The organism is Aliidongia dinghuensis, from assembly GCF_014643535.1.
Classification (GTDB): domain Bacteria; phylum Pseudomonadota; class Alphaproteobacteria; order ATCC43930; family CGMCC-115725; genus Aliidongia; species Aliidongia dinghuensis.
This window is the reverse complement of the sequence record NZ_BMJQ01000007.1, coordinates 113,085-170,755: the sequence shown is the minus strand read 5'-3', so window position 1 is coordinate 170,755 and position 57,671 is coordinate 113,085. Positions and strand designations below refer to the sequence as shown.

44 protein-coding genes (2 of these 44 cut by a window edge) are annotated in these 57,671 nt (G+C 67.7%); 20 read left to right on the top strand and 24 right to left on the bottom strand.

Translation table 11 applies throughout. The features are described 5' to 3' along the window. The 8 genes from deoC to IEY58_RS14785 all read right to left on the bottom strand — a co-directional run. Nucleotides 1-627, bottom strand: the 5' portion of a protein-coding gene (gene deoC / locus IEY58_RS14820) for a deoxyribose-phosphate aldolase (protein ID WP_189047054.1). The gene continues 144 nt to the left of window position 1, outside the view; only the first 627 of its 771 coding nucleotides appear in the window; its start codon is at nucleotides 625-627; its stop codon lies beyond the left edge, outside the window. Next, nucleotides 617-1,441, bottom strand: a complete 825-nt coding sequence (locus IEY58_RS14815) for a purine-nucleoside phosphorylase (protein ID WP_189047052.1) — start codon at nucleotides 1,439-1,441, stop codon at nucleotides 617-619. The genes deoC and IEY58_RS14815 overlap by 11 nt, the downstream gene beginning before the upstream one ends. Beyond that, nucleotides 1,438-1,854, bottom strand: coding sequence for a cytidine deaminase (locus IEY58_RS14810; protein WP_308422426.1), 417 nt, complete (start codon nucleotides 1,852-1,854; stop codon nucleotides 1,438-1,440). The genes IEY58_RS14815 and IEY58_RS14810 overlap by 4 nt, the downstream gene beginning before the upstream one ends. Then, on the bottom strand, nucleotides 1,854-2,849 hold the full coding sequence (locus tag IEY58_RS14805; protein WP_308422425.1) for an ABC transporter permease: 996 nt from the start codon (nucleotides 2,847-2,849) through the stop codon (nucleotides 1,854-1,856). The genes IEY58_RS14810 and IEY58_RS14805 overlap by 1 nt, the downstream gene beginning before the upstream one ends. Next, nucleotides 2,819-3,916, bottom strand: coding sequence for an ABC transporter permease (locus IEY58_RS14800; RefSeq protein ID WP_189047050.1), 1,098 nt, complete (start codon nucleotides 3,914-3,916; stop codon nucleotides 2,819-2,821). Before IEY58_RS14800 ends, IEY58_RS14805 begins: the two co-directional genes overlap by 31 nt. Continuing rightward, complete coding sequence (locus IEY58_RS14795; RefSeq protein WP_229743735.1) at nucleotides 3,916-5,469, bottom strand: ABC transporter ATP-binding protein; 1,554 nt, start codon at nucleotides 5,467-5,469, stop codon at nucleotides 3,916-3,918. The genes IEY58_RS14800 and IEY58_RS14795 overlap by 1 nt, the downstream gene beginning before the upstream one ends. 1 nt (nucleotide 5,470) lies before the next feature. Beyond that, a complete protein-coding gene (locus IEY58_RS14790; protein ID WP_229743734.1) occupies nucleotides 5,471-6,496 on the bottom strand; it encodes a BMP family lipoprotein in 1,026 nt (341 codons plus the stop codon). A gap of 143 nt (nucleotides 6,497-6,639) precedes the next feature. Then, on the bottom strand, nucleotides 6,640-7,152 hold the full coding sequence (locus IEY58_RS14785; protein ID WP_189047048.1) for a CHRD domain-containing protein: 513 nt from the start codon (nucleotides 7,150-7,152) through the stop codon (nucleotides 6,640-6,642). Nucleotides 7,153-7,317: 165 nt separating this feature from the next. Here IEY58_RS14785 and IEY58_RS14780 point away from each other — a divergent pair, with 165 nt between their 5' ends. Next, complete coding sequence (locus IEY58_RS14780) at nucleotides 7,318-8,919, top strand: peptide chain release factor 3 (RefSeq protein ID WP_189047047.1); 1,602 nt, start codon at nucleotides 7,318-7,320, stop codon at nucleotides 8,917-8,919. A gap of 25 nt (nucleotides 8,920-8,944) precedes the next feature. Here IEY58_RS14780 and IEY58_RS14775 read toward each other — a convergent pair whose 3' ends face one another. The 6 genes from IEY58_RS14775 to IEY58_RS14750 all read right to left on the bottom strand — a co-directional run bounded on the left by IEY58_RS14775 (nucleotide 8,945) and on the right by IEY58_RS14750 (nucleotide 15,435). Beyond that, nucleotides 8,945-9,970 (bottom strand): TonB family protein, encoded by a 1,026-nt coding sequence (locus tag IEY58_RS14775; RefSeq protein WP_189047045.1) that lies wholly within the window; start codon nucleotides 9,968-9,970, stop codon nucleotides 8,945-8,947. A gap of 39 nt (nucleotides 9,971-10,009) precedes the next feature. Further along, a complete protein-coding gene (locus IEY58_RS14770) occupies nucleotides 10,010-11,071 on the bottom strand; it encodes an ABC transporter ATP-binding protein (RefSeq protein WP_189047043.1) in 1,062 nt (353 codons plus the stop codon). Next, complete coding sequence (locus tag IEY58_RS14765) at nucleotides 11,059-12,777, bottom strand: ABC transporter permease (protein WP_189047041.1); 1,719 nt, start codon at nucleotides 12,775-12,777, stop codon at nucleotides 11,059-11,061. The genes IEY58_RS14770 and IEY58_RS14765 overlap by 13 nt, the downstream gene beginning before the upstream one ends. A gap of 11 nt (nucleotides 12,778-12,788) precedes the next feature. Continuing rightward, a complete protein-coding gene (locus tag IEY58_RS14760; protein WP_189047039.1) occupies nucleotides 12,789-13,805 on the bottom strand; it encodes an ABC transporter substrate-binding protein in 1,017 nt (338 codons plus the stop codon). Nucleotides 13,806-13,891: 86 nt separating this feature from the next. Beyond that, nucleotides 13,892-14,701: a CDP-diacylglycerol--serine O-phosphatidyltransferase gene (pssA, locus tag IEY58_RS14755; protein WP_189047037.1), complete on the bottom strand. Its 810-nt coding sequence runs from the start codon at nucleotides 14,699-14,701 to the stop codon at nucleotides 13,892-13,894. Between the two features lie 47 nt (nucleotides 14,702-14,748). Beyond that, complete coding sequence (locus IEY58_RS14750; RefSeq protein ID WP_189047035.1) at nucleotides 14,749-15,435, bottom strand: phosphatidylserine decarboxylase; 687 nt, start codon at nucleotides 15,433-15,435, stop codon at nucleotides 14,749-14,751. Between the two features lie 256 nt (nucleotides 15,436-15,691). Between IEY58_RS14750 and IEY58_RS14745 the strand changes: the two genes are divergently transcribed. The 3 genes from IEY58_RS14745 to IEY58_RS14735 are packed head-to-tail and all read left to right on the top strand — an operon-like array spanning nucleotide 15,692 to nucleotide 22,379. Then, on the top strand, nucleotides 15,692-18,997 hold the full coding sequence (locus tag IEY58_RS14745; RefSeq protein ID WP_189047033.1) for a transglutaminase family protein: 3,306 nt from the start codon (nucleotides 15,692-15,694) through the stop codon (nucleotides 18,995-18,997). A gap of 38 nt (nucleotides 18,998-19,035) precedes the next feature. Further along, nucleotides 19,036-21,495 (top strand): circularly permuted type 2 ATP-grasp protein, encoded by a 2,460-nt coding sequence (locus tag IEY58_RS14740; protein WP_189047031.1) that lies wholly within the window; start codon nucleotides 19,036-19,038, stop codon nucleotides 21,493-21,495. A gap of 5 nt (nucleotides 21,496-21,500) precedes the next feature. Then, on the top strand, nucleotides 21,501-22,379 hold the full coding sequence (locus IEY58_RS14735) for a transglutaminase family protein (RefSeq protein ID WP_189047029.1): 879 nt from the start codon (nucleotides 21,501-21,503) through the stop codon (nucleotides 22,377-22,379). 30 nt (nucleotides 22,380-22,409) lie between these two features. Here the strand turns inward: IEY58_RS14735 and IEY58_RS14730 are convergent, their stop codons facing one another. Further along, the gene (locus IEY58_RS14730; RefSeq protein ID WP_189047027.1) at nucleotides 22,410-23,951 is read right to left on the bottom strand and encodes a S10 family peptidase; all 1,542 of its coding nucleotides are present in this window, start codon (nucleotides 23,949-23,951) and stop codon (nucleotides 22,410-22,412) included. A 146-nt stretch (nucleotides 23,952-24,097) separates the two neighbouring features. On the opposite strand from IEY58_RS14730, the gene IEY58_RS14725 reads away from it, so the two are divergent. Then, nucleotides 24,098-25,102 carry an enolase C-terminal domain-like protein gene (locus IEY58_RS14725; RefSeq protein ID WP_189047026.1) on the top strand — a complete coding sequence of 335 codons (1,005 nt, stop codon included), beginning with the start codon at nucleotides 24,098-24,100 and terminating at the stop codon, nucleotides 25,100-25,102. A gap of 403 nt (nucleotides 25,103-25,505) precedes the next feature. Here IEY58_RS14725 and IEY58_RS14720 read toward each other — a convergent pair whose 3' ends face one another. Continuing rightward, nucleotides 25,506-26,309: an oxidoreductase gene (locus IEY58_RS14720; RefSeq protein ID WP_189047024.1), complete on the bottom strand. Its 804-nt coding sequence runs from the start codon at nucleotides 26,307-26,309 to the stop codon at nucleotides 25,506-25,508. 232 nt (nucleotides 26,310-26,541) lie between these two features. Here IEY58_RS14720 and IEY58_RS14715 point away from each other — a divergent pair, with 232 nt between their 5' ends. The 5 genes from IEY58_RS14715 to hspQ all read left to right on the top strand — a co-directional run bounded on the left by IEY58_RS14715 (nucleotide 26,542) and on the right by hspQ (nucleotide 32,792). Continuing rightward, a complete protein-coding gene (locus IEY58_RS14715) occupies nucleotides 26,542-27,177 on the top strand; it encodes a TetR/AcrR family transcriptional regulator (RefSeq protein WP_189047022.1) in 636 nt (211 codons plus the stop codon). 102 nt (nucleotides 27,178-27,279) lie between these two features. Next, on the top strand, nucleotides 27,280-28,341 hold the full coding sequence (locus IEY58_RS14710) for an efflux RND transporter periplasmic adaptor subunit (protein WP_229743733.1): 1,062 nt from the start codon (nucleotides 27,280-27,282) through the stop codon (nucleotides 28,339-28,341). Continuing rightward, nucleotides 28,338-31,409: an efflux RND transporter permease subunit gene (locus tag IEY58_RS14705; RefSeq protein WP_189047018.1), complete on the top strand. Its 3,072-nt coding sequence runs from the start codon at nucleotides 28,338-28,340 to the stop codon at nucleotides 31,407-31,409. The genes IEY58_RS14710 and IEY58_RS14705 overlap by 4 nt, the downstream gene beginning before the upstream one ends. 565 nt (nucleotides 31,410-31,974) lie before the next feature. Beyond that, nucleotides 31,975-32,301, top strand: coding sequence for a YXWGXW repeat-containing protein (locus IEY58_RS14700; RefSeq protein WP_189047016.1), 327 nt, complete (start codon nucleotides 31,975-31,977; stop codon nucleotides 32,299-32,301). Nucleotides 32,302-32,465: 164 nt separating this feature from the next. Continuing rightward, nucleotides 32,466-32,792 carry a heat shock protein HspQ gene (gene hspQ / locus IEY58_RS14695; protein ID WP_189047014.1) on the top strand — a complete coding sequence of 109 codons (327 nt, stop codon included), beginning with the start codon at nucleotides 32,466-32,468 and terminating at the stop codon, nucleotides 32,790-32,792. 4 nt (nucleotides 32,793-32,796) lie between these two features. Here hspQ and IEY58_RS14690 read toward each other — a convergent pair whose 3' ends face one another. Further along, entirely contained in the window at nucleotides 32,797-33,249 is a 453-nt protein-coding gene (locus tag IEY58_RS14690) for a GNAT family N-acetyltransferase (protein WP_189047012.1), read from the bottom strand. A 24-nt stretch (nucleotides 33,250-33,273) separates the two neighbouring features. Further along, on the bottom strand, nucleotides 33,274-33,789 hold the full coding sequence (locus IEY58_RS14685) for a flagellar biosynthesis repressor FlbT (RefSeq protein WP_189047010.1): 516 nt from the start codon (nucleotides 33,787-33,789) through the stop codon (nucleotides 33,274-33,276). A gap of 257 nt (nucleotides 33,790-34,046) precedes the next feature. Between IEY58_RS14685 and IEY58_RS14680 the strand changes: the two genes are divergently transcribed. From IEY58_RS14680 to IEY58_RS14655, 6 genes are all read left to right on the top strand, one after another. After that, nucleotides 34,047-35,420: a flagellar hook protein FlgE gene (locus tag IEY58_RS14680; protein WP_189047008.1), complete on the top strand. Its 1,374-nt coding sequence runs from the start codon at nucleotides 34,047-34,049 to the stop codon at nucleotides 35,418-35,420. A gap of 70 nt (nucleotides 35,421-35,490) precedes the next feature. Then, complete coding sequence (locus IEY58_RS14675; RefSeq protein ID WP_189047007.1) at nucleotides 35,491-37,296, top strand: FlgK family flagellar hook-associated protein; 1,806 nt, start codon at nucleotides 35,491-35,493, stop codon at nucleotides 37,294-37,296. A gap of 20 nt (nucleotides 37,297-37,316) precedes the next feature. Next, entirely contained in the window at nucleotides 37,317-38,402 is a 1,086-nt protein-coding gene (locus tag IEY58_RS14670; protein WP_189047005.1) for a flagellin, read from the top strand. Nucleotides 38,403-38,482: 80 nt separating this feature from the next. Beyond that, nucleotides 38,483-39,502: a UDP-N-acetylglucosamine 4,6-dehydratase (inverting) gene (gene pseB / locus IEY58_RS14665; RefSeq protein WP_189047003.1), complete on the top strand. Its 1,020-nt coding sequence runs from the start codon at nucleotides 38,483-38,485 to the stop codon at nucleotides 39,500-39,502. Beyond that, on the top strand, nucleotides 39,499-40,749 hold the full coding sequence (gene pseC / locus IEY58_RS14660; RefSeq protein WP_189047001.1) for a UDP-4-amino-4,6-dideoxy-N-acetyl-beta-L-altrosamine transaminase: 1,251 nt from the start codon (nucleotides 39,499-39,501) through the stop codon (nucleotides 40,747-40,749). Before pseB ends, pseC begins: the two co-directional genes overlap by 4 nt. A 94-nt stretch (nucleotides 40,750-40,843) precedes the next feature. Continuing rightward, nucleotides 40,844-41,266 carry a flagellar biosynthesis regulator FlaF gene (locus tag IEY58_RS14655; RefSeq protein WP_189046999.1) on the top strand — a complete coding sequence of 141 codons (423 nt, stop codon included), beginning with the start codon at nucleotides 40,844-40,846 and terminating at the stop codon, nucleotides 41,264-41,266. 32 nt (nucleotides 41,267-41,298) lie between these two features. Here IEY58_RS14655 and IEY58_RS14650 read toward each other — a convergent pair whose 3' ends face one another. Both IEY58_RS14650 and IEY58_RS14645 read right to left on the bottom strand, forming a co-directional pair. Beyond that, nucleotides 41,299-42,021 (bottom strand): formyltransferase family protein, encoded by a 723-nt coding sequence (locus IEY58_RS14650; protein WP_189046997.1) that lies wholly within the window; start codon nucleotides 42,019-42,021, stop codon nucleotides 41,299-41,301. Nucleotides 42,022-42,278: 257 nt separating this feature from the next. Next, nucleotides 42,279-42,623 carry a hypothetical protein gene (locus tag IEY58_RS14645; RefSeq protein ID WP_189046996.1) on the bottom strand — a complete coding sequence of 115 codons (345 nt, stop codon included), beginning with the start codon at nucleotides 42,621-42,623 and terminating at the stop codon, nucleotides 42,279-42,281. Nucleotides 42,624-42,986: 363 nt separating this feature from the next. On the opposite strand from IEY58_RS14645, the gene flhB reads away from it, so the two are divergent. The 3 genes from flhB (at nucleotide 42,987) to IEY58_RS14630 (ending at nucleotide 47,186) form a co-directional block, all read left to right on the top strand. Beyond that, nucleotides 42,987-44,060, top strand: coding sequence for a flagellar biosynthesis protein FlhB (gene flhB, locus IEY58_RS14640; RefSeq protein ID WP_189046994.1), 1,074 nt, complete (start codon nucleotides 42,987-42,989; stop codon nucleotides 44,058-44,060). Nucleotides 44,061-44,243: 183 nt separating this feature from the next. Further along, nucleotides 44,244-46,727, top strand: a complete 2,484-nt coding sequence (gene hrpB, locus IEY58_RS14635) for an ATP-dependent helicase HrpB (protein WP_189046992.1) — start codon at nucleotides 44,244-44,246, stop codon at nucleotides 46,725-46,727. Nucleotides 46,728-46,868: 141 nt separating this feature from the next. After that, the gene (locus IEY58_RS14630; RefSeq protein WP_189046990.1) at nucleotides 46,869-47,186 is read left to right on the top strand and encodes a hypothetical protein; all 318 of its coding nucleotides are present in this window, start codon (nucleotides 46,869-46,871) and stop codon (nucleotides 47,184-47,186) included. Nucleotides 47,187-47,309: 123 nt separating this feature from the next. On the opposite strand, the gene IEY58_RS14625 is transcribed toward IEY58_RS14630, so the two are convergent. The 4 genes from IEY58_RS14625 to IEY58_RS14610 all read right to left on the bottom strand — a co-directional run bounded on the left by IEY58_RS14625 (nucleotide 47,310) and on the right by IEY58_RS14610 (nucleotide 55,643). After that, entirely contained in the window at nucleotides 47,310-50,405 is a 3,096-nt protein-coding gene (locus IEY58_RS14625; protein ID WP_189046988.1) for an efflux RND transporter permease subunit, read from the bottom strand. Between the two features lie 4 nt (nucleotides 50,406-50,409). Then, a complete protein-coding gene (locus IEY58_RS14620; protein ID WP_189046986.1) occupies nucleotides 50,410-53,733 on the bottom strand; it encodes an efflux RND transporter permease subunit in 3,324 nt (1,107 codons plus the stop codon). Further along, the gene (locus IEY58_RS14615) at nucleotides 53,730-54,938 is read right to left on the bottom strand and encodes an efflux RND transporter periplasmic adaptor subunit (protein ID WP_189046984.1); all 1,209 of its coding nucleotides are present in this window, start codon (nucleotides 54,936-54,938) and stop codon (nucleotides 53,730-53,732) included. Before IEY58_RS14615 ends, IEY58_RS14620 begins: the two co-directional genes overlap by 4 nt. Before the next feature lie 285 nt (nucleotides 54,939-55,223). Continuing rightward, complete coding sequence (locus tag IEY58_RS14610; protein ID WP_189046982.1) at nucleotides 55,224-55,643, bottom strand: ribonuclease domain-containing protein; 420 nt, start codon at nucleotides 55,641-55,643, stop codon at nucleotides 55,224-55,226. A 113-nt stretch (nucleotides 55,644-55,756) separates the two neighbouring features. On the opposite strand from IEY58_RS14610, the gene IEY58_RS14605 reads away from it, so the two are divergent. Then, nucleotides 55,757-57,671 carry the 5' portion of a cation:proton antiporter gene (locus tag IEY58_RS14605; RefSeq protein ID WP_189046980.1) on the top strand. Its footprint extends 662 nt past the window's final position, so only the first 1,915 of its 2,577 coding nucleotides appear in the window; it begins with the start codon at nucleotides 55,757-55,759; its stop codon lies beyond the right edge, outside the window.

Below are 57,671 nucleotides of genomic sequence, written 5' to 3'. Positions count from 1 at the left end.
GCCGCCGGACGCCTTGAATCCGACCCAGCGGCGCTGGGCGCGCGCGTCGGATATCGCGCCCAGCATGACCTCGGCCGCCTCGAGGCTGGCGCCCGGCTGGGTCTTGCCGGTCGAGGTCTTGATGAAATCGGCGCCGCCGGCGATCGCGATGTCGGAGGCCGCACGGATCAGCTGCGGCGTTTTCAACTGACCCGTCTCGAGAATGACCTTGAGCAGCACCTTGCCGCCGCAAGCGGCCTTCGACGCCTTGACCAGTTCGAGCCCGACCGTGCGGTCGCCGGCGATGAGTGCGCCATAGGGGAAGACCACGTCGACCTCGTCGGCGCCGAGCGCTACGGCTTTGGCCGTTTCCTCGGCGGCCGCGGCGACATCGGCGGCGCCGGCCGGGAAATTGGTCACGGTCGCGATCGGCACATCGGTGCCGACCAACGCTCGTTTCGCAACCGGAATATGCGGTGCATGGATGCAGACGGCGGCGACATTGCCGGCCGGCGTGCGCGCACGGGCGCACAGCCGCTCGACCACGGCGGCATCGTCGCTGTCGTTCAAGCTGGTGAGGTCGATCAGCGGCAAGAGCCGCTGGGCGATGCGCCGCAGATTGGCGGTTGTATGCGGATCAGACGCCATGCTTGAGGCTTTCCAGGAAGGCGAGGATCAGTTTTTCGAGCGACTGGGCGATCTTGGCGCCCTGCTCCAGGGTTTCGGCGTGGCTGGGCGTCACCTCGCTCATGCCTTCGGCGAGGTTAGTGACGGCCGAGAGCGCCGCGACCGTAAGGCCGCAATGGCGGGCGACCAAGACCTCTGGCACGGTCGACATGCCGACGAGATCGGCACCCAAGGTGCGGAACGCGCGAATCTCCGCCGGCGTCTCGAAGTTCGGGCCTGGATAGGCCAGGTACACGCCATCGGGCAGCGCAATCCCGGCCGCCCTGGCCGCCTCGTGGAAGCGCGCGGCGAGCGCCGGGTCGTAGGCGTCGCGCATGGAGAAGAAGCGCGGGCCCCAGGCCTCGTCGTTCGGCCCTTGCAGCGGGTTGAAGCCCAGCATGTTGATATGGTCGCGGATCAGCACCAGACTGCCGGGACCGACTTCGGGGCGGAGCGAGCCCGCGGCATTGGTCAGCACCAGAACCTCAGCGCCCGACTGCTTCACCGTGCGCACCAGCACCTTGAGGCGCTCGGCCCCATCGCCACCCTCATAGGCATGGACGCGGCCGTTCAGGCACAGGACATCGACGCCTGCGAGGCGGCCCAGCACGAGCGAGCCGGCATGGCCCGCAACGGTCGGCACCGGGAAGCCCGGCAGCTCGGCATAGGAGATCCGAGTCGGCGCCTCGATCCGCTCGGCAACCTGGCCCAGGCCCGAGCCCAGGACGAAGGCGACGCGCGGCCGGAAGCCCGGCCGGCGCTCGCCGATGTTATGGACGGCGTCTTCGATGCTCATGGCTTGCTCTCGGGTTTGACTTGGCGCCAGCCGAAGGCGCGCGGCAGCAGTTCGCCCAGACTGACCGTCGCGCGCACGCCCTCGGGCCCAGCAAGATGCACGGGCGTCGCGGGATCGGCGAACTCGACGAGGCGCTGGCGGCAGCCGCCGCAGGGCGTCACCGTTTCCGGCCCATCGGCCACGACCAGAATCTCAGTGATGGCGGTGCCGCCGGCCGCGACCATCACGCCGATCGCCGTCGCCTCGGCGCACTGGCCCTGCGGAAAGGCCGCGTTCTCGACGTTGCATCCGGCATGGATCGTGCCGTCCGCGGCGCGGAGTGCGGCCCCGACCTTGAAGCCGGAATAGGGCGCATGAGCGCGGGCCTGGGCCGTGAGCGCCGCCTGCAGCAGATCCTGGGTTGCCATCCTCATCACCGCGTCTTGACGAACGGCAGGCCGATCGCGCGCGGCGCGCGCGCCGCACCAACGAAGCCCGCCAACAGCAATACGGTCAAGAGATAGGGTAGCGCCTCGACGAATTGCACCGGCACCACGCCGACCAGCGGCAGCGCCACGCCCTGCAGCCGCACCTGCAGCGCGTCGCAGAAGGCGAACAGCAGGCAGGCGCCGAACGCCGGCACCGGCCGCCATTTGCCGAAGATGAGCGCCGCAAGCGCCACATAGCCGCGCCCGGCCGTCATGTCGCGGCCGAAGCCCGCCCCCTCGGCAATCGACAGGTCGGCACCCGCCAGCCCGACCAAGAGGCCGCTCAAGGCGAGCGCGCCGTAGCGCAACCCGGCGACCGACAGGCCGGCCGCGTCGACCGCGTGCGGGTTCTCGCCGACCGCGCGGATACGGAGGCCGAACGAGGTGCGATAGAGCAGCCAAGCCGAGGCCGGCAGCAGCACGGCCGCCAGATAGACGATCAGGTTATGGCCGCCGATCAGGTTGTTCCAGACCGGTCCCAGCACCGGTACGCCGGCGAGCGTATCGGCCAGCGGCAGCGTGATCGGCATAAAGCGCATGTCGTGGCCCAAGGCCGGCGTCTGGCCGCCCTGGTGGAACCAGGCGAGGCCGAGGCTCGGGCACAAGCCCGCGACCAGGATGTTGAGCGCCATGCCGGAGACGACCTGGTCGCCGCGCTGGGTGATCGCGGCAAAGCCATGAACGAGCGACAGCAGCATGGCGATGCTCATGCCCGCCGCGAGCGCGAGCCACGGCGAGCCGCTGATCGAGGCGATGCAGGCGGACGCGAAGGCAGAGGCCAGCATCATGCCCTCGAGGCCGAGCGCCACCACGCCGGCCCGCTCCGAGAACAAGCCGCCGAGCGTCGCCAGCACCAGCGGTGTGGCGAGCCGGATGGTCGCGGCCAGGACCGACAGGATGTCGACGAGGCTCATGCCGGCACCGCGCGCCAGCGCTGCCACGCCCTCGTCACCGGCGCCCGCAGCATGTTCTCGAGCGCGCCGCAGAACAGGATGACGAGCCCGTCCATCACCACGATGATGTCGCGCGTGACCTGCGGATAGTCGAACGCGAGCTCGGCGCCGCCCTGGTAGAGCGCCCCGAACAGGATCGCGGCCAGCACGATGCCGAACGGGTGGTTGCGGCCCATGAGCGCCACGGCGATGCCGACGATGCCGGCACCGGCGGTGAAGCCCAGCACCAGGCGATGCAGCACGCCCATGACCTCGTTGATGCCGACGAGGCCGGCGCAGGCGCCGCCGAGGCAGACCGCCAGCACCGTCACCCGGCCGACCGGGATCGCCGCATAGGCGGCGGCCGACGGATTATGGCCGGTCGCGCGGATCTCATAGCCCCAGCGCGTACGGCGGATGAACAGCCAGGCGAGGAAGGCCACGGCGAGCGCCACGAGGAAGCTCAGGTTGAGCGGCGATTCCTCCATGGCGAGCCCCAGGTGCTGTGCCCATTCATGGGCATAGGGCAGCGCCGTCGACGCCGGGAAGGCACCCGTCTCGGGCGAGGGGTCGCCCGGTGCGCGCAGCATGTCGATCAGCAGGTAGGTCATGAAGGCGGCGGCCAGGAAATTGAACATGATCGTCGTGATGACGATATGGCTGCCGCGCTTGACCTGAAGCACCGCCGGCACCGCCGCCCAGCCGGCACCGAACAGGGCGGCGACGAGGATCGCGAGCGGCAAGGTCAGCCACAGCGGATAGCCGCCCATGGCCTGGCAGACCAGCGTGACACCGAGCCCGCCGAGCGTCGCCTGGCCCTCGCCGCCGATGTTGAACAGGCCGGCCTGATAGGGAATGGCGACCGCGAGGCCGGTGAAGATGAAGGTGGTCGCGTAATAGAGCGTGTAGCCGAGCCCGTCCAGGGACCCGAAGGCGCCATCGAGCAGCGTGCCGAGTGCGTCCGACGGCGAGACACCGATCAATGCCAGCACGACGGCGCCGACCAGGAAGGCGAGCGCCAGGTTGAGCGCCGGGATCAGCAGATAGTCGACCAGCACTGGCAGATCGCGCCGCATCACGCCGCCTCGCCCTGCACGCCGGCCATCAGCAGGCCCAGCGCCCGCTCCGTCGCGTCGGTTGAGCGCAGCTCGCCGGTGAAGCGGCCGTCGACCATGACCAGGATGCGGTCCGCAAGCGCCAGGATTTCGTCGAGCTCGACCGAGACGAGCAGGATGGCCGTGCCCGCCGCCTTGAGTGCGCGGAGCCGTGCATGGATCTGCTCGATGGCGCCGACATCGACGCCGCGCGTCGGCTGCCCGACCAGCAGCACCTTGGGTCCCCGCGCCATCTCACGCGCGCAGATGAGCTTCTGCTGGTTGCCGCCGGAGAAGGCGGCTGTCCGGAGCCGCTCGTCGCGCGGCCGGACGTCGTAGTCCGCCATGCGCTGGCGCGTCATCGCCTTGACCGCGCGTTCGAGCAGCCAGGGGCCGCGCGCATGGCCGGGATCGCGGTGATATCCCAGGATCGAGTTCTCCCAGGCCTCGAACGCGCCCACCATGCCGTCCTTGTGCCGGTCCTCCGGAATATGGCCGAGGCCAAGCCGGCGCAGCGCGGTCGCCGTGTCCGCGGTCGGCACCGGGGCGCCCGCCCAGGTGAGCCGGCCGCCGGCGAGCGGCGCCAGGCCGGCCAAGCCCGCCATCAGTTCCGACTGGCCGTTGCCGGAAACGCCGGCGATGCCGACGATCTCGCCCGGCCGAAGCGCCAGATCCACACCGCGCACCCGCTCGACGCCGGCCGCATCGCGGACGCGGAGCCCCTCGGCAGAGAGGACGGGCTCGCCCGGCACCACCGCGAGCGGCTCGGGCAGGGCCGCGAGCTTGCGGCCGACCATGCGCTCGGCCAGGTCCGCCTCGTTCGTCTCGGCGGTCGCGACATCGCCCACGACCCGGCCGGCGCGCATGACGGTGACCCGGTCGGTCACCGCCATGATCTCCTTGAGCTTGTGGGTGATGAGCAGCACCGTCTTTCCTTCGGACTTCAGGCGCCGGAGGATCTGGAACAGCTGCAGCGCCTCGTCGGGCGTCAAGACGCCGGTCGGCTCGTCCAGGATCAGGATCTCGGCGCCGCGATAGAGCGCCTTCAGGATCTCGACCCGCTGGCGCGATCCCACCGGCAGGTCCTCGACGCGCGCATCGAGGTCGACCGCGAGGCCGTAAGCCGCCTCGATCGCCTGCGCCGCCGCCCGCGCCTGGTCGAGCCCGCCCTTGAGCACGAGCCCGCCCTCGCGGCCGAGCGCCAGGTTCTCGAGCACGGTGAACGGCTCGACCAGCACGAAATGCTGATGGACCATGCCGATGCCGAGCCGGATCGCGTCGGCCGAGCTCTGGATGCGCGCAGGCGCACCGCCGAGGCGGATCTCGCCGCCGTCGGCCTGGTAATAGCCGTAGAGGATGCTCATCAGCGTCGACTTGCCGGCGCCATTCTCGCCGATGATGCCGTGGATCGTACCGGCCGCGATGTCGAAGCTCACGCCATTGTTGGCGACGACCGCACCGAACCGCTTGGTGATCCGGTCGAACGCAACCGCCGGCGCCGCCCCGGCCTCGTCGACCAACTTCCCGTCGATCAAGTTATTGAGCCGCGACGTCGGTCGGAACGATCTTGCCGGCGATGATGTCGGCCTTGGCCTGGTCGACGCGCGCCTTCACTTCCGGTGAAATCAGCGCCCGATTGTTGTCGTCGATCGCATAGTCGAGCCCGTCCTCCTTGAGGCCGAGCGAGAGCGTGCCGGGCTGCCACTTGTCGTCCTTGGCGGCCATCATCGCGTTGTAGGTCGCGACGTCGACCCGCTTCACCATCGAGGTCAGGACCGAGCCCGGATGCAGCGGGTTCTGATTAGAATCGCAGCCGATCGAGAATTTCTTGGCGTCGGCCGCCGCCTGCAGCACGCCCAGGCCCGTGGCACCGGCCGCCGCGAAGACCACGTCGGCGCCGCGGTCGAACTGGCTGCGCGCGAGCTCGCTGCCGCGCGCCGGATCGTTCCAGGCCGAGACCGTCGTGCCGGTCATGGTCTGGAACACCTCGATGTCCGCCTTCGCAAACTTGGCACCCTGGGCATAGCCCGCGGCGAAGCGGCGGATGAGCGGCACATCCATGCCGCCGACAAAGCCGATCTTGCCGGTCTTCGAGGTGAGGGCGGCAATCATGCCGATAAGGAAGCAGCATTCCTGCTCGCGGAACACGATCGACTGCACGTTCGGCTGATCGACTACCGCGTCGATGATCGTGAAGCGCGCCTTCGGATATTGCGCAGCAACCTTGGTCATCGCCGCCTGATGCCCGAAGCCGACGCCGATGATCAAGCTGGCGCCGCGCTTCGCCAGCTGCAGCATCGACTGCTCGCGCTGGTTCTCGTTGGTGATCTCGAATTCGCGATAGGCGAGCCCGGTTTCCTTCTTGAACCGCTCGGCGCCGTCGTAGGCCGCCTGGTTGAAGGAGCGGTCGAACTTGCCGCCGTAGTCATAGATGAGCGCCGGTTCGAACCCGGCAGCCTCGGCCGATGCGAAAGGGCCGAAGCCGGAAAGACCGGCGGCTGCCGTACCGAGCATCACCCGGCCGAAAGACCGGCGCGACATGCCGTCGAAACCAATGCCCATACGTTCTCGAAGCCCCTCGAGTGGATTTTCCCTATCTCTATGCTGGGCCGCCGGACTTGTCTACGCGTCCGCAGCAGCGCAACGCGCTGTTGCGGATCCGCGCGAAACGAGGCGGGAGACTGGCCCCCGCCCCAGCGCTGCCGTTACTGCTTCGGTGCCGCGTCCGTCTTCGGAGCAGCGTCCTTCTTCTTCGGCATCTTCATGCCGCCGGCCTTCACGACCTGGCCGCGGATCTCGCCCTCCGGGTTGGCCTGGGTGTGGATGTTGAAATACATCTGCCCGCCGGTCAGCGCCGTCGCCTGGTCATCCGTGAGCGTCGCCGACCCGATGATCGGGCTGATGAGGGCTTCGCCCTTCATGAAAGCCGGCACCATGACGCCGGCGGCAACGCCCGGCTTGGCAGGGCCGTGGAAATGGGCCGCCTTCGCGTCGCCCGTCAGGCCAGAATACTTGATGTTCCAGCTCAGTTCCTTGGTTGCGTCGTCATATTTGACGGTGCCGGTACCGGTGCCCTTGGTCGTGTTGGGCGGCGTCTCGCTCTTGCCATTCAGCACGACGCGGTAAGTGGTGGTCTTGGCCTCGGCCGACGGTGCGGCGGCGAATGCCGCGAGCGCCAGCGCCATGGCGGCCATGCCGACTTGGAATCGGATCTTCATTCGCCCACTCCCCTCTTCGGTTCAAGTCATTGATGCAGCAAGGTTGCCGCACGCAGTTGTTTATACAGGACCCGTGACATCAACGCGATCGGCACATCCTGTCGCAGGCCCCCTCTGCTTGCATTGATGATGGCGTGCTGAGGCTCCTGTGGTAGAAGCGCGGCCATGAGCGCGCTTTCCGCCCCCGTCGCCGATCGCCACGTCGCCAACCGACGGACTTTCGCCATCATCTCGCATCCGGACGCCGGCAAGACGACCTTGACCGAAAAGCTGCTGCTGTTCGGCGGCGCCATCCAGATGGCGGGCGAGGTCAAGGCACGCGGCGACAGCCGGCGCGTGCGGTCGGACTGGATGGCGGTCGAGCGCGAGCGCGGCATCTCGGTCTCGTCGGCCGTCATGACCTTCGTCTATGACGGGCTGACCTACAATCTGCTCGACACGCCGGGCCACCAGGACTTCAGCGAGGACACCTACCGCACGCTGACCGCAGTCGACAGCGCCGTCATGGTGATCGACGCCGCCAAGGGCATCGAGACCCAGACGCGCAAGCTGTTCGAGGTCTGCCGGCTCCGCGACGTGCCGATCATCACCTTCGTCAACAAGATGGACCGCGAGGCGCGTGATCCGTTCGATCTCATGAGCGAGATCGAAGAACAGCTGGCGCTCGATGTCACGCCCGCGACCTGGCCGATCGGCATGGGCCGCGACTTCCTCGGCACCTACGACATCCTGAACGACACGCTCCTCCTGTTCGATCGCGGCGAGGGCGCGCGCGTGACCGAGGCCGTGCGCTGCTCGGGGCTCGACGACCCGAAGCTCGCGGAGCTCTTGCCGGCTCATGCGCTGGCAAAGCTCACCGAAGAGGTCGAGATGGTGCGCGGCCTCTGCCCGCCGTTCGACGTCGAGAGCTATCGCGCCGGCCACCTGACGCCGGTGTTCTTCGGCAGCGCCATCAATAATTTCGGCGTGCGCGAGCTCTTGGGCGGTGTCGCCGAGCTGGCGCCGCCGCCGCGCCCGCAGCCGGCTGAACCCAGGGCGATCGCGCCGACCGAGACCAAGGTCGCGGGCTTCGTCTTCAAGGTCCAGGCCAACATGGACCCGCAGCACCGCGACCGTGTCGCCTTCGTGCGCCTTTGCTCGGGCCGCTTCCAGCGCGGCATGAAGCTGAAGCATGTGCGCACCGGCCGCATGATGGCGGTGCAGAACCCGATGTTCTTCCTGGCCCAGGACCGCAACCTGGCCGAGGAGGCCTGGCCCGGCGACATCCTCGGCATTCCGAACCACGGCACGCTCCGGATCGGCGACACGCTGACCGAGGGCGAGGAGCTCAAGGTCACCGGCATCCCGAACTTCGCACCCGAGATCCTGCGCCGCGTCCGGCTCGACGACCCGATGAAATCGAAGCACCTGAAGCGTGCCTTGGAACAGATGGCCGACGAGGGTGTCACCCGCGTGTTCAAGCCGCTCATCGGCACCGACTGGATCGTCGGCGTCGTGGGCCAGCTGCAGATCGACGTGCTGGCCGAGCGCATCCGGGCCGAATACGACCTCAAGATGCATTTCGAGCAGGCGCCCTACGAGACCGCCCGCTGGGTGAGCGCCGACGACAAGACCCTGATGAAGCGCTTCCTCGACGAGGTGCGCGGCAGCCTGGCCGAAGACCACGACGGCGCCCCCGTGTTCATGGCCCGCAACAGCTGGGAACTGAACCGCACCCAGCAGGACTGGCCGGACGTGAAATTCTCGGCGACTAGGGAGCAGGGGTAGGAAAGAGGCCTACCCCTGACGCAATTCAGCTCGCTGCTCTCGCCTTATGTTTGGGATCGAGCGTCTCGACCTTCGTACAATCAGCGTCCGCTTCATTCGTTCGACCCATTTGTCGCAAAAGCAAACACCGCTCGGCAAGGGCCGGTACTTCAGTAGGGTTGATACGAAGCGCCTCGTTCAGGTCGGCAAGAGCAGGCGCCATATCGCCAGCGGCTCGCGCCGCTGTTGCCCGTCGAATGTAGAGCGACGGATCGTCAGGCACGATCGCAATAGCGGCAGTGGTATCCTGCCGCGTCGCAACGAAGTCCGCGAGACCGACATCGGTTTCGCTCCGATTCTTCAGCACGGCGAAGCTGCTGGGCATTCCCTGAAGCGCCGTATCAAAATCTGCCCGCGCCTTGGGGTAGTTCTTGAGGGCGAGATATGACAGGCCGCGCTGGCGGAACGTCTCAGGCGTGAATGCGCCGCTTGCTATTGCATTGGTGTAGTCGTGGATTGCCTGCTCGAATTGTTTCTGTTTGACGTAGGCCTGAGCTCGCACTTCATAGGCGGCACCCTTTATGGCGGTTGGGGCGTCCGGCCAATCGATCGCCTTACTGCAATTATCTAGAGCGACCGGATCGTTCGGATGGCTGCCCAGCGTCGCGCATATTGCCCACCCCGATCGCAGCAAATTACCCCTCTGAACAGGCAGGTCGTCGGCCAAATCGAAGCGAATGGTGAAGGTGTGAGCTATTTCAGGGACGGGCGTGCCGTCCCGCATGGCCGGCCGATATTTAGCCGCCCGGACGAATTCCAGAGCAGCATCGCCGAATAGTCGTGAACCATCGATCATATTGACGATGCAGCCTTCGGTGTTTCCTTCTGCACTGATATCGCACAGAACTTCGACATTGCCCTCTACACCCTTTTCCAGCATCGGCACGGGATAACGTAGAGAGATTGGTCGCGCCGAGGGCGCGGCAGACGGCGGAGATGGCGTCGGCGCGGCACAGGCCGACAGATAGAGCGCGCTGGCGAGCGGCAGAAGAAGTTTGCTCGGAAGGTGCATCCCGATCCCACTAGTTTTGCGTGTTCATGCCGATATCTTCTACCCCGGAATGACCCAGCCGTCACTGATCCGCACGCGCACCGGCGTCCCCGGCTCCGGTACCGTGCCTGGCTTCGCCAGGAGCTGCAGCGGCCGTCCCTCCTGTCCCTCGACCGTGACGTCGACCAGCCATTCGCCGCCCTGGTAGCGGGCGCGGCGGCAGCGCGCGGGCAGGCCGTCGTCGGCGAGGGCCAGGTCTTCGGGCCGGAGGCATACAAGCGCGCGCCCGGCCGCCTGTTCCGGCACCGCCCGCACGAATGCCCGATGACCGGCGATCTCGATCAGCGCCCGCCCCTGGTCCGCGCGCTGCGGCACGGTCGCCGCCACCACGCCGCCCCGGCCGATGAAGTCGGCGACGAACGCGGTCGCCGGCGCGTGATAGAGCGTCTCGGGCGCCGCCACCTGCTCCACCCGGCCTTGGTTCATCACGGCGATCCGGTCGGCGAGCGCCATCGCCTCGCTCTGGTCGTGGGTGATGTAGAGCATGGTGGCGCCGGTGCGGGCACGGAACTCCTGGAACTCGTCCAAGAGGCTCGCCTTCAGGTGCACGTCGAGATTGGCCAAGGGCTCGTCGAGCAGGACCAGGTCCGGCGCCATGGCGAGGCAGCGGGCGAGCGCCACCCGCTGGCGCTGGCCACCCGAGAGCGAGGCCGGCCGGCGGTCGACGGCGCTGCCGAGGCCGACCACATCGAGCGCCGCTGCGACGCGTGATCTGTACTCGGCGCCCCGAACGCCGCGCGTGCGGAGCGGATAGCCGACATTCTCGCCCACGGTCATATGCGGCCAGAGCGCATAGCTCTGGAACACAATGCCGACGTGCCGGTCCTCCGGCGGGACATGGGTGCGGCCGTCCGCCACCAGCCGGTCGCCGAGCCGGATCTCGCCGGCACCCGGTCGCTCGAAGCCGGCGACCAGGCGGAGCAGCGTAGTCTTGCCGCAGCCGGATGGCCCGAGGATCGCCAGGAACTCGCCATGGGCGACGTCGAGCGAAACAGCATCGACCGCCGGCGCCGCAGCGTCGGCAAAGCGCTTGGTCACGGTACGAAGGATCAGGCCTGCCATGGCAATACCGGCGTCGCGAGATGACGGGTCAAGAACGAGGCGAGCGCCATCAGGCCGACCGTCGCCACGACCGTCAGGCTGGCAAGTGCCGCTGCAACGGTGTTCTCGCCGGCCTGCTCCAGGCTGAAGACGACGACGCCCAAGGTCTCGTGCCCGGCCGACCAGAGCAGCGCCGAGACGGTGAGCTCGTTGAACGCGGTCAGGAACACGAGGAGCCCGCCTGCGGCCGCGGCCGGCGCCACGAGCGGCAGCGCCACCGTCATGACGCGCCGGACGAAGCCGGCACCCGACATCTGTGCCGCCTCCTCGAGGCGGAAGTCGAGCTGCCGGAACGCGGCCGCGACCGGCCGCTGGGCGAGCGTGAAGAAGCGTGCGAGATAGGCGATCAAGATGATGCCGAGCGTGTTGTAGAGCGTCAGGCCCAAGACCGGACGTATGAAGATCAGGATCGCCGCGATGGCGAGCACCACGCCCGGCAGCGCGTAGGAGAGCTCCGCCGCCAGCACCAAGAGACGCATCAGACGCCGCCCGCGCCAGACCGCGAAATAGGCGACCGGGACTGCGACCAAAAACAGGATCGCCGCCGCAGCAGCAGCAAGCCCCAGGCTGTCGATGATGGCCCGCCCGGCTGCCGGATCGTCGAAGAGGACGAAGCGAAAATTCTCGAGTGTCGCGGTCGCAGGCCCGAGCGGCTGGCCATAGGCCGCGACGAGCGCAGTCGCGAGCAGCGCCAGGAGCGGCATCAGCAGGGTCAGTGCCAGGAAGCCCCAGGCAGCGGCCACCGCGACCGGGCGCCACCGGCCGAGCGGCAGGTGGATCGATGACGCCGTGCCCTCGACCCGCACGTCGCGCCGGCCGGCGAGCCAGGCTTCGACGAGCACGCCGCCCGCCGCAAGCACGCCCAGCAGCAGGGACAGCGCCGCAACCTCCGACAGCACGCGCGGCCCGAAGCCGGACAGGCGCTGATAGATGAGCGTCGTCAGCATCGGGAAGCGCGCCGGAATGCCGAGCAGCGCCGGTGTGCCGAAATTGCCGATGGTCGAGACGAAGGCGAGCGCCATGCCGGCGATCAGGCTCGGCGCCACGAGCGGCAGGACCACGGTGCGGACCACGCGCATCGGCCGGGCGCCCGCCGCACGCGCCGCCTCGATCAGGTCGCCCGGCAGCACGCGCAGCGCCGGGCGCAGGCTGAGGAACACGAGCGGTGCGTGCTCGAGGCCGAGCAGGAGCGTGATGCCGGTCGCGGAATAGAGCGGGTGCCGGGCACCTGGTGCCGGCGCCAGACCAAAGAGCTTCAGGAGCACGCTCGACGGCCCCAGGAGCTCGATCCAGGCGATGGTCGTGATCTGCGACGGCACGATCAGCAGCATGGTGAAGCCGAACACGAGCGTGCGCCGTGCCGGCAGGTCGCCCAGCGCCACGACGAGCGCCATGGCGCCGCCGATCAGGCCCGAGATCGCCATGGCGGCGAGGCTGACCCAGAGCGTGTGACCGAACGCGGTCCAGGTAGCCGGGTCGCTCAGCACCCGGTCGAGGGCGCCGAGGCCAAGCTTGCCCTGGGGCATGGCGCCCTCGACGAGGAGGCGCAGCACGGGAAAGATCGCGATCAGGCAAAGGAGGGCGGCCAACGCCCAGAACAGGGACTGCTCGGCGGCGATCGACCGTCTTCGCCCCGATCCCGGCCGCCCCGATCCTGTTCCGGGCATCGCCTCCGTGCTCATCCGCCGAACAGGTCGCTGAACTGGCGCTTCAGCAGGTCGGCGTCGGCCGCGGTCTTGGCGAGATCGACCGGCATGATGCGGAGGTCGGCGGGCTTCGGGAAGCCCGCCGGCGGCGCCACGTCCGTGCGTGCCGGCAGGAAGCCCTGCGCGACCGCCAGCTCCTGCCCTTCCTTGGACAGGATGAAATCGACGAACGCCCGCGCGGCCTCGGGATTATGCGCGGTCTTGAGGATCGCGACCGGCTCGGTCACCGCCGAGACCCCTTCGGACGGGAACACGAAATCGACCGGCGAGCCCTTAACCTTGGCGTTCAAGGCCATGAACTCGACGATCATGCCGTACATCTTCTGGCCGCCGGCAACCGCAGTGACCACGGCGCCATTGCCCTTGGCGGCGTCGGCGCCGTTGGCGGCAAGCTGCATGTAGTAGCTGGTGCCGAGCGACGGCATCGCCTCGATCGCCGCCATATGGATCGCGGCAGCACCGGAATAGAGCGGGCTCGGCAGCACGACCTGGCCCTTCGCCTCCGGCTTCAGCAGGTCCTTCCAGGAGGCCGGCTTGAACGGTGCCGCGGTGTTGTAGATGATGCCGGTCGTGATCAGCTTCGTGCCGAAATAGGTCTTGTCGGGATCATAGGTGCCGGCCGGAAACGCCCGCAGGTCGGCGCCGGGATAGGCAGCGAGCCGACCGTCGGCCTTGAGCTGCTCCATCGAGACAGCGTCGGCGATGAACAGCACGTCGGCATGCGGCGCACCGCCGACCAGTTCGGCCTCGATCTTGTTCATGATCTCGGTCGTGCCCGAGCGGAAGATCTCGACCTCGACCTGAGGCTCGTGCTTGTTGAAACCGGCGATCGTCTCGGCTGCGATCTTGTCCGGCTGCGAGGTATAGAGCACGAGCTTGCCCGACGCCGCCACGGCCGTCCCGCTCGCAAAACCGGCTCCCGCCATCAGCCCCGCGATCAGAATTCCGGCACCCTGGCGCATCACCCGCCGACGATCAATGAACTGCATCTTGCTCCCCCGCTCGTGAGCCTCGGGAACGAGGCATCGCGAGACTGCCGCTTCTCGGTGACGGATTTTTGACAGGGCACCTCGGATCAACCCTGCTGTGCGCCTCCATCGACGGCGCGCAGCACGGCTCCGCCGTCGCCACGCCCGGCCCGGATCTCCTCCGCCGCGCGCTTGAGACGGCGGTAGGAGCGCACCGAGAGCGGGATGAGCCCCAGATAGATCAGGCCCAGCACCAAGAGCGTCTCCCACGGCTCCGCTGCCAAGAACGCGGCAAAGGCGCCGATGCCGAGCATGACCGGCACCACGTAATCATGCGGGATGCGGAAGCGCTTGAACGAGAAGGTCGGCACGCGGCTGACCATCAGGCCTGAGATGATCGCCGTCGTGGCGGCGATCAGATAGGGCGACCGCAGGAAGTCGGCGCCGAATTCGAAGTTCGCCACGACCGGCATCAGCGACAGGCCGGCCGCCGCCGGCGCGGGCACGCCGGTGAAGAAATTATAGGCATAGGGCGGCGGATCGGGCAGGCCCAGTTGCGTATTGAACCGCGCGAGGCGAAGCGACATGCACACTGCAAACAGGCAGGCGACGGCCCAGCCGGGGCTGCCGATCGACTGCATCGTCCAGACATAGAGCAGCACGGCCGGTGCCACGCCAAACGAGATGAAGTCGGACAGGCTGTCGAGCTGCGCGCCGAAGCTCGACGTGCTTTTCAAGAGACGGGCGATGCGGCCGTCAAGCCCGTCGAGCACGCCCGCGATCAGGATCGCGCTCACGCCCTGTTCGAACTTGCCGGCGACGGCGAAGCGGATCGCCGTCATCCCGGCGCACAGTGCCAGCAGCGTCAGCATGTTCGGGATCATGCGATTGATCGACAGGCCGCCGATCGGCCGCATGCGCACCCGGCGGCGGCGCGGACCCTGGGGTCGTTGGTTTGGTCGGATCATCTGACGGAACCCACACGTTTCGGCTCGACCGAGGTCGCGTCGGCCAGCACCGTTTCGCCGCCGACGACGCGCTGCCCCTCGATCGCATGCACCGCCCAGCTCCGCGGCACATAGAGATCGGTCCGGCTGCCGAAGCGGATGAGGCCGAAGCGCTCGCCGGCCTGGACCTGGTCGCCGACATGGACCCAGGTGACGATGCGGCGGGCGACCAGGCCCGCGATCTGCACAACGGCGATGTCGACGCCCTCGGCCGTGGTGATGCGGATCGCGTTCCGCTCGTTCAGGTCCGACGCCTTGTCGAAGCTCGCATTGAGGAACTGGCCCTTGTGGTAGTGCATCTTCGCCACCGTTCCGGGCACCGGTGCCCGGTTGATGTGCACATCGAACACATTGAGGAAGATACCGATCCGCGTCATCGGCTCAGTCCCCATGTCGAGCTCGGCCGGCGGCGGCACCTCGGCGACCGAGACGACGAGCCCGTCGGCAGGCGAGATGACCAGGCCTTCGCGTACCGGCGTCACGCGCGGCGGATCCCGGAAGAAATAGACGCACCAGAGCGTCAGGATGAGACCGATCCAACCGAGCGGCCCCCAGATCAGCGCCAGCACCAAGGAGACGGCGGCGAAGATCGCGATGAATTTCCAGCCATCGCGATGGATCGGCACCAGAACATGTTCGAGCAATTGGGTACTTCCTCCGTTGGGCCGGCGCCCGGTCCCGACACTGATGGTCCCGACGCTGATGAGGCGCTAAACTAACGCCAAATGCGGCATTCCGCATCCGTCGGTAATGCACGGCCGCCTTCTGGCCCGCTTTATGCTTCTGATCCGGTGCAAGAAGCGCCGAACGGGCGGCCCGTAGGGCTGTTCCGATCCAGGCCCATGGCTGCTAGCCTAAAATCGGCTCCTTCCGAGCCGCCAGGGAACGAACGGACGACCGATGACCATCCATGTCGCCCTCCATCACAAGACCACCTACCGCTATGACCGACCGGTGGCGCTCGGACCGCAAATCGTTCGGCTGAGGCCCGCACCGCATTGCCGCACCCGGATCCTCGCCTATTCGCTGAAGGTGACGCCGGCCCTGCATTTCATCAACTGGCAGCAGGATCCGCAATCCAACCATCTGGCGCGCCTCGTCTTTCCCGACAAGACCCGGCTGTTCGAGATCGAGGTCGACCTGATCGCCGAGATGGCGGTCTACAACCCGTTCGACTTCTTCCTCGAAGAGAGCGCACGCCACTATCCTTTCACCTATGAGCAGGATCTGGCGCGCGATCTCAGGCCCTATCTCGAGACGGGCCTTGCCGGGCCGCTGCTGCTCGACCTGCTCGACGAGATTCCGCGCGACCAGACGCCGACCATCGATTTCCTGGTCTCGATCAACCGGCTGATCCAGCGCAAGGTCGGCTACATCATCCGCATGGAGCCGGGCATCCAGAGCTGCGACGAGACGCTGGCCACGGCCAAGGGTTCGTGCCGCGATTCCGCCTGGCTCATGGTCCAGGTCTGCCGCCATCTGGGCATCGCCGCGCGCTTCGCATCCGGCTACCTGATCCAGCTGGCACCCGACCAGAAGTCCTTGGACGGCCCGTCGGGCACCGAGGCCGACTTCACCGACCTGCACGCCTGGGCCGAGGTCTATTTGCCAGGCGCGGGCTGGATCGGCTTCGACCCGACCTCGGGCCTGCTTGCCGGCGAAGGCCATATCCCGCTTGCCTGTTCGCCCGACCCAAGCTCGGCAGCCCCCATCACCGGCGCCGTCGACAAGGCCGAGGTCGACTTCGCCTTCGAGATGTCGGTGAAGCGCATCCTCGAGACGCCGCGGGTGACGAAGCCCTATACGGACGAGCAGTGGCAGGCGATAGACCGGCTGGGCGAGCAAATCGACCGGGAGCTCGAAGCTGGCGACGTGCGCCTCACCATGGGCGGCGAGCCGACGTTCGTGTCGATCGACGACATGGATGGTGCGGAATGGACCGTGTCGGCGCTGGGGCCGACCAAGCGGCGGCTGGCCGGCAATCTCGCCCGACGCTTGAAGGCGCGCTTCGCGCCCGGCGCCGTCCTGCATTTCGGCCAGGGCAAATGGTACCCGGGCGAGCCGCTGCCGCGCTGGGCATTGAGCGTCATCTGGCGCAACGACGGTGTGCCGATCTGGCACGACGACAAGCTGATCGGCGACGATTCGCTGCCGGGCCGGCTCGACCCGGACGTCGCCCGGTGCTTCATCGAGGCGCTCGCCGACCGGCTCGACGTGGCGCCCGAATTCGTCATCCCGGCGCACGAGGACGCCTGGGCGTACCTCTCCCAGGAACGCCGCCTGCCCGTCAATGTCGATCCGATCGACAACCGGATCCCGGACACGCAGCAGCGCGAGCGGATCGCCCGCGTGTTCGAGCAGGGGCTCGACAAGGTCGTGGGCTACGTGCTGCCGGTCGAGCGGCGCAAGCGGAACGGCGCCTATCACGCCAACGGCGGTTATCATTGGGCGTCGAGCCCGTGGTTCCTGCGCCACAAGCATCTGTTCCTGCTGCCGGGCGACAGCCCGATCGGCTTGCGCCTGCCGCTCGACAGCCTGCCCTGGGTCAGGCCGGAGGATGCCGAGCCGATCGTCGAGCCCGATCCGTTCGAGGGCCGGCCGCCGCTGCCGCCGGCAATCCGCCGCACGGTGCCGTCGGCGCATCCCGTCCCCGCGGAACAGGCGATCTACGCACCCCGGCACGGCCAGTCGGCAACCAACATCGTGCGCACCGCGCTCACGACCGAGGTGCGCGACGGCAAGCTCTACGTCTTCATGCCGCCGGTCGAGCGGGTCGAGGATTCGCTGGCACTGATCGCCGCCATCGAGGAAACGGCGGACGAGCTTCAGGTGCCGGTGTTCCTCGAAGGCTATTCGCCGCCGCGCGACCCACGCCTCGGCCATCTGAGCGTGACACCCGACCCCGGCGTGATCGAGGTCAACATCCATCCGGCAACGAACTGGCGCGACCTGGTGCTGAACACCACGACGCTCTATGAAGAGGCCCGGCTCGCCCGGCTCACGACCGAGAAATTCATGATCGACGGGCGACATGTCGGGACCGGCGGCGGCAACCACATCGTGCTGGGCGGCCCGACCGCCGGCGATTCGCCGCTGCTGCGCCGGCCGGACTTGCTGAAGAGCCTGATCGCCTATTGGAACAACCACCCGGCGCTCTCGCGCCTGTTCTCCGGCCTGTTCATCGGCCCGACCAGCCAGTCGCCGCGGATCGACGAGGCGCGCGACGATGCGCTCTACGAACTTGGCCTCGCGTTCGAGCAGATCCCCGACGGCGGCGATTGCCCGCCCTGGCTCGTCGATCGGGTGCTGCGGCACCTGCTGGTCGACGTAACCGGCAACACCCATCGGGCTGAATTCTGCATCGACAAGCTCTTCAGCCCCGACAGCGCCACCGGCCGGCTGGGCTTGCTCGAGCTGCGCGCGTTCGAGATGCCGCCGCACGCCCAGATGAGCCTGGTCCAGCAGCTCCTGCTGCGCGCCTTCGTCGCCCGCTTCTGGCGCGAGCCCTATTCGGCCCCGCTCATCCGCTGGGGCGGCGCCATCATGGACAAGTGGCTGCTGCCCCATTTCGTGGCGGCCGACATGAAGGAGGTGGTCGAGGACCTGGCGAGCCACGGCTTTCCGCTGTCGTTCGACTGGTTCGCGCCGCACCTCGAGTTCCGCTTCCCGCATTACGGCCAGATCCAGGCGGCGGGCCTCATGCTCGACGTGCGCCAGGCGCTCGAGCCCTGGCACGTGCTGGGCGAAGAGACGAGCGCCGGCGGCACGGTGCGCTACGTCGACGCCACGGTCGAGCGGCTCGAGGTCAAGGTCCAGGGCCTGAGCGGCGAGCGCTATGCCGTTGCCTGCAACGGGCGGCGCCTGCCGCTGGCGCCGACCGGTGCCACCGGCGAATTCGTCGCCGGCGTACGCTTCCGCGCCTGGAGCGCGCCAAGCTCGCTCCATCCGACGATCGCGCCGCACGGGCCGCTCACCATCGACATCGTCGACACCTGGCACGACCGGTCGATCGGCGCCTGCACCTATCACGTCGCCCACCCAGGCGGCCGCAACTACACGACTTTGCCGATCAATGCCTACGAGGCCGAGAGCCGCCGCCTCAATCGGTTCTTCGCGATGGGCCATACGCCGGGTACCATTGTCTTGCCTCCGGCCCAGGTGAACCCATCCTTCCCCTTGACGCTGGATCTGCGGCTGCGCGGGTAACGGCGAACGTTGGAACAAACGGAACTGGCAATTCCGCCATGAGCACGAGTTTCCTGGCCGGCTATCAGGTGCCGGCCGGTACCTTTGACGAGATGCGCGGCGCCGATGGGACGGTGCGGCCGTCCTGGGCGGCATTGCTGGAGGCGCCGGACTTCGCGTCGGCCGAGACGGTCGAGTCGCGCTGGCGGCTCGCCGAGCGGCTGATCCGCGAGAACGGCGTCACCTACAATGTCTACGGCGACCCCAAGGGGTTGGCGCGCCCCTGGCCGGTCGATCCCCTGCCGGTCATGGTGCCGGCGGCGGAATGGCGTCGGATCGAGGCCGGGCTTGCCCAGCGCGCGCGGCTGCTCGACCGCCTCTTGGCCGATCTCTACGGCCCGCAGACCGTGCTCCGCGACGGCACGCTGCCGCCGGCGCTCGTGTTTGCCAATCCAGGCTTCCTCAGGCCGTGCCACGGCATGCAGCCGCCGGACGGCGTGCAGCTCCATCTCGCCGCCTTCGACCTCGGCCGCCGCGCCGACGGCACCTGGATCGTGCTCGACGACCGGACCCAGGCGCCGTCGGGCGCCGGCTACGCGCTCGAAAACCGGATGGTGCTGTCGCGCAGCCTGCCGGACGCGTTCCGCGCGCAGCCGGTCGAGCGCGTGTCGATCTTCTTCCGCACCTTGCGCGAAACGCTCGCCCGCGCCGCCGCCGCAGCCGCCGCCCGCTCGCGGGGGTCGTCGGTCGAGCCGCGCATCGTGCTGCTGACCCCCGGTCCGTACAACGAGACCTATTTCGAGCACGCCTATCTGGCGCGCTACCTCGGATACCCGCTGGTCGCGGGCGAGGACCTGACGGTTCGCTATGACCGGGTCTACCTGAAGACGCTGGGCGGCCTGCAGCCGGTCGACGGCATCCTGCGCCGGCTGGACGAGGATTTCTGCGATCCCCTGTGGCTGAAGAGCGATTCGAGCCTGGGCGTCGCCGGCCTGGTCGCCGCGGCCCGGCGCGGTCATGTCGCGATCCTGAACCCGCTCGGCAGCGGCCTCGTCGAGGGCGCCGGCCTCATCCCCTACTTGCCGGCGCTCGCCCGCCGGCTGCTGGGCGAAGAACTGCTGCTGCCCCAGGCCGAGACGCGCTGGTTCGGCATGCCCGGCGCCACCGACGATCTCGACCAGGCGCTCGTCGGCCAGGTGGTGAAGCCCGCCTTCGTCGGCCTGGACGCCTCGCCGATCCATCCGGATCACCTGGATGCAGACCGGCGCAAGGCGCTCATCGAGCGGATCAAGGCCGCACCGCACCGCTGGGCGCTGCAGCGGCACCTGCCGCTTTCGACCGTGCCGACCTGGGTCGACGGCCAGGCGGTCGCGCGCGAGCTCGTGCTGCGCGCCTATGTCGCCGCCGACCGGGACGGCGGGCACAAGGTCATGCCGAGCGGCCTCGGCCGCGTCGCTCCCGAGGCCGGCCGCCTCATGGTGTCGATGCAATCGGGCGGCGGCAGCAAGGACGTCTGGATCGTCGGCGACCGGCCGAGCGAGCATGTCAGCCTGTGGCAGGCACAGCCCGACGCGGTCGAGCTGAAGCGCCACGCCGCCGACCTGCCGAGCCGGGTCGCCGACAATCTCTACTGGCTCGGCCGTTATGCCGAGCGCGCCGAGATCACGATCCGCCTGGTCCGCGCCGCGCGCCAGCGCAGCCTGCCAGACCTCAACAATCCGGGCGGCCCGGCCGTGGCGCCGCTCCGCGAATGCCTGGCGAGCCTCGGCTTCCTGCTGGCCGAGGGGCCGCCGCAGCCGGCCGCGATCATGGCCGGCCTCGCCCAGCCGATCGAGGCGCTGCATCGGTCGGCGACCACGGTGCGCGATCGCCTGTCGATGGACACCTGGCGCGTGCTGAACGCGCTGCCGGCCCTGGGTGAACTCGACCAGATGCTGCAGCGGCTCGCGGCCTTCAACGGCCTCGTCATGGAGAACATGACGCGCGGGCTCGGCTGGCGCTTCCTCGAGATCGGGCGGCGGCTGGAGCGCGCCTACCAGACACTCTCCTTCGTCCGCGTGCTGGGCCGCGCCGTCGGCCCAACCGAGCCGGCGCTGCTCGAAGCGCTGCTCGAGGTCGCGGACAGTTCGATGACCTATCGCGCGCGCTATTTCATGGGGCTGAAGCCGGCGGGCGTCTTTGACCTGGTGCTGGCCGATGAGGCGAACCCGCGCGCCGTCGCCTTCCAGCTGAATGCGATCGGCGAGCATATCGCGGCCCTGCCGCGCGAGCGCCACGGCGTACGTGCGACCCCCGAGGCGCAGGCGACGGCCGGCATGATCGCGGCACTCCGCCGGGCCGACATGGTCAAGATCGCGCGCGGCGGGCCCGATGAGGCCTTGGGCCGGCCCAAGCTCGACAAACTGTGCCAGAGCCTGACGGCCGACCTGGCCGAGACGTCGGACCTCCTGAGCGAGAGCTATTTCAAGCATGCGGCGGCCGAGCCGTTGATCGCCACCTCCCAGCCGGCCCGAGCCTGAGCGCCATGCTTTATTCCGTCCGCCATCGCACGACCTACCACTACGACGAGCCGGTGGCGCTGTCGCACCACGCGGCGCATCTCAGGCCGCTCGACCGGCGCCAGCAGACCTGCCGGTCGCACCATCTGATGGTCGAGCCGCTGCCGACCAGCATCGAGGAGACCTGCGACTATTTCGGCAATGGCGTCGCGGTCTTTTCGATCGCAGCGCCGCACCAGTCGCTGGTCGTCGAGGCGATGAGCGAGGTCGAGACGCGGCCTGTGACGCTCGACCCGTCGATCGGCCGCGCGGGCTGGGAGCGGATTGCCGAGGGCGCGCTCCATCCGGCCGACGCGGACGCGTTGACCGCGGCGGAATTCGCCGTCGCCTCGCCCGCAGCCGAGGTGACGCCGCTGGTCAGGAGCTTCGCCGCCCCCTCGTTCGCGGCCGGCCGCCCGTTGATCGAGGCGGCGCTCGACCTGGCGCACCGGATCAATCGCGATTTCACGTTCGATCCGACCGCGACGACCGTGTCGACGCCGACGGACGAAGTGCTGCGGCTCAACCGCGGCGTCTGCCAGGATTTTGCCCATCTGATGATCGCGGGCTGCCGTGCCCATGGCGTGCCGGCGCGCTACATTAGCGGCTATCTCGAGACCGACCCGCCGGCCGGCGGCAAGCGCCTCGTCGGCGCCGACGCGTCGCACGCCTGGGTCGCGGTCTATGCCGGCGACGGCGTCTGGCTCGAGATCGACCCGACCAACGACCGGCTGGCCGGCACCACCCATGTCGCGGTCGCCGAAGGGCGCGACTTTGGCGACGTGAGCCCGCTGCGCGGCGTCATCCTCGGCGGCGGCGACCACACGGTCACGGTCGCGGTCGACGTCGAGCGCCTGCTCATTTGACGCGATGATTCTGACGGGCGCGACCCGGCGCTATTTCGGCGCGGAATAAAGCGCCTGCACGTCGCGTGTGAGCGCCCGGCGCGAATCCGGGACGAGATAGAGCATATGGCCACCGGGGTAGAGCTTGAGCTGGACCCGCCCGGGCTCGCCCATCTCCGGCAGATGGTCGAGCAGGTAGCGGCTGATGCCGTAGGCGGTCATGAGGTCGGTATAGCCGTGCGCGACCGTCAGCTTGAGCGAGGGATCGAGCGCCAGCAGCTGCCTGAGGTCATCCATGGCACCCGGCAGGTTCGGGCCGCCGCTGTGCCAATCCCATTTCTCGTTCACGTCCTCGGCCAGGAGCCGGTAGTCGAGATCCGTCTTGAAGCCCAGCTGGTCGTGCGCGTAGCCGGCGAAGCCGCCCGCGAACGCCCGGGTGAAGCCGTCGAGCGCCGGGTCGTCGTGCCGGGTCTGCTCGCTGTCCGGGAACGGGTCCGGGGCCGCGAGCGTCGCGTCGTAGAGGCTGACGATATCGCCGTCCGCAGCCCGGAAATGCTTGCCCATCGCCTCGATCGGCACGAGGCCGCGATATTGCGCGACGAGCGGTTCGGCCAAGCCGGTGAGCTCGGCAACCTTGCCGTAGAATGTCGCGGCCGCCTCGCCGACCGGCGGCTTGCCGACCAGGGTCGAGAGATATTCCGTCCGGGCGAACTGCTCGATCTCGGCGAGCGCCGTCGGCGTGAAGGTGCCTTTCCGCGTCAGCTCCGCAGCACCCAGCGACGGCAGGCGCAATGCCGCGACCAGCGGATTGCCGCGCGCGCCAAACAGCATGTTCGCCTCGATCAGCGGCGAGACCATGGTGATGGCCTGGAGTACCACGCCCTGGTCGCGCTGGAGCGCGCGGGCGATCTTGGCGGCGCGCAAGCCGCCGTAGCTCTCGCCGAGCAGGTATTTCGGCGACGCCATCCGGCCGTTGCGGACGAGGTAGAGGTCGACCAGCCGGGCCAGATAGTCCGCGTCCTGGCGCACGCCCCAGAACTGCTTCGCCGCGGCCTCCGGCTTGGCGGCGATGCTGTAGCCGGTGCCAACCGGGTCGAGAAACACGAGGTCGGTGAAGTCGAGCCAGGTCTCCGGGTTCTCGACCAGCTTCGCCTCAGCACCGTCGCCGTTGCCGAGATCGAGCCGATAGGGTCCGGCAAGCCCCAGCTGCAGATAGGCGGAGCCCGCGCCGGGACCGCCGTTGAAGGCGAAGGTGATCGGCCGGTCGCCCGGCTTGGCGCCGTCGGCGACATAGGCCGTGTAGAAGACGCGGGCGATCTCCTCGCCCTTGTCGTCCCGGACCGGCAGCGTGCCGGCCGTGGCGGTGTAGGCGAGCTTGCGGCCGGCCGCGTCGATCGTGTGCCGCGTCACCGAGTCGGGCGGCAGCAGCGCGAAGAGCCCCGACGGCGTCGCCTTCCGCTCCGGCTGATGATCGGCCTCGCCCTGCTTCGCCGGCGCATCCTGGGCCGACGTATCCTGGGCATGGGCCGGCCCCGGCTGCAGCACAAGGAACGCGGCAGCGAGACAGGCGGTTAGACGGCAGATGGCGGTCATGGACGGGGCGGCCTCTCCCGAAGCGATCGGCGGCACTCTAGGGTCCGGCCGGCGTCCACGTCCATGCGCTTTGCCCCGCGCCCCTTCGCCGCGGGTCCGTTCCGCAGTATCGTGGAAGACATGATGATTCGTGGGATCCCGCCGGCATGTTGCCCCGCACCCTGATTCCGCCCGAGCGGCCCAAGGTGACGGTCCGGCCCGAGCAATTTCCGTTGGAGCGTCAGGCGGACGGGACGCGGCCGCTCGCCGAGGTCGTCCTGGTCGAGATCCAGGACGGCAGCAAGCGCGGCCGGGGCGAGTGCGTGCCGAGCGCAGCACTGGGCGAGACGGTCGATGCGGTCATCGCCGCGATCGAGCCGCTCGCCGACGACATCTCAACCGGCGTCATCACGCGGCGGAGCCTGCAGCGCACGCTGCCCGCGGGCGCCGCCCGCAACGCCATCGACCTGGCGCTCTGGGATTTCGACGCGAAACGGTCGAGCTCGTCGGTCTGGCAGATCGCCGGGCTCGACGTGCCGCACCGGCTCACCACCGCCTTCACGATCCCGCACGGCAATGCCGAGACCATGGGCGCGCTCGCCGGCGAGGAGGCGCATCGCCCGCTGCTCAAGCTCGAACTCGATTCGATCCATGAGTTCGATCGGCTGCTCGCGGTCAAGGCGGCCGCTCCTCGCGCGCGCCTCATTATCGACGCCCACGCCGGCTGGACGGCCGACAGCCTGATCCGGGCCCTGCCGACGCTGAAGGAGGCCGGTGTCGAGCTCATCGAGGACCCGTTCCCGGCAGAGGCCGAGGCGGAACTCGCCCGCTTCAAGCACGAGATCCCGATCTGCGCCAACCGCACCTGCCACGACCGGTCGAGCCTGCCGGCGCTCGCCGGCCGCTACGACGTGATCAATATCGAGCTCGACCGCACCGGCGGCCTGACCGAGGCGCTGGCGCTCGTCGAACAGGCGCGCGACGAGGGCTTTCGCATCAAAGTCGGCTGCCGGGTCGGCACCTCGATCTCGGCCGCCGCGGCGGCGATCGTCGGCCAGGAGGCGGACTGGGTCGATCTCGATGCCCCCTTGCGGCTCGCGCGCGACCGGCAGCCGGGCTTGCGCTTCGACGGCAGCCTGCTCTACCCGCCGAGCGTCTCGCTCTGGGGATAGGGTGAAAACCCAATCTGGAAGGACTGCGACGGGTGGACTCCGGTCGGTCCGGCTATGGCCAACGGCATGGAGCTAACGGACGTTCGCTCGCCGGCCAGGTCGGGCCGACGGCGGACCGGACGCTTTGCGCAACTGGCAGGATGAAGCGGACATTCCTGCCTGCACGTCCTGGAATGATCCTCAGCTCAGAGTCGCCTGTCACATGAGGGCTGGCTCGCGCGGCCGATGCTCCGTTTGCCCACAGACCCGTCCGAAAATCTATTTGTCCGGAAACTCATCCGATCCGAGTTGCCGGACAAATTGGCCGCTGACCGCCAAACAGCCGTCTGCGGACAGGCTACCCCTTTATGGTCGCTGCATACGGAGTTCGACCTCGGCCTTCGCCCAATCGCGGAAACGCGACCTACGACAGGGCGAATTCCTTACGCAGGCTCTTATCGACCGGACCTGCCGGCATGAACCGACGCAGTTTGCTGAGAAGCGCCGCCCTGCCATCTGCGGGACGACGCATCCGGTAGGGCTCTTCGATCGCGAGCAGAATGCGTTCGGCAACCTTATCCGGTTCCGGCGCCGACTTGATCGTGGCGGTGATCGCCGCGATCGTGCGCTTGAACTGATCCACATAGACGGGAATACGCTGTGCGGTCGGGGCGGCATTGGTGTCGAGACCCGTCCGGGTGAAGCTCGGCTGGATGAGCACGACGCGGATGCCGAAGTTCCTGACCTCATGGTCGAGACTTTCGGAGAGCCCTTCGACCGCGTGCTTCGACGCCGCATAGAGGCCCATGAACGGCGCCGGTAGAAAGCCCAAAACCGAACTGATGTTGATGATGCGCCCGCTCCCCTGCGCCCGCATCGCCGGAAGAACCGCCCGGGACATGCGGAGCACGCCGAACACGTTCGTGTCGAACAATGCCCGGGCTTCTTCCGGGCTGGTTTCCTCGACGGCTCCGACGATCGAGTAGCCGGCGTTGTTGATCAGCACGTCGATCCTGCCGGCGCGTTGCAGCACGGTCTCGACGCCGGTCTTGACCGATGCCTCGTCCCGGACGTCGATCGGGACGAAGGTCACGTCCTTGATGGCACGAGCCTTCTCCGGCGAGCGAACGCCGCCGAAGACCTTGTAGCCTTTGCGCGCGAGCAACTCGGCGGTGGCCCGGCCGATGCCGGACGATACGCCGGTGATCAAAACGACTTTCTCACTCATGTCCCCACTCCCTTGTTCGGCTTGAGCGGCTCACCGGTGCGACCTGTCGGCGGGTAAGCTTCGCCGACAGGTTGGAATGAGTGATAAATTTGTCAAGTTGTCATTAGTCACTATATCATAGCCGGACGGATCGCTTCCAGACGATCGGAAAGGCATCGGATCGCGCGATCAGGTGTCGGCGGAACATGGTTTTCGCGTTTGCGCGGAATCCGATTTGCGGTAGGAGGGACTTATGGCGGACGACGAAACCCAGATGCCCGATAGCAATCAGCCGTCCGGCCGACGCGGCCCTGCCGAGCATGAGCGCCGGGCCCAGATCATTGCGGCGGCGGACGAGCATTTCCGCCGCTATGGCTATGACAAGACGACGGTGGCCGACATCGCTCGGGCGATCGGCCTCTCCAGCGCCTACATCTACAAGTTCTTCGATTCCAAGCAGGCTGTGGGTGAAGCGGTCTGCCATCTCTGCCTCGGCAAGATCGCGAGCGAGCTCGCCATCATCGCAGCGGACGACAAGCCGGCGGTGGATAGAATTCGGCGGTTGTACAAAAGCCTGACCGCTCAAGGCGTGGAGCTTCTGTTCAACGAGCGCAAGCTGCACGACATCGTCGCCGCGGCGATCGACGGCCGTTGGCCTGTCATCAAGCGCCACGAAAAGGCGCTGCTCGCCCTCATCCAGCAGATCGTCACCGACGGCCGCGAGGCGGGCGAATTCGAGCGGAAGACGCCGATCGACGAAACCTGCCGGGCCATCCTGCAGACCATGCAGCCGTTTCTCCACCCGGTGATGCTGGAACAGAACTTCGACGACGTCGACGAGAACGCGACGATCGTGGCGAACCTCGTGCTGCGGAGCCTGGCTCCATAGATGTGAATAGTGACGACTTGACGAACTTGTAACTCGTACCTAGCTTAGGGCATCCTCTCTTGCTGGAGCCCGGCTATGCCGCGAGTGCGTTCAAGTCTTTCCGTGTTGGCGGTCGCCGCCGTATTCGGCCTCGCCGGCTGCAAGCCGGCCGATGAGGACGCAAGGGTCGGCGCGCCGCTCGTCCGTGTAGCCGCAGTGAAGCCGGCCAGTGCCGCCGATCGCAGCTTTACCGGCACTGTCTCGGCGCGGGTGCAGAGCGATCTGGGCTTCCGCGTGTCCGGCAAGGTGGTGGAGCGGGTCGTCGATACCGGCCAGACCGTCCGGTCGGGCCAGGTGCTGATGAAGATCGACCGGACCGATCTGGCGCACGCCATCGCAGCACAGGCCGGGGCGGTCGCTGCCGCCCGGGCGCGGCAAATTCAAACGGCCGCCGACGAAGCGCGCTATCGCGAGCTGGCCAAGACCGGCGCCGCATCGATCCAGGCCTACGACCTCGCCAAGGCTGCCGCCGACAGCGCCCGTGCCATGCTCTCCGCCGCCGAGGCTCAGGCGAAGGTCGCCGAGGACGAAGGCGATTATTCGGAGCTGCGGGCGGACGCGGATGGTGTGGTCGTCGCGACGCTGGCCGAGCCGGGTCAGGTCGTGACGGCCGGGCAGGCGGTGGTCCTTTTGGCCCACGCGGGTCCGCGCGAGGCCAGGGTCGACTTGCCCGAAGGCGTGCGTCCCGCCCTCGGGTCGGAGGTCTGGGCGAGCCTTTACGGCGGCGCCGATGGGCATGCGGCCGCGAGGTTGCGCCAGCTATCGGATGCGGCGGATGCGCGGACCCGGACGTTCGAGGCGCGCTATGTGCTCGAGGGCGACGCCGCAAACGCGCCGCTCGGGAGCACGGTCACGATCCATCTGCCGGTCCCGTCGGCACACGACTCCGCTGAGGTGCCGCTCGGCGCGATCGACGATGAGGGCAAGGGGCCGGGCGTCTGGGTTTTTGATGCAAAGGTTTCGACGGTCTCGTTCCATCCGGTGAAGATCGCGCGGCTGGGCGGCGAGAGCGTGACGCTCGCCGGCGGCGTGCGGGTTGGCGATCAGGTGATCGCGATCGGCGGCCATCTGCTTCACGAGGGCCAGCAGGTTCGGCTTGCCGACAATCAGAGTGCCGCCAGATGAGCGGCTTCAATCTCTCCGCGCTCGCGGTTCGCGAACGCGCCGTCACCCTCTTTCTGCTGGTAGCGATCACCGTGGCGGGCGTCTTCGCCTTTCTCCAGCTCGGCCGTGCCGAAGACCCCGCCTTCACCATCAAGGCGCTGACCGTCTCGGCCGCCTGGCCGGGCGCCACCGCCGAGGAGATGCAGAACCTGGTGGCCGAGCCGCTTGAAAAGCGGCTGCAGGAGCTGCGCTGGTACGATCGGGTCGAGACCTTCACCCGGCCGGGCCTGGCTTTGATGACGCTGCAGCTGCTCGACAAGACGCCGCCGTCCGAAGTGGCGGAGCAGTTCTATCAGGCCCGCAAGAAGCTGGGCGATGAGGCCCGCAAGCTGCCCCAGGGCGTGCTCGGTCCGTTCATCAATGACGAATATTCCGACGTGAGCTTCGCGCTCTATGCGCTCAAGGCCAAGGGCATGCCGCCGCGCGAGCTCACCCGCGAAGCCGAGACGCTGCGCCAGAGGCTGCTCCATGTTCCGGGCGTGAAGAAGGTCGACCTTCTGGGCGAGCGTCCCGAGCGCATCTTCGTCGAATTCTCATACGCCCGGCTGGCGACTCTCGGCGTGAGCCCGCGCGATGTGTTCGACGCGCTGCAGCGCCAGAACGCCGTGACCCCTTCGGGCTCGATCGATACCGACGGCCCCCAGGTGTTCGTGCGGCTCGACGGCGCCTTCGACGATCTCAGAAAGATCGCCGATACCCCGATTGTCGCCGGCGGCCGGACGCTGAAGCTGTCCGACATCGCCGAGGTGACGCGCGGCTACGAGGATCCGCCGACCTATCTCATTCGGCATGAGGGCGATCCAGCGATGGCGCTGAGTGTCGTCATGCAGGACGGCTGGAACGGGCTCGAGCTGGGCAAATCGCTCGACGCCGAGGAAAGGCGGCTCGCCGCGGTCCTGCCGGCCGGCCTGACCTTCACCAAGATCAGCGACCAGGCGGTCAACATCCGCGAGGCGGTCGACGAGTTCATGCTGAAGTTCTTCGTGGCGCTCGGCGTGGTGATGCTGGTGAGCCTGCTCAGCCTCGGCTGGCGTGTCGGCGTCGTGGTCGCCGCCGCGGTTCCGCTGACGCTCGCCGCGGTGATGGTCATCATGCTGGCGACGGGACGGGTGTTCGACCGCATCACGCTGGGCGCCCTCATCATCTCGCTCGGCCTGCTGGTCGACGACGCGATCATCGCGATCGAGATCATGGTCGTGAAAATGGAGGAAGGCTGGGACCGCATCAAAGCCGCGTCCTATGCCTGGAGCCACACCGCCGCCCCGATGCTCTCGGGCACGCTCGTGACGATCATCGGCTTCACGCCGGTCGGCTTCGCCCGGTCGACGGCCGGCGAATATGCCGGCAACATTTTCTGGATCGTCGGATTCGCGCTGATCGCGTCCTGGGTCGTCGCGGTCGTGTTCACGCCCTACCTGGGTGTCAAGCTGTTGCCGAGTATCAAGCCGATCGCCGGCGGTCATGCCGCGATCTATTCGACCCCGCGATATCGCCGGTTCCGCCGCCTGGTTGCCTGGGCCGTCCGGCGCAAGTTCCTGGTCGCCGGTGCCGTCGTGGCCCTGTTCCTTTTGGCCGGCGTCGGCATGGCGGGCGTGAAGCAGCAATTCTTCCCCGCCTCGGACCGGCCCGAGGTCCTGGTCGAGGTGCAGATGCCGGAGGGCACCAGCATCGAGGCGACCAGCACCACGGCCGCCAAGGTCGAGGATTGGCTTAAGCGGCAGCCCGAGGCGAAGATCGTCACGACCTATATCGGCCAGGGCGCGCCGCGCTTCTTCTTCTCCTACAATCCGGAGCTGCCGGATCCGTCCTTCGCGAAGATCATCGTGCTGACGCCGGACGCGGAGGCGCGCGATCGCCTGAAGCTGCGCCTTCGGCAGCGGATCGCCGACGGCCTCGCGCCGGAAGCCCGGCTCCGCGCCGTCCAGCTCGTGTTCGGTCCCTATTCGCACTTCCCGGTCAATTTCCGGGTGATGGGGCCGGACACCGCGAAGCTGCGCGAGATCGCGGATCAAGTCGCGGAGGTCATGCGGGCGAACCCGCATACCCGGCAGGTCAACCAGGACTGGGGCGAGTGTCAGCCGACGATCCATTTCGTGCTCGACCAGGATCGGCTCAGGGCGATCGGCCTGAGCTCGAGCGACGCCGGGCAACAGCTCCAGTTCCTGCTGACCGGTGCGCCGGTGACCGAGGTCCGCGAGGGCATCCGCATCGTCGAAGTCGTCGCCCGCAGCGCCGGCGCCGACCGTCTCGATCCGGCAAAGCTCGAGAGCCTGACGCTGAAGAGCGACGACGGCCGTCTGATCCCGCTCGGCCAGATCGGCCATGTCGAGATCCGGCCGGAGGATCCGATCCTGCGGCGCCGCGATCGGACGCCGACCATCACGGTGCAAAGCGATCTCGATGAGTCGCTTCAGCCGCCACAGGTCTCAACGGAGATCCAGCAGGCCCTGGCGCCGATCATCGCGCAGCTACCCGACGGGTACCGCATCGAAACCGGCGGCAATATCGAGGATTCCGGGAAGGCGAATTCGGCGCTGGCACCGCTGTTCCCGATCATGATCCTGCTGACCCTGCTGGTGCTCGTGCTGCAGGTCCGCTCGATCTCGGCGATGTTCATGGTGTTCCTGACGGCACCGCTCGGCCTGGTCGGGACGGTGCCGGTGCTGCTGCTGTTCCATCAGCCGTTCGGCTTCAATGCCATCCTGGGCCTGATCGGCCTCTCTGGCATCCTGATGCGGAACACGCTGATCCTGATCGGCCAGATCCACACCAACCAGGCGGAGGGGCTCGATACCTACCATGCCGTGGTCGAGGCCACCGTGCAGCGGGCGCGCCCCGTGCTGCTGACCGCGCTTGCGGCGGTGCTGGCGTTCATCCCGCTCACCCAGTCGGTGTTCTGGGGGTCCATGGCCTATACGCTGATCGGCGGCACCGCCGGCGGGACCATCCTGATCCTGCTCTTCCTGCCGGCGCTTTACGCGATCTGGTTCAAGGTTCGCCCGACAGATACGGCCCCCGCGACCCACTGATCGATATCGACCGACCTTCACTAGCTAAAGAGCCAGATCTTGGCGGATTCCAAAGACGCCACTTTCCCCGGCCGAACCTGCTGGTTCCGGAGCGCCGTGCCCGCCGAAGTTGACCTTGCCCTCCCGCTGCCGGGCCTGTTCGCCAATTGAATGGGTAGTTCCTGGCGAGACTGCTCGCCCTTGCGCCGGATCTTCCTGCGCGCTGCAGGCGCTCTCAGGTCGAGAGCGCTGGAGAAAATGGCGTCAGCCGAATGACCGCTCCGGAGCGGTCAATGCATGCTCGGCAACGGCCACAACGGGCGCCGTGCAGTCGGGACGTCAACGGAAGGAACGACCGGTTTCAGGATTGGCGAAATTCGGCATGAACGACCCACGCGGGTCGTGGGCCGCCATCCCGAACGAGGTCTTCACCCCAGCGGGGTACCCGGCGCAACCAGGGCGGGGATGCCGATCCGGCTCGGGAACGTATCATGATATGTCGGTGTTCAACCGACGGCGGCGGCTCTGCCGCTTCTTCATGGCTTCGTCCCGAGGATCCGAATTGCGCCCATCCCGATTTTTGCTGATGCCCCTCGCCATCGCATTCGCGTTGCCCGCCGCCGGCTGCGTCGAGCGCGAAGTGGTCGTGCAACGCCCGGCGCCGGCTGCGGTCGTCGTGGCGCCCAAGCCGCCGCCGCCCCCGCCGCAGGCAGTCGAATATATTCCGCCGCCGCCGGCCGGCCCGCCGAACGGCTGGATCTGGCAGCCCGGCCACTGGCGATGGGACGGGCATGAATATGCCTGGCATCCGGGCCAATATGCCGAGCGGCCGGCGCGGTTCGAGCGCTGGGTCCCGCCGCATTGGGACGAGCGCGGCGGCCAGTGGTTCTTCGTCGAGGGCCATTGGGCCTGAGTTTGAACGATGGGCCGGCCGAAAGGCCGGCCCATTTGCATTCGGATCGGGCACCCCTGCCCTCACATGCCTGCCGGATCTCGACACTTGACCGCCGTGCCGCTTGGGGCCATGTCCGTGGCGTACCCCGTTCCCTTCGTCTCTAGCACTGCGTCGGCCCCGAAATGGTCCCTACGACCACCAAATTCTCCATCGGCCAGATTCTGCGCCATCGCCTTCACGCGCTCCGTGGCGTCGTGGTCGACATCGACCCGATCTACAGCAACGGCGACGAATGGTACGAGCGCGTGGCCACGACCCGGCCGCGCAAGGATCAGCCCTGGTACCATCTCCTGGCCGAGGACGGCACCGAAGGCCATTATCTGGCCTATGTTTCGGAGCAGAACCTCGTGGTCGATGAAGACGCCGAACCCATCATCCATCCGGAACTTGCCGACCGTTTCGGCCCGCTCGTCGACGGCGTCTACCAGATGAAGCAGCGCCTCAACTGAGCGCTTAACGCTGCGTGGGCTCCAGGATCTTGTGGAGCGTGTAGAGCGACTGGCCGCGAACATAGTCGTCGAGGACGCCGATCTCGACATAGTCCAGCCGACGATAGAAACCCGCCGCCGGCTCGCCCAGGGCCGTGAGCCAGATGCTGCGGCAGCCGCGCAGGCGCGCCTCTTCCTCGACCGTCCGCATCAATTCCCGGCCGAGCCCGCGGCCGCGCCGCCCCTCGGCAATCCACAGCGTCTTGATGAACAGCCGGCGCCACATGACGTGGCCATCCGCCCCGCCCTCGATGCGGCCGTCGACGCCCCGGGCGAAGACCGCGAAATGCGCATGGTCGGGCGCGCCCAAACGCGCCTCCTCGAAAGCGAAGAGGCCGCGTTCCAGGACAGCGACATCAGCGGGGCTCGGATTGGCTTCGACGCCGACCGTCACGGTATCGCGGTCAGGACGGATCATAGCCACCGGCAAGCCCCCCGCCGCTCAGTGCTCGTCGATCGCGGCGATGCGCCGTTCCAGCTCGGCGATCTTGCCCTTGATCCGACCGATCTCCTTGTTCCGGTCGACGCGAGGCGCCTTGTGCTCGGTATAGATCTCGCCCGGATGGGCTACCGCCTCGATCGGCTCGCCCGCCTCGAGCGCGATCAGGCGGCGCGAGGCGCGGAGCGCATTATAGAGCTTGTCCTCGGCCATGAGCTCGCGCAGGTGCGCGATGATCGGCGCCGCACTCGGCCAAGCCACAGCGAAACGCTCCATGAGCGCTGCACTGATCGTTTCCCACTCCCCGCGATTGCTCTCGAACAGATAGGCGTTCTGGATGGCGTGGTAGATTTCCTTGGCCGGCGTATTGGCTTCGGGCTGGGTCAGCACATCCTTGTCGCGCAGGATGTTGGCCTTGTTGTGCACCGTGAGCGAAATGTTCGCCGAGCCGCTGTTCTCGATCACGGCGCCATTGATGATGATTTTGGCGCCGGCCGGCAGCGGAATGGAAAGAGGCATCGGATTCCTCGAAACGCAGGACGTGACAAGACTGGCATTTAGGCCGGTGTCGAGCCCGATTGTACCCGATCCCGGCGGAGATGCGAGCCGGCAAGAACCGCCACGCCCGAGACGGCTCACCCGGCAGCTTTTGCCGGGCAAATTCGGCTTCCCGTCAGGTTCGATCAGAATAACACATTGAAAAACAAAGGCCATAGGGGCTGGAACGGTGCTTGCGTCGGGCTTTGCGACCAAATCCGCCAGCCCGGAGGCACTCCATGAGTTTGTTCAGCAGCCTGACGACGGCCGTCAGCGGCTTGAATGCCCAGCAATCCGCGATCGGAAACATCTCCGACAACGTCGCCAACGCGCAAACCGTGGGCTTCAAGGAAATCGGCACCAGCTTCGAGAACCTGGTGACGGATTCGAACCAGAACTTCAATCAGCCGGGCGGCGTGCTGGCCAAGCCGGTCTACGAGAACTCGCTCGCGGGCAACCTGGTTTCGGCCCAGTACTCGACCGACCTTGCCATTTCCGGCAACGGCTTCTTCCAGGTGAAGGCGCCGCCGTCGACCACCGCCGGCACCGCGACGGGCTCGCAGTTTGCGTCATCGAACTACTACACCCGGCGCGGCGATTTCCAGATCAACAACCAGGGCTACCTGGTCAACGGTGCGGGCTATTACCTCGAAGGCTACGCGGTCAATCCGCAGACCAACGTGGTGAACAACGCCAACGGTTCGGCCGTGCCGATCCAGGTGACGCAGCTCCTCGACAATCCGGTCGCGACCACGAAGGTGACGCTCAACGCCAACCTGCCGTCCTCCTATCCGGTAGTGGGTGCCACCAACTACACGTCGCCGGCGCCGGTGTCCGAGCAGCTCTACGATGCGTTCGGCAATACCCACCAAGCCTCGATCCAGTTCGACCACACGGCGACCAACACCTGGACCGCGTCGATCACGCTCGCCGGCGCCACCAATCCCGCCGCGACCTTCACGCTCAAGTTCGGCGACGGCACGACGACCTATCCGACCTCGTCGGGCGGCACCTACACGCCCGCCGCGGGCACGCTCGCGTCGATCACCGAGACGACGGTGCCGGCCCAGGCGACCAGTGTCGCCCAGGCCGCCACCACCGGCACGGCCGCGACCTTCACCATCCCGTACGCGATCGGCGCCGCCACGCAGCCGCTGACGTTCAATTTCGGCCAGTTCGGCGTCGACACCGGCTTGACCCAGTTCGCCGACAGCCAAGTCAACGTCTCGTCGATCGTCCAGGACGGCATCCCCCGCGGCTCGTTCCAGAGCCTGTCGATCGACAACAACGGCAACGTCGCGCTCAACTATTCGAACGGCCAGTCGCTGACCTACTTCCAGATCCCGATCGCCCAGTTCAACGCGCCGAACCAGCTGCAGCGGCTCGACGGCAGCGCCTTCAGCGCGACCCAGGGAAGCGGGGCGGCCCAGCTGTCGCAGGCGAACGACAATGGTGCCGGCTCGATCTCGTCCTCGACGCTCGAGCAGTCGAACGTCGACATCGCGAGCGAGTTCACCAAGCTCATCACCGCGCAGAACGTCTATTCGGCGAACTCCAAGGTCATCACGACCGACAACCAGCTGCTGCAGACGATCATCAACGTCATCCAGTAACCCAGACCAACCGTGACCGGACGCGCACGCCGCGTCCGGTCCCCGGCCTGGTCCTCATGGAACCCGCCCGATGTCGCTCTTGTCGATCCTCAGCAACGCGACGAATGCCCTGCTCAACTCGCAGGCGCAGATCAACGTCGTGTCTTCGAACATCGGCAACGCGCAGAACCCGAACTATTCGCAGCGCAGCGCCGTCGTCATCGACAAAACGCAGCAGAACGGCGGCGGCAACGAAGTCGTCGACGTGCAGCGGGCGGTCGACGGCACGCTGCAGGCCAACTATCTGAACAATGTCACGGATTCCGCGGCCAAGACGACGATCAACCAGCTCTATACCCAGCTGGAGCAGCTGACGGGCTCGTCGACCAACTCACCCGTGCTGACCTCGGCCATGCAGGCGTTCCAGAACGCCTGGCAGGCACTGCAGGCGACGCCGGAGGACAAGACGACCCAGCAGCAGGTCATCACCAGTGCGCAATCGCTGGTCCAGACCCTGCAGACGGTCGCCCACGGCGTGGCGAAGCTCCAGAGCCAGGTCAAGACCCAGCTCGGCACCGACGTCAACACGCTCAACACGTCCCTGAGCCAGATCGCGACCCTCAATGCCCAGATCGCGAGCGGCAAGCATGCCGGCCAGGACACGACCTCGCTCCAGGATGCGCGCGACCAGCTGATCACGACGGTCGCCGGCCTCGTGCCGATCCAGCAGCAACAGAACAGCGACGGCACGGTCTACCTGACGACGCCGTCGGGCGTGGCGCTCGTGCAGCAGAACGCCACGTCGTTCAGCTACGACGCGACCAGCGATACGTTCTATGCCACGAACGATCCGAACAAGACGTCGCTCAATGGCGCGCTCACGTCGGGCCAGATCGGCGCCGAGATCGGCATCCTGGCGAGCGACCCGACGGGCATCAACCAGATCAACGCCTTCGTGGGTGCCGTCAACTCGCCGCTCGCCCAGTTGGGCGCGCTCAATGCGACGATCGCCGCCAATTACGCGGCGACCCCCTCGGTGCCGGCGACCGCGGCCCAGGTCGCCCAGCAGGCCGCCGATGTCGCGGCCATCCAGGCCCAACTGCCGACCGCGACCGTCGTCACGACCAACACGAACGGCACCGTCTCGGTCTCGACGCCGGCCGGGCTCCAGCTCACGACCGCGACCAGCTTCAACCAGCTGGCCTATGATCCGACCAGCAACACGATCTACGATCAGTCGAGCGGCACCTCGATCAACAGCCTGCTGCCGCCCGCCTCGACCAGCCCGGCGACCACGGCCAGCAGTGCCGCGGCCGGCCTGCAGTCGGTCGCGGCCACGACGAGCGGCGGCCCCGGCGCCGCCCCCCTGTTTCAGCTGACGAACCAGCTGAACAGCATCGCCGACCTGTTCTATTCCTCGACCGGCTCGACCGCCTTCCAGACCGCCTACGACAACGCGTCGCCGACCAACGCCGGCGAGCTCGCGAGCTCGTTCTTCACCTTCGGCGGCAATGCGTCGGGCACGAGCTCCGACGTCTTCAATCTGCAGGTCAATTCGGCGCTCGTGAACGGCACCTCGACCGTGAAGCAGGCCGCCGCCATCACCGTCGCGACGGAATTCACCTCGGGCCCGACAGCCTATACCGCGCTCTCCCAGGTGAACGCGGCTGCCTCCGACCAGAGCGGCCGGGCAGCCCAGGCGACCAGCGACCAGACCACGGCCGCGGCCAACACCACGGCGGCACAACAGGCCTATCGCAACGTGACCGGCGTATCGACCGACCAGCAGCTCGCCCAGCTGGTCGCGTTGCAGAACGCCTATTCGGCGGCCGCCAAGATCATCTCGACCGTGCAGGAGCTGGAAACCACGCTGCTGACCGCGGTCGGCGGCGCATAAGGGCGAGAGGAGACGTTCCGATGAGCGCCATCAGCACCCTCAGCAGCTTCCTGCAGAACATCAACCTGGTGCAGACCGAGCAGGACCGCATCGCGAAGCTCACCTACCAGGTCGACACCAGCCAGAAGTCCGAAAGCCTTTCAGGCTACGGCACCCAGGCGAACCAGCTGCTCAATCTCCAGAGCGCACAATCGACCGAGAAGAGCTACGTCGCGAACAACACGCAGACGAGCACGTATCTTTCCGCCTACGACCAGTCGCTGAGCCAGCTGTCGAGCGACGCGACCAAGCTCATCGGCTCGCTCGACGCCTTCACCGTGACCGACCCGAGCGCGGTGTCGAACCTGAAGGCGCTGGTGTCGGGCCTGCAGGTCGACGTCGCCGCCACGCTCAACACCCAGGTCGGCGGCCGCTTCCTCTACGGCGGCACGCGCTATACGACGCAGCCGGTCGGCAACCTCAGCACGCTGCCGACCCCGGCGATCGTGCCGGCGGTGCCGCCCAGCACCACGCCGACCGTGACGCCGCTGACCGTGGCCCAGGTGCCGCTGCCCACGCCGCAAACGGTGCCGGCGACCCTGCCGCTGCCGCCCTACGACACCCAGGCGGCGACGCTCAATTCGGCAACGCCGACCGCGGCCCAGCTCACCGCGGCGACGCAGACCTATCAGAGCCAGACGACGACCATCGCCACCAATCAGCAGATCAACTACGGCGTCAGCTCGAACAACGTGGCATTCCAGCACCTGGTCTATGCCCTGCAATGCGCGCAGGCCGCCACGACCTCGACCGGCGCCAACCAGCAGGCCTATATCCAGCAGGCCGCAAGCGAGGTCCAGGCCGCCCTCAGCGGGACGCCGGGCACGAGCGAGACCGGCATCCAGGGGCTGCATGACTCGAACGGCACGGCCGAAACGCTTGTCGCCAACGCCAATACTGTTCACAATCAGACACTTGCGACGCTACAATCCCAGATCACCACGATCACCCAGGTCGATCCCGCCACCGTTGCGACCGAACTTTCCGCGGCCCAGACCCAGCTCGAAGGCAGCTACAAGGTCGTCTCGTCGGTCCTGAACGAGACCCTGCTCAACTATTTGAAGTAGCGTCGGGTCGGAAGTGAAGTTTTAACCCTGTCAGGCAACACTCGGAGCCAAGGGTTCGAGTCCAGTTGGGAAAGCAGTTGATGTCGGCAGCGTCCGATCCATATCGCCAGTTCGACAACAAGTCGGTGATGGTTACCGGCGGCACGGGTACCTTCGGCAAACGCTTCATCAAGACCCTTCTGGCACGCTCGAAGGTGCGGCGCGTCGCGATCTACTCGCGCGACGAGTTCAAGCAGTATGAGATGCAGCAGGAGCTGAAGGAGTACAGCCCCTTCCTGCGCTTCTTCATCGGCGACGTCCGCGACAGCCAGCGCCTGCGGCTCGCCGCCCGCGAGACCGACGTCATCGTACATACGGCGGCGCTGAAGCAGGTGCCGGCAGCGGAATACAACCCGTTCGAATGCATCCGCACGAACATCCTCGGCGCCGAGAACGTGGTCCACGCCGCGCTCGACAATGGCGTCGAGAAGGTGCTGGCGCTCTCGACCGACAAGGCCGCCAACCCGATCAATCTCTACGGCGCCACCAAGCTCGCCTCCGACAAGATCTTCGTCGCGGCCAACAACCTCTCGGGCTCGATCGGCACGCGGTTCTCGGTCGTGCGCTACGGCAACGTGGTGGGCTCGCGCGGCAGCGTCATCCCGTTCTTCATGCGCCTCATCGCCGAGGGTGCCGATCACCTGCCGGTCACCGACCGGCGCATGACGCGCTTCTGGATCACACTGCAGCAGGGCGTCGATTTCGTCGCCTCGTCGATTGCCATGATGCACGGCGGGGAGATCTTCGTGCCCAAGATCCCGAGCATGCGCATCACCGACCTCGCCGCCTGCCTGGCGCCGCACCTGCCGCTCAGGGAGATCGGCATCCGGCCGGGCGAGAAGCTGCACGAGGTGATGGTGACGGACGACGATTCGCGCATGACGCTGCAACTGCCCGATCGCTTCGTCATCGAGCCGGCCTTCAGTTTCTGGCAGCGCGAGACCTATCTGAAATCCGGCGCCAAGTCGGTCGCGGAAGGCTTCCGCTACGCCTCCGACACCAACGAGGACTGGCTCGACGGCGGGCGGCTCAAAGAGCTGATGGCGGAGACGATCGGATGAGCGTTGCCGATTCCGCGGAACGGTTCCTGCCCTATGGCCGGCAGGCGATCGACGACACCGACATCGCCGCGGTCGTCGAGGTTCTGAAAGGCGATTACCTGACGACCGGCCCCAAGGTCGCGGCGTTCGAAGCCGCCCTCGCGGCGAAGCTCGGCGCGCGCTTCGCCGTCAGCAACTCGAGCGGCACCGCGGCGCTGCACCTCGCCTGCCTGGCGCTGGGCCTGGGCCCGGGCGATGCCGCCATCGTGCCGTCGGTAACGTTTCTTGCCACCGCCAACGCAGTGCGCATGGTGGGCGCTGACGTCGTCTTCGCCGACGTCGACCCCGACAACGGCCTGATGCGGCCGGAAGACCTGGAGGCCGCCTTCGCGCGCGCCGACGCGGCCGGGCTCAAGGTCCGCGCCGTCTTCCCGGTTCACCTGGCCGGCCAATGCGCGGATATGACCAGCCTTTCGGCCCTCGCCCGCCGGCGCGGCGCCGCCGTCGTCGAGGACGCGTGCCACGCCATCGGCGCCTATCACGCCTGCGGCGACGGCGCCGCGGCGGCGGTCGGCAGCTGCCGGTTGTCGGACATGGCGATCCTGTCGTTTCACCCGGTCAAGACCGTGGCCGCCGGCGAGGGCGGTGCCGTCACCACCAACGATCCGGCGCTGGCCCGGCGGCTCGAGCGCTTGCGCGCGCACGGCATGGTGCGTGACGGCGCCGAATTCGAGAACGCCGACATGGCGTTCGACGAGACCGGCCGGGCCAACCCCTGGTACTACGAAATGCCCGAGATCGGCTGGAACTACCGGCTGTCGGACATCCACGCGGCGCTCGCGCTCAGCCAGCTCGAGCGGCTCGACGGATTCGTCGAGACGCGGCGTGCGCTCGCCCGGCGGTACGACGATCTCCTGGCGCCGCTCGCCCCGCGCATCGAGCCGATCCGGCGCAGCCGCTTTTCCATGCCGGCCTGGCATCTCTATTCGGTGCTGATCGATTTCACCGGTGCCGGGACCGAACGCGCGCAGGTGATGAACCGGCTGCGCGCCCAGGGCATCGGGACCCAGGTGCACTACATACCGGTGCACCGGCAACCCTACTACCGCAAGCTCAATCCCGGGCTCGTGCTGCCGGGTGCCGAGCGATATTATGCCCGCACCTTGTCGTTGCCCCTGTTCGTCGGCATGACGCCCGCGGACGTCAAGCGCATTGTCGCGCGTCTCAACGATGCCGTCGGCGTCTCCGCGGTCCGGGAGGCCTCATGATCCATCCCTTGGACGCCGATGGTTTTGATGCCCCAATCCAGGCGGCTTCGCCGCCTGACTTATCGCGTGACGAGGACTTGGTAGAGGAACGGCGATGAAGACCGGATACGCGAAGCAGCAGACGATGGCGTTGGAACATGCCAGCCCGGAGCAGACGCTGGCCTGGGGCCTGACCACGGCCGCACGCAAGCTGGCCGACGTCATGGCGCCCGGCACGCCACGCGAAACCATGCTGGACGCGGTTCGCATCAATTGGCGCCTGTGGACGATCATTCAGGCCGAACAGGCCGACCCGGACTGCCAGACGCCGCGCGGCATCCGCGAGGGCCTGCTCAACCTGTCGAACTTCGTCGACAAGCGATCGGTCGACCTGCTGGCGTCGCCGACGGCCGAGAAGATCGAGGTCCTGATCAACATCAACCGCAATATCGCGGCCGGGCTGCTCGGCACCGACCTCACTCCCGAACAGCGCGCCGAGCGCGATCGGCAGGCGGCAGCGGCCAGCGCCGGAGCTTGAGTACCGGAGCCTGAGTACCGGGGGCCTGAGCGTCACGCCATCGCGGTCGGGCCTGTTTCGGTTGCGTCCGCCCCAGCCGGCTTCGGCACTTCGGGCGGCACCTCATAGAGGAATTCCCGGCCGTGCAGCACGACGCTCATGCGGCTGCCCGGTTGTTCGGCGAACGCCCGGCGCCGACGCTCGAACTCCTCACGGTCGATATCCGGCGTCACCCGGCACATGGCGTCGATATCGGCGCGCCGTGTCTTGGTCCCGCTCCAATGGTCCGTCGACCGCGGCAGCGGCCGCTCGTTACTGGCGAGCCACGGCGCCCAGCGGATCAAGAGCTGGATCGCTGCCTGATAGGCGCGCATGCCATAGTCCATCTGGCTGCCGCCCTCAGGCATGTCGAACCATTGCACGTCGACGATCGGCCCTTCGTCGACCCGCGACACCATCTCATGCAGCGTCGCGCCGAAGCGCCGCGCCCCCCGATAGGAGCCCCAGCATTCCGGATGCCGGCCGGGGAAGCTCGGCGGGCCGGGATGGACGTTGTAGGACGGGCCGGGCAGGAGTGCCAGAAGCGGCGCCGGCACGATGACGCTCGTGCAGAAGGCGACGAGGCGCGTGCCCTCAATGCCGGCGAGCACTGCAGCCTCGAGTTCGCCGCCGAAATGGATGGCCTGGACCTGCACGTCCGGCCCATGGCGCGTGAGGAAGGGAACAAGGACACCGGCCTCGAATTCACCGGTCAGCAGCAGGAGACGCCGGGGCATGCAGCACCTTGGAACGAGGCAGGCGCTCTGACGCGGACCCTGCCGGGATCAAGCCATTAGAGCAAAAGGCCGGGGGCGCCGGGAAGCCCCGAGCGTGCTGCCGTCGTTGTGAGTCGGGCGTTGTGAGCGGGCGATGCGAGTCGGGCGATGCGTCTGACGTGAGGCCGGCGCGGAGATCGAAGGCCGATCTGCGAAATGAAGGGCAGCCCGCGGCGCCACGCGAATCGCGGTCGAGACGAACGGCCGGATCGATCGTCTCAGGCGACCGCGTTGGTCGCTTTCGCCGGCACGAGGCCGGTCTGCGGCTCCCCGGACGCGTGCGCCCGGGACTGGCTCGCCTGATAGAGTCGCAGCTGCGACTTCGAGGGGATCTGATATTCCTCCTCGCCGTTCGTGCTGTTGCGATATTCGATGACGACCTGACTGGTTGCCGGATCGATCGATTCGGTCGGACTCGGGTACAGGACGGACGCGCTGGCTTGCGTCGTCGACTGGCTTTTAGCCGTCTCGCGCGTCGTGACCGGTTCCGTCGTGCCGTTGCCGGATTTTACTGGCGAGACGACGGGCGGCCCCGAGGCTGGCTGGACGGAAATGCTTGACATTTTGCAAACACTCCTCAGGGGTCCGGCCATGATACAGGCGAATCCGACCCTGTCAAGTGGAGACAATTGGTTAACTGGGCGAGTTTTATCGTTCCGGAGTCGCGCGACCACATCTACTCAGTAACGGCACAGATTTTATTCGGTCGCCCCCATAAAGAACTGCCGCCCGATTCCGAATTGTGCTGCCCAACTTCATGCCCCGCGCGAAGGAAAAATCGTTAACAGCTCGCGTAAAAAGACGCTTCGATCAATCGGGTCTCGGGTTGCGCAGTCCTGCGTTTACGACTTTATTAACCACGCCAGGGAGATAGTACCGACCAGGACGCGCCGGCTGCGCCTTGCCGCACCCGGATCGGAGACGCAATGGCCGAAGACCAGGATTCGAGGACAGAAGACCCAACCGGCAAACGGGTGAGCCAAGCCCGCGGCCGCGGCCAGGTCGCCATGTCCAAGGATGCGACGATGCTCGTCATCCTACTGGCCTCGACCGTCACCTGCTATTCGATCCTGCCCATGACCATGCGCCCGGTGCTGATGCTGATGCGCCGCTTCATCGAGCAGCCGGAGCGGATCACCGTCGACGTCGAGCCGAGCTTCGAGACGCTGTTGAGCGAGATCGCGGCGGCGCTCGCCTGGGCGCTCCTCCCGCCGTTCCTGCTCATGATCACGGCGGCCGTCGTCGCAAGCATCGCCCAGACCGGCTTCATCTGGGCCACGGACAAGTTCGACTTCAACCTGAACTTCCTCAATCCGTTCAACGGTTTGGGCAAGATCTTCTCGATGCGTCAGCTGGTCGAGTTCGGCAAGGGCCTGATCAAGGCCGCGATCGTCGGCACGGTCGCCTTCACCTATGTCTCGCCTGAGCTCGCCAAGATCGAGACGCTGACCGGCATGGAGCCGATCGCGATGACGCAGGAGCTGATGCACCTCCTGCTGCACCTGATGATCGGCGTGCTGCTGGCCATCGCCGCGATCGCGCTGTTCGACTATTTCTACCAGAAGTGGTCGACCTTGCAGCAACTGAAGATGACCAAGCAGGAAGTCAAGGACGAGCATAAGAACGCCGAAGGCGACCCGCACATCAAGGGCCGCATGCGCCAGATCCGCATGAGCCGCGCGCGCAAGCGCATGATGGCGGCGGTGCCGAAGGCGTCGGTGGTCATCACCAACCCGACCCATTATTCGGTCGCCCTGCAGTACGAGATGGGCACGGCCGGGGCACCCAAGGTCGTGGCAAAAGGCGTCGATTTCCTCGCCCGCAAGATCCGCGAGATCGCGACCGAGCACGACGTGCCGATCATCGAGAACCCGCCGGTCGCGCGCGCGCTTTACGCCACGGTCGAGATCGACGAGGAGATCCCGCCCGAGCATTACAAGGCGGTCGCCGAAATCATCGGCTACGTCATGAAGTTGAAGCGCTTCAAGCGGGCATCGTAGGGGGCACGTTTTGCCTTCAAACCGTCATTCCCGCGCAGGCGGGAATCCAGGGTTGCCGCAAGGATTTCTTCGCTCTGCGCTTCATTGTGCCTGTTGCCCTGGATCCCCGCCTGCGCGGGGACGACGGGAGATTATTTGAGCCCCCTTGACCCCGCAGCCCATTCCGCCGATGACGCTCGGGCCATGGCCGACCCGCTTTCCGCATTGCCGCCCGACCTGCCGATCCGCGCGGCGCTGCCTCAGTTGCTCACCGCCCTCGCCCAAGGCTCGAACGCCGTGCTGCAGGCGCCGCCCGGTGCCGGCAAGACGACCGGCGTCCCGCTGGCGCTGCTGGGCGAGGCCTGGCTTGGCACGGCCAAGATCCTGATGCTTGAGCCGCGCCGGCTCGCCGCGCGCGCTGCCGCCCGTCGCATGGCCCAGCTTTTGGGTGAACCGGTCGGCGAGACGGTGGGATACCGCGTGCGGCTCGAGACCCGCGTCACGCGCCGCACCCGGATCGAGGTCATCACCGACGGCGTCTTCACCCGTATGATCCAGGACGACCCGGGCCTCGATGGCGTCGGCTGCGTGCTGTTCGACGAGTTCCATGAGCGGCGGCTCGAGACCGACCTGGGCCTGGCGCTCTGCCTCGATGCGCAGGGCGGCCTCCGGCCCGATCTTCGGCTCGTCGCCATGTCGGCGACGCTCGACGCCGCGCCGGTCGCGGCCCTCATGGGCGAGGCGCCTGTCGTTACCTCCGAGGGCCGAGCCTTCCCGGTCGAGATACGGCACCTGCCGGCGCCTGCGTCCGGACGCCTCGCCGAAGCGGTCGCCGATGCGGTCGCCCAGGCGCTGAATGAGCCGGGCGGCCTACTCGTGTTCCTGCCCGGCGGCGGCGAGATCCGGCGGGTCCAGCGGCTGCTCGACGGCCGGCGTCTGCCGGACGGCACGGACGTGCTGCCGCTCTACGGCGACCTCGACCCGGCGGCGCAGGACCGGGCGCTCAGCCCCGCCCCGCCCGGCCGGCGCAAGATCGTGCTCTCGACCTCGATCGCCGAGACCAGCCTTACCATCGACGGCGTGCGTCAGGTGATCGACGCTGGTTTGGCCCGCCAGTCGCGCTACGACCCGCGCACCGGCATGGTCCGACTGGAGACGAGCCGCGTGTCGCAGGCGGGCGCCACCCAGCGCACCGGCCGCGCCGGCCGGACCGAGCCCGGTATTGCCTGGCGCCTCTGGCCCGAGGCGCAGCATCGGGCACTGCCCGCCCGGCCGGAACCGGAAATCGCGCTCGCCGACTTGGCACCGCTGGCGCTCGAGCTCGCCGAATGGGGCCTGGCCGACGAGTCGAGCCTGAAGCTCCTCGACCCGCCCAATCCGGCCGCCTTCGCGACGGCGCGACGGCTGCTCGCCGACCTGGGCGCGCTCGACGAGGCCGGGCGCCTCACCGGCCACGGCCGGCGCATGGCGGAACTGGGCCTGACGCCGCGCCTCGCCCATATGGTACTGGCCGCGGCGGAAGAGGGGATAGGCGTGCTCGCCACCGCCATCGCCGCGGCCTTGGACGAGCGCGACATCGCCGGACGCGACGCCGACCTCCGAGCCCGTCTGGAGCAGATCGCGCGGCCCGGGGGTAATGATGCGGCGCGCCGGGCGCGCGAGATCGCCCGGCGCCTTGCCCGGCAGCTCGACGTGCCCTGGGGAGCGATCGACCCGGCGGGCGCCGGCGCCGTGCTGGCCTTGGCCTATCCCGACCGGATCGCCAAGCGCCGTCCGGAGGCCGGCCGCTTCCGCCTGTCCGGCGGCCAGGGTGCCTTCCTGCCCGAGGCCGATCCGCTCGCCGCCGCCGACTATCTCGCCGTCGCCGATCTCGACGGCCAGGCACCGGACGCCCGCATCTGGCTCGCAGCACCCCTGACCCAGGCCGAATTGGAGCTGGCACTCGGCGCCCGCATCCGCACCGACGACGAGGTCGTCTTCGAGCCCGCAACCCGCTCGGTCCAGGCCCGCCGACGCCGACGCCTGGGCGCGCTCGTGCTGGGCGACGCGCCGCTCGCCAAGCCGGCCCCGGAGGCGATTACGGCGGCTCTCCTCGACGGCATCCGCCAGGTCGGGCTCGCCACCCTGCCCTGGACCGAGGCGGCCGAGACTTTCCGGCTGCGCGTGGCGTTCGTCGCGCGGCTCGACGAGGCCGGCGACTGGCCGGTGCTCGATGACGCGGCTCTTCTGGCGAGCCTCGACGACTGGCTGGCGCCGGCGCTCGAGGGCAAACGCAGCCTCGGCGACCTCGCTGGCCTCGACCTGCTGGCGCTGCTGCGCGACCGGCTCGACTGGAACCAGCTGCAGGCGCTCGATCGCCTGGCGCCCACCCATGTCACCGTGCCGTCGGGCTCGCGCATCGCCATCGACTACAGCGCCGACGACACGCCGGTGCTCGCCGTCAAGCTGCAGGAGATGTTCGGCCTGGCCGACACACCGACGATCGCCGGAGGCCGGGTGCGCCTGAAGCTGCACCTGCTCTCGCCAGCCCGCCGGCCGATCCAGGTGACGAGCGACCTGGGCGGCTTCTGGGCCGGGTCCTACAAGGCGGTGCGCGCCGACCTCCGTGGCCGTTACCCGCGCCATCCCTGGCCGGAGAACCCGCTCGAAGCACTGCCGACGGCGCGGGCGAAGCCGAGGGGGACGTAAGACGGGGGACGTAACAAGGCAGGCGTGGCCGCCGGGCGACACCGGTCACGATAAAACGGTCGGACGGCGGCATTCGCCTCGCAAGCCCGCTCGCCCATCACTAGATAAGGGGGCAAATCTCTCGCCCGTCCGGAGCCCGCCTTGCGCCCTCTTCTGCCGTTTCTGTTGGTCCCCGCCCTGCTCGTCGCCGGCTGCAAGCCCTCGCCCGAGGAGGTGGCGCTCGCGACGCGCAAGACAGTGACCGCGACAGAGCCGCTCGTCGCGCGCTGCAAGGCCGAATTCGTGAAGTCCTTGGCCGGCCTGCCGGTCACGTTCGATCCGGGCCCGACGATCGCCAACTATGGCGACGCCGTCACCATCCGCCTCGAAGCGCAGCCGACCGACCCGAATGCTATCAACGACAAGATTTACAGCTGCGATTTCGAACAGGGCGAAATGGTCCGCCACGGGCCGGCGTGAGCGGACGCGCCCTGTCTCGTCATCCCCGCGCAGGCGGGGATCCAGGGCCGGTGATGGCTGACAAAATTTTTTTGCGGCAACCCTGGGTTCCCACCTGCGCGGGAACGACAGAAAGAAGGGTCCTTACTCGGCCGGCGCCGGGATGGCTTTGAGCCGGCGGCTGCGGCGCGAGCGCATTCGGTCGATGAACAGGTAGATGACCGGCGTCGTGTAGAGCGTCAGCACCTGGGAGACGAGCAAGCCGCCGATGATGGTGATGCCGAGCGGCTGGCGGATCTCGGAGCCGGCGCCATGACCAAGTGCGATCGGCAGCGAGCCGAACACGGCGGCGAGCGTCGTCATGGTGATCGGCCGGAAGCGCTGGCGCGCCGCGCGCAGGATCGCCTCTTCGGACGAAAGCCCGTCGCGTCGTTCCGCCTCGAGCGCGAAATCCACCATCAGGATGGCGTTCTTCTTGACGAGGCCGATCAGCAGGATGATGCCGATCATGGCGATGATCGACATGGCCGTGCCGGTCACGATTAGCGCCACGAGTGCGCCCAGGCTCGCCGATGGGATGGTCGAGAGGATCGTGAGCGGGTGCGCGTAGCTCTCATAGAGCATGCCGAGAACGACATAGACCGCGACGACGGCGCCCAGCAGCAGGAGCGGCATCGAACTGTTCGAATCCTGCGCGTCGCGGGCGTCGCCCTCGAACGTGCCCATGACGCCTTCGGGGAAGCGCGCCTCGGCCTCGACCTTCTTGATCGCCGCCATCGCCTGGCCGATCGTGACGCCGAGCTTGGTGTTGAACGAGATGGTGATGGCCGGGCTCGCGTTCTGGTGATTGAGCTGGACCGGTGCCGCCCCCGGCTCGGTCTTGACCAGGAAGCTCAACGGCACCTGCGCCGCGCTTGTACCCGGCACGAAGATGCGGTCGAGCGCGCGCGGGTCGCCCTGGAAGCGAGGGTCGACCTCGAGCACGACCTTGAACTGGTCCAAGGGGCCATACATGGTCGCGACTTGGCGCTGGCCGAAGGCGTTGTAGAGCGCATTGTCGATGGCGCCGATCGTGACGCCCAACCGCGCCGCCCGCTCGCGGTCGATCTTGAGATCGATCTGGAGCCCGGCCTTGTCCTGGTCGGTCGAGACGTCGGCGATCTCCGGCAGCGTTTTGAGGCGATCGCGCATCGTCTCGGCCCATTGTTCCAGGAGCGTCAGGTCGTTGGCGTGCAGCGTGTACTGGTACTGCGCATTGCCCTGGCGCGGGCCGCCGCCGAAATCCTGCACGGGCGAGAGGAAGGTCTGGATGCCCGCGACCTGTTCGAGCTGCGGGCGCAGCCGGTCGATGATCTCCTCGACCCTCGGCCGCCGGCTCGGGTCGACCAGGTTGACGCTGATGCTGCCGTTGTTGAGCCCCTGAAAGCCGTTGGAGCCGATGTTGGATGTGATGCTCTCGACTGCCGGATCCCGCTCGATGACCGAGACGACGGCGCGCTGCCGGTCGCTCATGGCGGTGAACGAGATGTCGGGCGGGGCGAGTGTCGCACCGCGGATGACGCCGGTATCCTGGGTCGGCAAAGCGCCCTTCGGCACGACGCCGAACAGCCAGACCGTGCCGACCGCGGCACCGATGGTGACGCCCAGCATGAGCCAGCGATGGCGGAGCGCCCAGCCGAGCGAGCGGGCGTAGCGCTCGATCGTCCCGTCCAGGAAGCGCTCGATCGCCTGCCCGAACCGGCCCTCGGTCACGCGGAGATTGCCGATCGACAGGAAGCGCGCGCACATCATGGGTGTGAGCGTGAGCGAGACCAGCGCCGACATCAGGATCGCAGCCGACAGGGTGACGCCGAACTCGCGGAAGAACAGGCCGAAGATGCCCGGCATGAACAGGATCGGGATCAAGGCCGCAAGCAGCGAGACGGTGATCGAGACGATGGTGAAGCCCATCTGCCGGGAGCCGCGGATCGCAGCCTCGATCGGCGGATGGCCCGCCTCCATCAGCCGCGTGATGTTCTCGATCATGACGATCGCGTCGTCGACGACGAAGCCCACGGCCACGATCAGCGCCATCAGCGACAGGTTGTCGAGGCTGTAGTCGCACGCGTACATGATCGCGAAGGTCGCGAGCAGTGAGACCGGGATCGTGACGCTCGGGATCATCGTCGCCCAGAAGCGGCGCAAGAACAGCGCGATCACCAGCACGACGAGCCCGATCGTCAGCAGCATGGTGAACTGCACGTCGGCGATGGCCGAGCGGATCATGCGCGTGCGGTCGGCCGTCACATGTACCTTGATCGATGGCGGCATCCAGCGCTCGAGCTGCGGCAGGACCGCCTTGATGCGGTCGACCGTCGCGACCGTGTTCGCGTCCGGCTTCTTGCGCACCTGGACGACGACGCCGCGCGCGTCGCCGAACCAGCCGGCGAGCTTGGTGTTGGCGACGCTGTCCGTGACCCGCGCCACGTCCTTGAGGCGCACCGGCGCGCCGTTGCGCCAGGCGACGACGATGTTGCTCCAGTCGGCGGCGGAGAACAGCTGGTCCGTCGCGGTGATCATGAGCGCGCGATCGTCGCCCTGGATGCTGCCCTTGGGCCCGTCGACGTTCGCCGACTGGATCGCGGTCGAGATGTCGGAGAGCGACAGCTTCATGTTGGCGAGCGCCGCCGGGTCGACCTCGACCCGGACGGCGCTCTTCTCGGCGCCGTTGATGTCGACCTCGGACACGCCCTCGAGCTGCGAGAGCTTCTGCGCCACGACCGTGTCGGCATAGTCGTAGACCTTGCCCGGCGGCAGCGTCTCCGAGGTGAGCGCCAGCGTCAGGATCGGGAAGGCCGCCGGATTCGCCTTGAAGAAGGTCGGCAGGCGCGGCAGGTCCTGCGGCAGGTTCTGGACCGCGGCGTTGATCGCCGCCTGCACGTCGCGCGCGGCGTCGTCGACGTTCCGGCTCAGGTCGAACTGCAGCATGATCATGCAGGTGCCGAGCGTGTTGATCGACGTGATCTGGTTGAGACCCGAGATCGTGCCGAGCTGCCGTTCGAGCGGGGTTGCGAGCGAGGAGGCGACCGTCTCCGGGTCGGCGCCCGGCAGGGTCGCCCAGACGCGGATGATCGGCAGGTCGACGTTGGGCAAGGCCGCAACCGCCAGCTGCCGATAGGCCACGATACCCAGCAGCATGATGCCGATCGCGAGCAGGGTCGTCGCGACCGGGCGCCGGATGAAGGGCTCCGAGATCGCCATCGGCCTATTCCGCCGCGTCCGGGTCGCGCATGGCGTTGAACGGCGCCTGGTGCGCGGGCGCCGGGTGCATGGGCGCCGGGTGCATGGGCGCCGGATGCATGGGCGATGGCGCCGTCGCCGCCCGCCGGCCGAACCGGTGCGCCGCCATGTGCCGGAGCCGCTCGAAGAACAGGTAGATCACCGGCGTCGTGTAAAGCGTCAGGAATTGCGAAAGCACCAGGCCGCCGACAATGGCGATGCCGAGCGGGCGCCGGAGCTCGGAGCCCGTGCCGGTGCCGAGCGCCAGCGGCAGCGCGCCCAAGAGTGCCGCCATGGTCGTCATCATGATCGGCCGGAAGCGCAGCAGGCAGGCCTGATGGATCGCCTCCTCGGCGCCGATGCCGCCCTGGCGTTCGGCGTCGATCGCGAAATCGATCATCATGATCGCGTTCTTCTTGACGATGCCGATCAGGAGAATGATGCCGATGAGCGAGATCACGCTCAGGTCCTGGCCGCAGAGCATGAGCGAGAGCAGCGCGCCGATGCCGGCCGACGGCAGGGTCGACAGGATCGTGATCGGGTGGATGTAGCTCTCGTAGAGCACGCCCAGCACGATATAGACCGTGACGATCGCGGCCAGGATCAGCCCGAGCTCGCTGTCGAGCGAGTTCCTGAACTCGGCGGCGCTGCCGGTGAAGCCGGTCGCGATCGTCTCCGGCAGGCCGATCGCCTGCTCGGCACGCTGGATCGCGGCCAGGGCGGCACCGAGCGAGGTACCTTCCGGCACGTTGAACGACAGCGTCGTCGCCGGGAACAGGCCCTGGTGGGTCACGACCAGCGGCGCCAGCCGGGTCACGATGCTCGCGACCGCCGAGAGCGGCACCTCCGTGCCCTTGCCGGTATTGAGGCTGGTCGTGGTCGCCGTGTTGCTCGTGGTCTGGCTGCCGTTCGAGGTCGGCGTCGTGCTCGCAACGACGCCGCCCGACAGCTGCGTGCCGTTCGTGAGCGTGCCGTTCGTCGCCTGGACGTAGATCCTGTCGAGCGCGTTCCGGTCCTTCTGGAACGCCGGATCGACACCCAGGATCACGTGATACTGGTTGAGCTGCGTATAGATCGTCGCGATCTGGCGCTGGCCGAACGCGTCGTAGAGCGTGTCGTCGATCGCCTGCATGCTGACGCCGAGCCGGGCGGCGGCATCCCGGTCGATCTTGACGAGCGCCTGCAACCCGGCGTTCTGCTGGTCGGTCGCAACGTCGATGAGCTCCGGCTGCTGCTTCAACTCGGCGACGAGCTTCGGCACCCACTCGCCGAGCTCGGCCACGTTCGCATCCTGCAGCGTGTACTGGTACTGGGTGCGCGACAGCCGGTTGTCGATCTGAATATCCTGGGCCGACTGCATGTAGAGCGTGATGCCGTGCACGCCCGCGACGCGCGCTTTCAAGCGCTCGATGATCTGGTCGGAGCTGGCCGTACGCTGGTCGCGCGGCTTCAAATTGATGTAGAGCCGGCCGCTGTTCGGCGTCGTGTTCACCGTCCCGGTGCCGACGAAACTGTCGACGGCGGTCACCTCCGGGTCCTTCATCACCTCGGCCGCGATCGCCTGCTGGCGCTCGGCCATGCCGTTGAACGAGATGTCCTGGGCGGCATCCGTCACGCCGACGATGAGGCCCGTGTCCTGCTGCGGCAGGAAGCCCTTCGGCACCTCGACATAGAGCGCGGCCGTGACACCGATCGTGACGACGGTGAAGATGAGTGTCAGCGCCTGATGGCGCAGCACCCAACGGAGGCCGGCGTCGTAGCCGTCACGCATCCGGTCGAAGAAGCGCTCGCTCCAGCGGAAGAGCGCCCCCGGCCGATGGTGCGGGTCCTCGGGCTTGAGCAACAGCGCGCACATCATCGGCGTGAGCGTCAGCGAGACGATGGCCGAGATCACGACGGCGGCGCTCAAGGTGATGGCGAACTCGCGGAAGAGGCGCCCGATGACGCCGCCCATGAGCAGCAGCGGGATGAAGACCGCGATGAGCGAGACGGTGAGCGAAATGATCGTGAAGCCGATCTGCTTCGCCCCCTTGAGTGCCGCGTCGAGCGGGTTCTCCCCGTCCTCGATGAAGCGGACGATGTTCTCGATCATGACGATCGCGTCGTCGACGACGAAGCCCGACGCGATGGTGAGCGCCATCAGCGACAGGTTGTCGAGGCTGAAGCTCGCGAGCGACATGATGCCGAACGTCGCGATGAGCGAGACCGGCAGGGTGACGCTCGGGATGACGGTCGCCCAGAACTTGCGCAGGAACAGGAAGATGACCATGACGACGAGCGCCACGGTCAGCACCAGCGTGAACTGCACGTCGGCAACCGAGGCGCGGATCGTCTGGGTCCGGTCGGTCAGCACGTCGATCTTGATCGACGGCGGCAGTGCTGCCTGCAGCTTCGGCATCAGCCTGCGGATGGATGCCACCGTCTCGATGATGTTGGCGCCGGGCTGGCGCTGGATGTCGAGGATCACCGCCGGCTTGCCGTTGTACCAGCCGGCAAGCTTGTCGTTCTCGACGCCGTCGACGACATTCGCCACGTCCTTGAGGCGGATCGGCGCGCCGTTGCGGTAGGCCAGGATCTGGTTGCGGAAGCCGTTGGCGTCGAACAGCTGGTCGTCGGCGCCGATCTGGAAGGATTGCCGGGCGCCGTCGATCGAACCCTTGGCGAGATCGATCGTCGCCGACGAGATCGCCGTGCGCACGTCGTCCAGGGCCAGGCCCAGGTTCGCAACCTGGGTCGGGTTGATCTGGATGCGCACCGCCTCCTTCTGCCCGCCCTCGATCGTGACGACGCCGACACCCTCGACCTGGGAGAGCTTCTGCACCACCACCGTGTCGGTATAGTCGTTGACCGTGCGGAGCGGCAGCGTGTCCGAGGTCAGCGCCAGGATCATGATCGGCGTGTCGGCCGGGTTGACCTTGCTGTAGGTCGGCGGGTTCGGCAGCTTGGTCGACGGGATGATGCCCTGGGCCGCATTGATCTGCGACTGCACGTCTTGGGCTGCGGCATCGATGTCGCGGGACAGGTCGAACTGCAGCGTGATCTGGCTGGTGCCGAACGAGCTGGTCGAGCTCATGGAAGTGAGCCCTGAGATCGTGCCCAGCTGATGCTCGAGCGGCGTCGTGATCGACGACGCCATGATCTCCGGCGCCGCCCCGGGATAGTTCGTCACGACCTGGATCGTCGGGAAATCGACCGATGGCAGGGCCGCCACCGGCAGCTGCCGGTATCCCAGCAGGCCGAGGAGCACCACGCCGACGATGAGGAGCGTCGTCGCGATCGGCCGGAGGATGAAGGGCTCTGAGACGCTCACGCCGGATTCGCCCCGCTCTTGTCGGGCTTGTCGCCCTTGTCACCGTGATGCGGCCCCTTCGCCCCCTCGGCTGCCGGGGTGGCACCGGTCGAACCGCTGCCAGTCGAACTGCTGCCGGTCGAACTGCTGCCGTCGGGCGCCTGCGGCGCGATCTTGCTGCCGGCCTGCAGGCGGTACTGGCCGTCGACCACGACGGACTCGCCGGCGGCCAGGCCCTTGTCGATCAGCGCCCGGTTGCCTTGGGTCTGCGCCACCACGACGTCGCGCATCTCGACCGTCTTGTCCGGCTTCACGACCCAGACATAGTCGCCCTTGGGCCCGTGCTGCACCACTGTCGCCGGCACGGTCAGGCCCTGATGCCGGGTCGCGACCAGCACGCTCGTATTGACGAACTGGCCGGGCCAGAGCGCGCCGTCCTCGTTCGGGAAGGTCGCCTTCAGCTTCACCATGCCGGTCGTCTGGTCGATCTGGTTGTCGACCAGGTCGAGCGTGCCGTTGGCGAGTGCCGTGACGTTGTCGCGGCCATAGGCGATGACCGGCAGGCTGCCGGCGCCCAGCCCCTTCGTCACCGACGGCAGATTGTCGGCCGGCAGGGTGAAGATCACCGAGATCGGGTGGATCTGGGTGATGGTCACGAGGGCCGTCGTGTCGGCGGCATGGACGATGTTGCCGACGTCGACGTTACGGATGCCGGTGCGGCCGTCGATCGGCGAAGCGATGTTCGTATAGTCGAGCTCAGTCTTGTTGTAGTCGATCGTCGCCTGGTCGGAGGCGACCTGCGCCGTGTACTGGTCGACGAGCGCCTGCTGCGTCTCGAGCGTCTGGACACTCACGAACTGCTTGCCGATCAGACCCTGGTCGCGCACGAGGTCCCGCTTCGCGTTCGCGAGCAGCGCCTCGTCCTTGGCCTTGGTCGCGAGCGACTGCTTGTAGTTGGCGTCGTAGGGCCGCGGATCGACGACCGCCAGCACGTCGCCGGCCTTGACGTCCTGGCCCTCGCGGAACAGCACCTTGGTGAGCGCGCCGTCGACCCGGCTCCTGACCTGGACGGTGTTGTAGGCCTGGACCGTGCCGAGCCCCGAGAGATAGATCGGCACATCGCCCTCGGCCACCGCACCGATCAGCACCGGGATCGGCTCGTCGCTGGCCCCGCTCATGCCGCGCTGTGCCATCTGCTCGCGCACGCCCGGCCGCCCGCCGGCCATGGAATGGGTCTGGCTCCCGCTCCGAAGGTACAAATACCCCCCGCCGACGGCGGCGAGGACGACGACGGTCAAGATCCACTTAACGCGCATGATGCCCCTTACACGACCGGCCCATGGGACTGCCGAACGCCTCTCGGTAGACGGCCGCGGACGGCGCTCTCGCCGTGCGATGCCGAACGGAAGACCTTCGCGGACGGTCTTTGCAGGATGCTCCTATAGCATCCGAATTCGGCAGGGCGATGTCGATCTGCCGGCTTTCTGTAACAGCATATTTCAACCGCCGGCTTATGGGACCGGCTGGAAGCTCCGGTAGTGATCGATCGTCACCCACTGGCGCTCGGCATTATAGACCAGTCGCTTCGCCGCGCGATGGCCGCAGTGGTAGTCGAGGTCGGCTTCGTGGTAGGTCGCGCCGCGCGGCAGGCGGCCCTCGCGATTGTCGAACAGGTCGCCGCCGATGCTCTCGCCCGGCAGGACGGCACACAGGTCCTGCCCCGGGTGCCAGCCCTTCCTCTCGGCCGCGTTCTTCGTGACGTAGAGCCCATCCGGCAGGTGGCCGTCCCGGCGCAGCGCCGTGATCGTCGCCTCGAACCGGCCGACGTCGCCGATATGCTCGGCTGCTGCGAAATCTGCCAGAGGATCGGCGAATGCCGGCCGGACCGCCAGGAGAAGCAGGACGAGGAGCAGAGAAAAATACCGCCGCATCGTGATGGTTTTTCCCATTCGGCCACGGGTTTGCCATCATGATAATCGACGATGCCCGATAATCCACGATACCGGCGCCGCACGAGCCCGCCTCCGTGCGGCGCCGATCCCCCATGCCGCCCGACCGACCGCGCCGGAGACCCACCCTGTACCTGACCGACGTCGCCACCATCGTTCTTGCGGTCGCGAGCCTGCTCCTCGTCGTCAGTGTCGTGCAGCCGCTGGCGGGGCGCTTCGCCCTGCCGACGAGCGTGCTGCTGGCCCTTGTCGGCACGACGATCGGGGCTGCGGCCTCCTTCGTGCTGAATTCGCCCACCATCACGGCGTTCGACGCCGTCGCCCGGCCATTCGCCGCGCCGCCGGTCACGGCCGCCGTCTTCCTCGATTGTTTCCTGCCGATCCTGCTGTTCCAGGCCGCCGTCACGATGGATATCCGCCGGCTCCTTGAGGATGCGGTGCCGATCCTGCTGCTGGCGGTGCTGGCGGTGCTGGTGACGACCGGGCTCATCGGCTGGAGCGTCTCGATGGTCTCGGGCGAGGCCCTCATCCCGGCGCTGCTCTTGGGCTCGATCGTCGCCACGACGGATCCGGCGGCGGTCGTCGCGATCTTCCGCGACCTGGGCGCGCCCGCCCGGCTGACCCGCCTCGTCGAGGGCGAAAGCCTGCTCAACGACGCGGCGGCGATCTCGATCTTCACGATCCTGGTGAGCCTGCTGAAGTCCGGCGGCGCCGTGGCGGTCGGCCCTGCGATCGGCCATTTCGTGCTGAGCTTCGGCGGCGGCATCCTGCTGGGCGTCGCGGCCGGCCGGCTCGCGACATCCCTCCTGCCGCTGTTCCACGGCGACCGCGCGGCCGAGATGACACTGACCCTGGCGCTGCCCTACCTCGTCTTCATCGTGGGCGAGGACGAGCTGCATATCTCGGGCGTCGTCGGCGTGGTCGCCGCCGGCGTCACCTTCGGCTCGACCGGGCTTTCGCGCATCTCGCCGTTCAACTGGGCTTTCCTGAACGAGCTCTGGGAACAGCTCGCCTTCTGGGCCGGCTCCTTCATTTTTATCCTGGCGGCGATTCTGGTGCCGACCCTGCTGGTCGATGTGGGCGTGCGCGACCTTCTGCTCATGGTGACGGCCCTCGCCGCGGCCATGGTCGCCCGCATGGTCGTGCTGTGGGGCGTGCTGCCGCCGCTCACCTGGCTGAAATGGAGCGCCCCGGTCTCAACCCCCTACAAGCTGGTCATCACCTGGGGTGGCCTGCGCGGCGCCGTCACCGTGGCGCTGGCGCTTGCCGTCACTGAGGATCCGGGCCTGCCCGAGACAGTGAAGCGCTTCGTCGCCGTGCTTGCGACCGGCTTCGTGCTGTTCACGCTCCTGGTCAACGGCACGACGCTGCGCGCCGTCATCCGCGTGCTCAAGCTCGACCAGCTGAGCCCGCGCGACGAGGCGCTGCGCGACAGCATCGTGGCCTTGTCGCTGGTCGACTTGCGCGACTCGCTGGCCGCGACCGCGGTCGACTATCGCATGAGCGAGCCGGCCGCAGCCGAGACGCTCGCCCGTTATACCCGGCGCATCGAGGCGGCGACCCGGCGGCGCGACGATCACGCGGCGACGCTCGATGCGGAGCGGCCGGAGATGCTGGAGCGCGACCGCCTGGCAGTGGCGCTGGTGGCGCTTGCGAGCCACGAGCGCCGGCTGGTGCTCGACCACCACGCCCAGGGCACGGCCTCGCGCCGGGTGATCGAACGGCTCCTGCACGGCGCCGACGTCATGGCCGACGCGGCCCGCACCGACGGCCGCAGCGGCTACGTCAAGGCGGTGAAGAAGATCGCCCGCTACACCATCGGTTTCCGCTTCGCGCATTTCCTGCACCGGCGTCTCGGCATCGAGACGCCGCTCGCGCGCCGGCTGGCCGAGCGGCTGGAGCAGCTGCTCGTCACCCGCATGCTGCTCGACGAGCTGGTCCGTTTCATCTCGCAGAAACTGACGCGCTTCGCGGACGAACGGCTGCTGCAGATCGTGCGGGACATCGTCG

Coding starts and splice junctions, on each gene's coding strand:
- IEY58_RS14815 (WP_189047052.1), bottom strand. CDS start 1,441: ATGAGCATCGAAGACGCCGTCCATAACATCGGCGAGCGCCGGCCGGGC.
- IEY58_RS14810 (WP_308422426.1), bottom strand. CDS start 1,854: ATGAGGATGGCAACCCAGGATCTGCTGCAGGCGGCGCTCACGGCCCAG.
- IEY58_RS14800 (WP_189047050.1), bottom strand. CDS start 3,916: ATGCGGCGCGATCTGCCAGTGCTGGTCGACTATCTGCTGATCCCGGCG.
- IEY58_RS14790 (WP_229743734.1), bottom strand. CDS start 6,496: ATGGGCATTGGTTTCGACGGCATGTCGCGCCGGTCTTTCGGCCGGGTG.
- IEY58_RS14785 (WP_189047048.1), bottom strand. CDS start 7,152: ATGAAGATCCGATTCCAAGTCGGCATGGCCGCCATGGCGCTGGCGCTC.
- IEY58_RS14780 (WP_189047047.1), top strand. CDS start 7,318: ATGAGCGCGCTTTCCGCCCCCGTCGCCGATCGCCACGTCGCCAACCGA.
- IEY58_RS14775 (WP_189047045.1), bottom strand. CDS start 9,970: ATGCACCTTCCGAGCAAACTTCTTCTGCCGCTCGCCAGCGCGCTCTAT.
- IEY58_RS14770 (WP_189047043.1), bottom strand. CDS start 11,071: ATGGCAGGCCTGATCCTTCGTACCGTGACCAAGCGCTTTGCCGACGCT.
- IEY58_RS14765 (WP_189047041.1), bottom strand. CDS start 12,777: ATGCCCGGAACAGGATCGGGGCGGCCGGGATCGGGGCGAAGACGGTCG.
- IEY58_RS14760 (WP_189047039.1), bottom strand. CDS start 13,805: ATGCAGTTCATTGATCGTCGGCGGGTGATGCGCCAGGGTGCCGGAATT.
- pssA (WP_189047037.1), bottom strand. CDS start 14,701: ATGCGGCCGATCGGCGGCCTGTCGATCAATCGCATGATCCCGAACATG.
- IEY58_RS14745 (WP_189047033.1), top strand. CDS start 15,692: ATGACCATCCATGTCGCCCTCCATCACAAGACCACCTACCGCTATGAC.
- IEY58_RS14740 (WP_189047031.1), top strand. CDS start 19,036: ATGAGCACGAGTTTCCTGGCCGGCTATCAGGTGCCGGCCGGTACCTTT.
- IEY58_RS14735 (WP_189047029.1), top strand. CDS start 21,501: ATGCTTTATTCCGTCCGCCATCGCACGACCTACCACTACGACGAGCCG.
- IEY58_RS14730 (WP_189047027.1), bottom strand. CDS start 23,951: ATGACCGCCATCTGCCGTCTAACCGCCTGTCTCGCTGCCGCGTTCCTT.
- IEY58_RS14725 (WP_189047026.1), top strand. CDS start 24,098: ATGTTGCCCCGCACCCTGATTCCGCCCGAGCGGCCCAAGGTGACGGTC.
- IEY58_RS14720 (WP_189047024.1), bottom strand. CDS start 26,309: ATGAGTGAGAAAGTCGTTTTGATCACCGGCGTATCGTCCGGCATCGGC.
- IEY58_RS14715 (WP_189047022.1), top strand. CDS start 26,542: ATGGCGGACGACGAAACCCAGATGCCCGATAGCAATCAGCCGTCCGGC.
- IEY58_RS14705 (WP_189047018.1), top strand. CDS start 28,338: ATGAGCGGCTTCAATCTCTCCGCGCTCGCGGTTCGCGAACGCGCCGTC.
- IEY58_RS14700 (WP_189047016.1), top strand. CDS start 31,975: ATGCCCCTCGCCATCGCATTCGCGTTGCCCGCCGCCGGCTGCGTCGAG.
- hspQ (WP_189047014.1), top strand. CDS start 32,466: ATGGTCCCTACGACCACCAAATTCTCCATCGGCCAGATTCTGCGCCAT.
- IEY58_RS14690 (WP_189047012.1), bottom strand. CDS start 33,249: ATGATCCGTCCTGACCGCGATACCGTGACGGTCGGCGTCGAAGCCAAT.
- IEY58_RS14685 (WP_189047010.1), bottom strand. CDS start 33,789: ATGCCTCTTTCCATTCCGCTGCCGGCCGGCGCCAAAATCATCATCAAT.
- IEY58_RS14680 (WP_189047008.1), top strand. CDS start 34,047: ATGAGTTTGTTCAGCAGCCTGACGACGGCCGTCAGCGGCTTGAATGCC.
- IEY58_RS14675 (WP_189047007.1), top strand. CDS start 35,491: ATGTCGCTCTTGTCGATCCTCAGCAACGCGACGAATGCCCTGCTCAAC.
- IEY58_RS14670 (WP_189047005.1), top strand. CDS start 37,317: ATGAGCGCCATCAGCACCCTCAGCAGCTTCCTGCAGAACATCAACCTG.
- pseB (WP_189047003.1), top strand. CDS start 38,483: ATGTCGGCAGCGTCCGATCCATATCGCCAGTTCGACAACAAGTCGGTG.
- pseC (WP_189047001.1), top strand. CDS start 39,499: ATGAGCGTTGCCGATTCCGCGGAACGGTTCCTGCCCTATGGCCGGCAG.
- IEY58_RS14655 (WP_189046999.1), top strand. CDS start 40,844: ATGAAGACCGGATACGCGAAGCAGCAGACGATGGCGTTGGAACATGCC.
- IEY58_RS14650 (WP_189046997.1), bottom strand. CDS start 42,021: ATGCCCCGGCGTCTCCTGCTGCTGACCGGTGAATTCGAGGCCGGTGTC.
- IEY58_RS14645 (WP_189046996.1), bottom strand. CDS start 42,623: ATGTCAAGCATTTCCGTCCAGCCAGCCTCGGGGCCGCCCGTCGTCTCG.
- flhB (WP_189046994.1), top strand. CDS start 42,987: ATGGCCGAAGACCAGGATTCGAGGACAGAAGACCCAACCGGCAAACGG.
- hrpB (WP_189046992.1), top strand. CDS start 44,244: ATGGCCGACCCGCTTTCCGCATTGCCGCCCGACCTGCCGATCCGCGCG.
- IEY58_RS14625 (WP_189046988.1), bottom strand. CDS start 50,405: ATGGCGATCTCGGAGCCCTTCATCCGGCGCCCGGTCGCGACGACCCTG.
- IEY58_RS14615 (WP_189046984.1), bottom strand. CDS start 54,938: ATGGCCGGCGGGCGGCCGGGCGTGCGCGAGCAGATGGCACAGCGCGGC.
- IEY58_RS14610 (WP_189046982.1), bottom strand. CDS start 55,643: ATGCGGCGGTATTTTTCTCTGCTCCTCGTCCTGCTTCTCCTGGCGGTC.